This window comes from Bacillus sp. SSR7, from assembly GCF_055902415.1.
The window spans coordinates 1-57,671 of record NZ_JBVVXV010000005.1 but is presented as its reverse complement, the minus strand read 5'-3'; the positions used below and the strand labels follow the sequence as shown (position 1 = coordinate 57,671).

At 36.0% G+C, this 57,671-nt stretch carries 58 protein-coding genes and 1 pseudogene (1 of these 59 running past the window's edge); 14 read left to right on the top strand and 45 right to left on the bottom strand.

The features are described 5' to 3' along the window. The 11 genes from AC0NJG_RS11680 to hutP all read right to left on the bottom strand — a co-directional run. Positions 1 to 252 carry the start of a ring-cleaving dioxygenase gene (locus AC0NJG_RS11680; RefSeq protein WP_087954597.1) on the bottom strand. The gene continues 687 nt to the left of window position 1, outside the view, so only the first 252 of its 939 coding nucleotides appear in the window; it begins with the start codon at positions 250 to 252; its stop codon lies beyond the left edge, outside the window. Positions 253 to 636: 384 nt separating this feature from the next. Beyond that, on the bottom strand, positions 637 to 2,115 hold the full coding sequence (putP, locus tag AC0NJG_RS11675) for a sodium/proline symporter PutP (RefSeq protein ID WP_474063081.1): 1,479 nt from the start codon (positions 2,113 to 2,115) through the stop codon (positions 637 to 639). A 299-nt stretch (positions 2,116 to 2,414) separates the two neighbouring features. Then, positions 2,415 to 2,903 (bottom strand): CcdC protein domain-containing protein, encoded by a 489-nt coding sequence (locus AC0NJG_RS11670; RefSeq protein WP_087954596.1) that lies wholly within the window; start codon positions 2,901 to 2,903, stop codon positions 2,415 to 2,417. Between the two features lie 112 nt (positions 2,904 to 3,015). After that, positions 3,016 to 4,590 (bottom strand): FMN-binding glutamate synthase family protein, encoded by a 1,575-nt coding sequence (locus tag AC0NJG_RS11665; RefSeq protein ID WP_087954595.1) that lies wholly within the window; start codon positions 4,588 to 4,590, stop codon positions 3,016 to 3,018. Between the two features lie 67 nt (positions 4,591 to 4,657). Continuing rightward, positions 4,658 to 5,785, bottom strand: coding sequence for an alkene reductase (locus tag AC0NJG_RS11660; protein WP_087954594.1), 1,128 nt, complete (start codon positions 5,783 to 5,785; stop codon positions 4,658 to 4,660). A 591-nt stretch (positions 5,786 to 6,376) separates the two neighbouring features. Beyond that, complete coding sequence (locus tag AC0NJG_RS11655) at positions 6,377 to 6,838, bottom strand: CarD family transcriptional regulator (protein ID WP_172796753.1); 462 nt, start codon at positions 6,836 to 6,838, stop codon at positions 6,377 to 6,379. Positions 6,839 to 7,099: 261 nt separating this feature from the next. Then, positions 7,100 to 8,071 carry a formimidoylglutamase gene (gene hutG, locus AC0NJG_RS11650; protein ID WP_474063080.1) on the bottom strand — a complete coding sequence of 324 codons (972 nt, stop codon included), beginning with the start codon at positions 8,069 to 8,071 and terminating at the stop codon, positions 7,100 to 7,102. Beyond that, positions 8,050 to 9,321: an imidazolonepropionase gene (hutI, locus tag AC0NJG_RS11645; RefSeq protein WP_474063079.1), complete on the bottom strand. Its 1,272-nt coding sequence runs from the start codon at positions 9,319 to 9,321 to the stop codon at positions 8,050 to 8,052. The genes hutG and hutI overlap by 22 nt, the downstream gene beginning before the upstream one ends. A 12-nt stretch (positions 9,322 to 9,333) precedes the next feature. Continuing rightward, entirely contained in the window at positions 9,334 to 10,992 is a 1,659-nt protein-coding gene (gene hutU / locus AC0NJG_RS11640) for a urocanate hydratase (RefSeq protein ID WP_474063078.1), read from the bottom strand. A gap of 23 nt (positions 10,993 to 11,015) precedes the next feature. After that, positions 11,016 to 12,533, bottom strand: a complete 1,518-nt coding sequence (gene hutH, locus AC0NJG_RS11635; protein ID WP_474063077.1) for a histidine ammonia-lyase — start codon at positions 12,531 to 12,533, stop codon at positions 11,016 to 11,018. Between the two features lie 104 nt (positions 12,534 to 12,637). Beyond that, positions 12,638 to 13,078 (bottom strand): hut operon transcriptional regulator HutP, encoded by a 441-nt coding sequence (gene hutP, locus AC0NJG_RS11630; RefSeq protein WP_000926516.1) that lies wholly within the window; start codon positions 13,076 to 13,078, stop codon positions 12,638 to 12,640. 194 nt (positions 13,079 to 13,272) lie between these two features. Here hutP and AC0NJG_RS11625 point away from each other — a divergent pair, with 194 nt between their 5' ends. Then, complete coding sequence (locus AC0NJG_RS11625) at positions 13,273 to 14,220, top strand: class I SAM-dependent methyltransferase (RefSeq protein WP_140168778.1); 948 nt, start codon at positions 13,273 to 13,275, stop codon at positions 14,218 to 14,220. Between the two features lie 13 nt (positions 14,221 to 14,233). On the opposite strand, the gene AC0NJG_RS11620 is transcribed toward AC0NJG_RS11625, so the two are convergent. After that, complete coding sequence (locus AC0NJG_RS11620) at positions 14,234 to 14,806, bottom strand: DJ-1/PfpI family protein (protein WP_087997358.1); 573 nt, start codon at positions 14,804 to 14,806, stop codon at positions 14,234 to 14,236. Continuing rightward, the gene (locus AC0NJG_RS11615) at positions 14,803 to 15,390 is read right to left on the bottom strand and encodes an AAA family ATPase (protein WP_140168777.1); all 588 of its coding nucleotides are present in this window, start codon (positions 15,388 to 15,390) and stop codon (positions 14,803 to 14,805) included. The genes AC0NJG_RS11620 and AC0NJG_RS11615 overlap by 4 nt, the downstream gene beginning before the upstream one ends. Before the next feature lie 245 nt (positions 15,391 to 15,635). Here AC0NJG_RS11615 and AC0NJG_RS11610 point away from each other — a divergent pair, with 245 nt between their 5' ends. After that, on the top strand, positions 15,636 to 15,932 hold the full coding sequence (locus AC0NJG_RS11610; RefSeq protein WP_000262403.1) for a hypothetical protein: 297 nt from the start codon (positions 15,636 to 15,638) through the stop codon (positions 15,930 to 15,932). 103 nt (positions 15,933 to 16,035) lie between these two features. Then, a complete protein-coding gene (locus AC0NJG_RS11605; protein WP_000889382.1) occupies positions 16,036 to 16,467 on the top strand; it encodes a DUF2621 domain-containing protein in 432 nt (143 codons plus the stop codon). 130 nt (positions 16,468 to 16,597) lie between these two features. Here the strand turns inward: AC0NJG_RS11605 and AC0NJG_RS11600 are convergent, their stop codons facing one another. Beyond that, entirely contained in the window at positions 16,598 to 17,104 is a 507-nt protein-coding gene (locus AC0NJG_RS11600; RefSeq protein ID WP_001028639.1) for a CcdC family protein, read from the bottom strand. A gap of 90 nt (positions 17,105 to 17,194) precedes the next feature. Next, a complete protein-coding gene (gene ccdA, locus AC0NJG_RS11595) occupies positions 17,195 to 17,902 on the bottom strand; it encodes a cytochrome c-type biogenesis protein CcdA (protein ID WP_087954585.1) in 708 nt (235 codons plus the stop codon). Between the two features lie 486 nt (positions 17,903 to 18,388). Between ccdA and AC0NJG_RS11590 the strand changes: the two genes are divergently transcribed. Together AC0NJG_RS11590 and AC0NJG_RS11585 are read left to right on the top strand one after the other, a co-directional pair. Beyond that, positions 18,389 to 19,297 (top strand): EamA family transporter, encoded by a 909-nt coding sequence (locus AC0NJG_RS11590; protein ID WP_061657365.1) that lies wholly within the window; start codon positions 18,389 to 18,391, stop codon positions 19,295 to 19,297. Between the two features lie 87 nt (positions 19,298 to 19,384). After that, positions 19,385 to 20,524: a M20 peptidase aminoacylase family protein gene (locus tag AC0NJG_RS11585; protein WP_474063076.1), complete on the top strand. Its 1,140-nt coding sequence runs from the start codon at positions 19,385 to 19,387 to the stop codon at positions 20,522 to 20,524. Positions 20,525 to 20,561: 37 nt separating this feature from the next. Here AC0NJG_RS11585 and AC0NJG_RS11580 read toward each other — a convergent pair whose 3' ends face one another. From AC0NJG_RS11580 to alsR, 5 genes and pseudogenes are all read right to left on the bottom strand, one after another. After that, on the bottom strand, positions 20,562 to 21,506 hold the full coding sequence (locus AC0NJG_RS11580; RefSeq protein ID WP_046198981.1) for an ABC transporter permease: 945 nt from the start codon (positions 21,504 to 21,506) through the stop codon (positions 20,562 to 20,564). Beyond that, a complete protein-coding gene (locus AC0NJG_RS11575; RefSeq protein ID WP_000180642.1) occupies positions 21,499 to 22,410 on the bottom strand; it encodes an ABC transporter ATP-binding protein in 912 nt (303 codons plus the stop codon). Before AC0NJG_RS11575 ends, AC0NJG_RS11580 begins: the two co-directional genes overlap by 8 nt. Before the next feature lie 124 nt (positions 22,411 to 22,534). Further along, a pseudogene (locus tag AC0NJG_RS11570) lies at positions 22,535 to 23,542 on the bottom strand (RNA-guided endonuclease InsQ/TnpB family protein); the annotation flags it as partial. A gap of 121 nt (positions 23,543 to 23,663) precedes the next feature. Next, a complete protein-coding gene (locus AC0NJG_RS11565) occupies positions 23,664 to 24,239 on the bottom strand; it encodes an ABC transporter permease (protein WP_474063075.1) in 576 nt (191 codons plus the stop codon). A 231-nt stretch (positions 24,240 to 24,470) separates the two neighbouring features. Further along, positions 24,471 to 25,376, bottom strand: coding sequence for an acetoin biosynthesis transcriptional regulator AlsR (gene alsR / locus AC0NJG_RS11560; protein ID WP_000423226.1), 906 nt, complete (start codon positions 25,374 to 25,376; stop codon positions 24,471 to 24,473). Between the two features lie 152 nt (positions 25,377 to 25,528). Between alsR and AC0NJG_RS11555 the strand changes: the two genes are divergently transcribed. Both AC0NJG_RS11555 and AC0NJG_RS11550 read left to right on the top strand, forming a co-directional pair. After that, complete coding sequence (locus tag AC0NJG_RS11555) at positions 25,529 to 25,894, top strand: CidA/LrgA family holin-like protein (protein WP_000872364.1); 366 nt, start codon at positions 25,529 to 25,531, stop codon at positions 25,892 to 25,894. After that, positions 25,891 to 26,568 (top strand): LrgB family protein, encoded by a 678-nt coding sequence (locus tag AC0NJG_RS11550; protein WP_474063074.1) that lies wholly within the window; start codon positions 25,891 to 25,893, stop codon positions 26,566 to 26,568. Before AC0NJG_RS11555 ends, AC0NJG_RS11550 begins: the two co-directional genes overlap by 4 nt. A gap of 12 nt (positions 26,569 to 26,580) precedes the next feature. Here the strand turns inward: AC0NJG_RS11550 and AC0NJG_RS11545 are convergent, their stop codons facing one another. Next, on the bottom strand, positions 26,581 to 26,994 hold the full coding sequence (locus AC0NJG_RS11545) for an NUDIX hydrolase (RefSeq protein ID WP_429698584.1): 414 nt from the start codon (positions 26,992 to 26,994) through the stop codon (positions 26,581 to 26,583). A 141-nt stretch (positions 26,995 to 27,135) separates the two neighbouring features. Between AC0NJG_RS11545 and AC0NJG_RS11540 the strand changes: the two genes are divergently transcribed. Next, positions 27,136 to 27,336, top strand: coding sequence for a DUF3903 domain-containing protein (locus AC0NJG_RS11540; protein WP_087994732.1), 201 nt, complete (start codon positions 27,136 to 27,138; stop codon positions 27,334 to 27,336). A gap of 417 nt (positions 27,337 to 27,753) precedes the next feature. Here AC0NJG_RS11540 and AC0NJG_RS11535 read toward each other — a convergent pair whose 3' ends face one another. The 14 genes from AC0NJG_RS11535 to AC0NJG_RS11470 all read right to left on the bottom strand — a co-directional run bounded on the left by AC0NJG_RS11535 (position 27,754) and on the right by AC0NJG_RS11470 (position 43,146). Beyond that, positions 27,754 to 27,900 (bottom strand): BC1881 family protein, encoded by a 147-nt coding sequence (locus tag AC0NJG_RS11535; protein ID WP_000644411.1) that lies wholly within the window; start codon positions 27,898 to 27,900, stop codon positions 27,754 to 27,756. A 163-nt stretch (positions 27,901 to 28,063) separates the two neighbouring features. After that, positions 28,064 to 29,791: an S-layer homology domain-containing protein gene (locus tag AC0NJG_RS11530; protein WP_474063129.1), complete on the bottom strand. Its 1,728-nt coding sequence runs from the start codon at positions 29,789 to 29,791 to the stop codon at positions 28,064 to 28,066. Between the two features lie 215 nt (positions 29,792 to 30,006). Beyond that, positions 30,007 to 30,573 (bottom strand): hypothetical protein, encoded by a 567-nt coding sequence (locus AC0NJG_RS11525; RefSeq protein ID WP_474063073.1) that lies wholly within the window; start codon positions 30,571 to 30,573, stop codon positions 30,007 to 30,009. A gap of 6 nt (positions 30,574 to 30,579) precedes the next feature. After that, a complete protein-coding gene (locus AC0NJG_RS11520) occupies positions 30,580 to 31,599 on the bottom strand; it encodes a nuclease-related domain-containing protein (RefSeq protein WP_474063072.1) in 1,020 nt (339 codons plus the stop codon). Positions 31,600 to 31,739: 140 nt separating this feature from the next. Next, positions 31,740 to 32,786, bottom strand: a complete 1,047-nt coding sequence (locus AC0NJG_RS11515) for a GH25 family lysozyme (RefSeq protein WP_087994733.1) — start codon at positions 32,784 to 32,786, stop codon at positions 31,740 to 31,742. 131 nt (positions 32,787 to 32,917) lie between these two features. Next, positions 32,918 to 34,681: an ABC transporter ATP-binding protein gene (locus AC0NJG_RS11510; protein WP_087954576.1), complete on the bottom strand. Its 1,764-nt coding sequence runs from the start codon at positions 34,679 to 34,681 to the stop codon at positions 32,918 to 32,920. Next, on the bottom strand, positions 34,681 to 36,432 hold the full coding sequence (locus AC0NJG_RS11505; protein WP_087994735.1) for an ABC transporter transmembrane domain-containing protein: 1,752 nt from the start codon (positions 36,430 to 36,432) through the stop codon (positions 34,681 to 34,683). The genes AC0NJG_RS11510 and AC0NJG_RS11505 overlap by 1 nt, the downstream gene beginning before the upstream one ends. Positions 36,433 to 36,555: 123 nt before the next feature. Further along, positions 36,556 to 36,777, bottom strand: coding sequence for a YneF family protein (locus AC0NJG_RS11500; RefSeq protein WP_001123317.1), 222 nt, complete (start codon positions 36,775 to 36,777; stop codon positions 36,556 to 36,558). Positions 36,778 to 36,855: 78 nt separating this feature from the next. Then, entirely contained in the window at positions 36,856 to 37,296 is a 441-nt protein-coding gene (gene sirA, locus AC0NJG_RS11495; protein WP_000860645.1) for a sporulation inhibitor of replication protein SirA, read from the bottom strand. A 156-nt stretch (positions 37,297 to 37,452) separates the two neighbouring features. Beyond that, the gene (gene tkt / locus AC0NJG_RS11490; protein WP_087994736.1) at positions 37,453 to 39,453 is read right to left on the bottom strand and encodes a transketolase; all 2,001 of its coding nucleotides are present in this window, start codon (positions 39,451 to 39,453) and stop codon (positions 37,453 to 37,455) included. Between the two features lie 303 nt (positions 39,454 to 39,756). Beyond that, the gene (phnE, locus tag AC0NJG_RS11485; protein ID WP_088328081.1) at positions 39,757 to 40,560 is read right to left on the bottom strand and encodes a phosphonate ABC transporter, permease protein PhnE; all 804 of its coding nucleotides are present in this window, start codon (positions 40,558 to 40,560) and stop codon (positions 39,757 to 39,759) included. Further along, positions 40,560 to 41,354 carry a phosphonate ABC transporter, permease protein PhnE gene (gene phnE / locus AC0NJG_RS11480; protein WP_087954572.1) on the bottom strand — a complete coding sequence of 265 codons (795 nt, stop codon included), beginning with the start codon at positions 41,352 to 41,354 and terminating at the stop codon, positions 40,560 to 40,562. Before phnE (AC0NJG_RS11480) ends, phnE (AC0NJG_RS11485) begins: the two co-directional genes overlap by 1 nt. Then, positions 41,351 to 42,124, bottom strand: a complete 774-nt coding sequence (gene phnC / locus AC0NJG_RS11475; protein WP_087954571.1) for a phosphonate ABC transporter ATP-binding protein — start codon at positions 42,122 to 42,124, stop codon at positions 41,351 to 41,353. The genes phnE (AC0NJG_RS11480) and phnC overlap by 4 nt, the downstream gene beginning before the upstream one ends. A gap of 83 nt (positions 42,125 to 42,207) precedes the next feature. Continuing rightward, on the bottom strand, positions 42,208 to 43,146 hold the full coding sequence (locus AC0NJG_RS11470) for a phosphate/phosphite/phosphonate ABC transporter substrate-binding protein (protein ID WP_087954570.1): 939 nt from the start codon (positions 43,144 to 43,146) through the stop codon (positions 42,208 to 42,210). A gap of 184 nt (positions 43,147 to 43,330) precedes the next feature. Here AC0NJG_RS11470 and AC0NJG_RS11465 point away from each other — a divergent pair, with 184 nt between their 5' ends. Beyond that, positions 43,331 to 44,929: a bifunctional metallophosphatase/5'-nucleotidase gene (locus tag AC0NJG_RS11465; RefSeq protein WP_474063071.1), complete on the top strand. Its 1,599-nt coding sequence runs from the start codon at positions 43,331 to 43,333 to the stop codon at positions 44,927 to 44,929. Between the two features lie 23 nt (positions 44,930 to 44,952). Here the strand turns inward: AC0NJG_RS11465 and AC0NJG_RS11460 are convergent, their stop codons facing one another. Further along, on the bottom strand, positions 44,953 to 45,192 hold the full coding sequence (locus tag AC0NJG_RS11460) for a DUF896 domain-containing protein (protein ID WP_000948565.1): 240 nt from the start codon (positions 45,190 to 45,192) through the stop codon (positions 44,953 to 44,955). Between the two features lie 45 nt (positions 45,193 to 45,237). Then, the gene (locus AC0NJG_RS11455) at positions 45,238 to 45,894 is read right to left on the bottom strand and encodes a YneB family resolvase-like protein (RefSeq protein WP_087954568.1); all 657 of its coding nucleotides are present in this window, start codon (positions 45,892 to 45,894) and stop codon (positions 45,238 to 45,240) included. Positions 45,895 to 46,035: 141 nt separating this feature from the next. Between AC0NJG_RS11455 and lexA the strand changes: the two genes are divergently transcribed. Then, positions 46,036 to 46,656, top strand: a complete 621-nt coding sequence (gene lexA, locus AC0NJG_RS11450) for a transcriptional repressor LexA (RefSeq protein ID WP_000413738.1) — start codon at positions 46,036 to 46,038, stop codon at positions 46,654 to 46,656. A gap of 86 nt (positions 46,657 to 46,742) precedes the next feature. Here the strand turns inward: lexA and AC0NJG_RS11445 are convergent, their stop codons facing one another. From AC0NJG_RS11445 to hflX, 7 genes are all read right to left on the bottom strand, one after another. Then, positions 46,743 to 47,549, bottom strand: coding sequence for a DUF4097 family beta strand repeat-containing protein (locus AC0NJG_RS11445; RefSeq protein WP_087954567.1), 807 nt, complete (start codon positions 47,547 to 47,549; stop codon positions 46,743 to 46,745). Beyond that, on the bottom strand, positions 47,550 to 48,092 hold the full coding sequence (locus tag AC0NJG_RS11440) for a DUF1700 domain-containing protein (RefSeq protein ID WP_087954566.1): 543 nt from the start codon (positions 48,090 to 48,092) through the stop codon (positions 47,550 to 47,552). Then, entirely contained in the window at positions 48,085 to 48,408 is a 324-nt protein-coding gene (locus AC0NJG_RS11435) for a PadR family transcriptional regulator (protein WP_001102622.1), read from the bottom strand. Before AC0NJG_RS11435 ends, AC0NJG_RS11440 begins: the two co-directional genes overlap by 8 nt. A 378-nt stretch (positions 48,409 to 48,786) precedes the next feature. Further along, positions 48,787 to 50,121 (bottom strand): type I glutamate--ammonia ligase, encoded by a 1,335-nt coding sequence (gene glnA / locus AC0NJG_RS11430; protein ID WP_000135331.1) that lies wholly within the window; start codon positions 50,119 to 50,121, stop codon positions 48,787 to 48,789. 48 nt (positions 50,122 to 50,169) lie between these two features. Beyond that, complete coding sequence (glnR, locus tag AC0NJG_RS11425; protein WP_000656783.1) at positions 50,170 to 50,559, bottom strand: transcriptional repressor GlnR; 390 nt, start codon at positions 50,557 to 50,559, stop codon at positions 50,170 to 50,172. 175 nt (positions 50,560 to 50,734) lie between these two features. Continuing rightward, the gene (locus AC0NJG_RS11420) at positions 50,735 to 52,006 is read right to left on the bottom strand and encodes a methionine gamma-lyase family protein (protein WP_087954561.1); all 1,272 of its coding nucleotides are present in this window, start codon (positions 52,004 to 52,006) and stop codon (positions 50,735 to 50,737) included. Further along, entirely contained in the window at positions 51,999 to 53,273 is a 1,275-nt protein-coding gene (hflX, locus tag AC0NJG_RS11415; protein WP_140168509.1) for a GTPase HflX, read from the bottom strand. The genes AC0NJG_RS11420 and hflX overlap by 8 nt, the downstream gene beginning before the upstream one ends. Positions 53,274 to 53,365: 92 nt before the next feature. Here hflX and AC0NJG_RS11410 point away from each other — a divergent pair, with 92 nt between their 5' ends. After that, positions 53,366 to 53,989, top strand: a complete 624-nt coding sequence (locus AC0NJG_RS11410) for a trimeric intracellular cation channel family protein (protein ID WP_000312262.1) — start codon at positions 53,366 to 53,368, stop codon at positions 53,987 to 53,989. Positions 53,990 to 54,088: 99 nt separating this feature from the next. Then, positions 54,089 to 54,223, top strand: a complete 135-nt coding sequence (locus tag AC0NJG_RS11405) for a hypothetical protein (protein ID WP_000181496.1) — start codon at positions 54,089 to 54,091, stop codon at positions 54,221 to 54,223. Positions 54,224 to 54,255: 32 nt separating this feature from the next. On the opposite strand, the gene spoVK is transcribed toward AC0NJG_RS11405, so the two are convergent. Continuing rightward, a complete protein-coding gene (gene spoVK, locus AC0NJG_RS11400; protein ID WP_000438184.1) occupies positions 54,256 to 55,212 on the bottom strand; it encodes a stage V sporulation protein K in 957 nt (318 codons plus the stop codon). Between the two features lie 113 nt (positions 55,213 to 55,325). On the opposite strand from spoVK, the gene AC0NJG_RS11395 reads away from it, so the two are divergent. Continuing rightward, the gene (locus AC0NJG_RS11395; RefSeq protein ID WP_087954559.1) at positions 55,326 to 56,291 is read left to right on the top strand and encodes a tyrosine-type recombinase/integrase; all 966 of its coding nucleotides are present in this window, start codon (positions 55,326 to 55,328) and stop codon (positions 56,289 to 56,291) included. A gap of 113 nt (positions 56,292 to 56,404) precedes the next feature. Then, positions 56,405 to 57,671, top strand: a 1,267-nt coding sequence (locus AC0NJG_RS11390; RefSeq protein ID WP_474063070.1) for a collagen-like repeat preface domain-containing protein, incomplete at its 3' end; no start/stop codon positions are given.

The following is a 57,671-nucleotide window of genomic DNA, read 5'->3' as shown; positions in this document are numbered from 1 at the left end:
ATAAGAAGTGATCCCTACTTGACCGTCACCAATAACTCCTTGACGAGCACCTGCCCATGGGAAAAACGTAATAATTGTTCCAGGCTTTCCTCCTTCATTACCAAAATAAAGATGGTACGTACCCGGATCATCAAAATTTACTGTTTGTTTCACTAAACGTAAACCTAATACACCAGCATAAAAATCTACATTTTCTTGTGGATGTCCTACAATTGCTGTGATGTGATGTATCCCCATTGTTTTCTTTTCCATTTCGTCCACTCCTTTTTAATTCATTATAAAAATTGCTTTACATTAAAATTCATTATTCATTTTGTCCATACTAGAAAGTAAAATCCGTCACGATAATTTTATCTCGAATTCGAGATATTAATTATAAAATTACACATTAACGTTTAGCTTATCGAAATTATCTCGATTTCGAGATAATTTCCAAAAAACATTTCCTCACTTTAATACCATAATCAGTGAGGGTTTTACTGCCCATTAAAGTGGGATAAAACTTAATTTAGAATATCATTTACCTTGAACTTAACACTTATTATAAGTTACTTACTTTTCATTGTCAACAAGTTACTTATTTCATTTAAAATGAAAAGGGAGTAAACGCTATTCACCGTTTACTCCCTTTTCAAATCATTTCGTTTCTTCTTCCAGCACTGCTTCCATCTCATTAAATTCACGATGAATTGCTTTAACTGGTTCTTTCGTTAATAAACTTACAACAATTACAGCAAATAAGCTACAGAAGAATCCAGGTACCATTTCATACATAGTCGCTTTTAAACTTGGAATTTGTACCCAAGTAATTACAACTAATGCACCAACAATCATCCCAGCAAGAACGCCCCATTTGTTCGTTCTTTTCCAATATAAACTTAATAAAATGGCAGGTCCGAATGCTGAACCAAATCCTGCCCAAGCATAACCGACAAGTGTTAAAATTGTATCCCTTGGATGATATGCTAAAACAACTGCAATCATAGCTACTACTAAAACTGACAGTCTACCGATAAATACAAGTTCTTTATCACTTGCGTTACGACGGAAAAATGTTTTATAGAAATCTTCCGTTACTGCACTTGAAATAACAAGTAATTGCGAGGAAATACTACTCATAATAGAAGCTAATATAGCTGACAATAAAAACCCAGTAATGTACGGATGGAATAAAATGTTTGAGAATGTTACAAAGACCATTTCTGGGTCTTGTAATGTCCCATTATTTTTAGCATAGTAGGCGATACCAACCAAGCCAGTGAGCATTGCACCTATAATTGAAATCGCCATCCAACCGATACCGATTCTACGAGAAGTTTTCAAATCTTTAATAGAGGTAATTGCCATAAAGCGGACAATAATATGTGGTTGACCAAAATACCCAAGACCCCACGCCAAAAAGGAAATAATACCCAACACTGTGGTCCCTTTAAACATATCCAAATGCGATGCATCAACTTGCTTAATCGTATGGAATGTTTCTGTTACACCACCGACATCTGTAAAAGCAACAATTGGCACTAATACGAGAGCAATAAACATAATACAACCTTGCACAAAGTCAGTCCAACTTACTGCTAAAAAGCCACCGAATAATGTATAAGCAACAACGACACCGACAGTTACAAATAAACCAATTTTATAATCAAGGTTAAAAGAATTTTCAAACAAACGTCCACCTGAAACTAAACCAGCCGACGCATAAAATGTGAAAAATACTAAAATGACGATAGCGGAGACAAAACGAGGTATTTTCGTACGATCCTTAAACCGATTTTCTAAAAAGTCCGGAATCGTAATTGAATCATTTGCCACTTCTGTATACGTTCGCAAACGTGGGGCAAGAATTAAATAGTTTGCATAAGCGCCTATTAATAAGCCTATCGCAATCCATACACTTGATAATCCCGTTGCATACATCGTACCAGGTAATCCCATTAGCATCCAACCACTCATGTCAGAAGCACCAGCCGATAAAGCTGTAACTGCTGGACCAAGTCCCCTACCGCCTAACATATAATCTGATAAATCGGATGTCTTCTTATAAGACCAATAACCGATATACAACATACCTGCCATATAAATAGCAAGCGAAACCATAATCTCAATCTTCACCAAATCTCTCCCTTAGTTACATAAGCCATTCAAAATTTCGAAAAATGACTTTTTCTATTTTCTTGTTTTCGCTTATGGTTTCCTACCTTAACAAACATTTTTTGTTCTTTCAAGTGAACAGGTGCTTTTTACTACATGTGAAAACCTTTGTAAACGCCTTTATCCCAGTGGATTACCCGGTTTTCAAAAGAAATTAAAATATAAGTATTCAGAAAACAAAAAAACGCTTTTTCACTCCTTATTCCCATTTATTCAGCCTATAAATTTCCAAAAGAAAAAGCCATACAAATGCATGACTTTTAGCTTATTGGCATCGTAATTCTCTCTTTCTCTACGTAAACTTTACGAAATTTTATATAGCAGCCAATACGCCAAGGTACTATATAACAAACCGCAAGGGTGTAGAAAAGAATGCCGATTGACTTTGGATCTAAACCTTGTAAATGTCTTCTAAAATAAGCACGTAAAAGAACGATAACTAAAAATGTAGCAATAAAAGCAATACTTTTTTTCGCATAAATTTGACCATCTTCTCTCACTTCATATCCAGTTAAAATAATAAGTGGAATTGATAATAACAATCCAATCCCAGCAGCCACCCAAATTTGCCAATCAGCAAGTTGTATCGGTGCCGCATATAAAGAAAAAGCTGGTAATAAAAAGAATAATGGAAATAATAGTCGTCTTCCTTTATTTTTAATTGGTCGATTCATGGAACGCATACGTCCAAATATAACGAGTCCTATGACGAGTAAAAAAATTGTAATACTGTACGAACCTTGATCCAAATGAATCTCTCCCTAAAAATAGTCATTTTTAAAAACCTTTCCCATTATACTCTTAATATTTTCTAAAGAATATGATTATTCCTTCAAAAAATTTTACATATAAAATATATTTTTAGGTTTGATTTATTATAGGAAACAATTCTGAAAGAGGTACCACCCGCCCCACCTCATCTTTAAACACAATATGCTCTCTCGTTAAATAACGCGGACTCTTTACTCCCGCTGCTGCTGCAAGTGAGAACAAACTATATCTCATACTAACAACATAATTCATTACGCGCCATTTCTTCTCATACGGGTCTAGCGCTTTTTGATAGTGCGGATTTGTCGTGGCAACTCCAGATGGACATTGTCCGGAATTACACTGAAGCGCCATTATACAGCCACTTGCCATCATAAAACCACGTGCTGAATTTACAGCATCTGCACCAATTGCTAAAGCAATCGCCACTTTATCTGGTGTAATTAATTTCCCCGAGGCAAACACTTTGAATTTATCCCGAACATCATAATAATTCGCTGTATCAATACATGTTAGTAACGCTGGAATAAGCGGCATCCCCATACTATCTGCCATCGATTTATATGTTGCTCCTGATCCACCTTCTGAACCGTCAATTGTAATAAAATCTGGATAGATATTTAATTCTTTCATCGTTTTAAATAAATCTTCCAACGGCTGCTGCTGTCCGATTACAATTTTCATACCGATTGGTTTACCGCCAGTTTCTTGCAAACGCTGAATAAAATAAAGTGTATCTGCTGCATTGTTCAAAAATGAAAATCGATTCGGAGAATTAATCGTCTCTCCTACTCGTACATTCCGAACAGAAGCAATTTTCTCATTTACTTTTTGCCCCTCTAAATGACCACCACGTATTTTCGCACCTTGCCCAAATTTCAATTCAAATGCTTTAATATTACTTTCTTTCACTTTCTCCATAAATTTCTCCATTGAAAAATTCCCGTCCTCATCACGGTATCCAAATAGCCCTGGACCAATTTGCGCAACGATATTCGCCCCTGTATGTAAATGTTCTGGAATAACGCCACCTTCACCAGTATTAATCCACGATCCGCCTGCCATTTTCGCTCCAAAGCCGCTCGCTAAAATATAATTTTCGCCAATCGCACCGTAAGAAGTTGCAGATGCCCCAAACATGCCATACAGTTTCCACGGATATTTACGATTTTCGCCGACGATAATTGCATCATCTTCTTCGTACAGCCAAAGATTCGTTGTATCCGCTGTCAATTTTTCTCTCCGTGAAAATAATCCTTCTTTATGAATCACATACTTTTTCCCTTCACGCTCTTGCGTTACGTTCACACTTAATTCTTCTGTTAATACCGGAAACAACGTATTAGCAATATAATAACCAGATGCTTCAAAATCTCGTTTCGATCCAAAACCAAGTATTTCAGAGCGATACTTCGCTAAAAACATAACGCTTTGAAAATCGTAACGTGAAAAAGGTTTTCCATCTGTATCGTGATCAAACCAATATTGCCGGAATTCCGGCCCTATCTTTTCCAGTAAGTAACGCATTCTTCCTAAGTATGGATGTATTTTTAAAATAGAATGATGCGTCCGTTTTTTTATAAAAAATGTGATAATAAAAAAGACGATTAAAAGCAACATTAATAATAGTAATATACTAATAATAACGAGTAGCGTTTCACTCATCTCGCTTCCCCCTATGAAATTCCATAATAAAAGGAGAACACTCTATGTGTTCTCCTTTTATCTTTATTCAAATTAATGTAGCAAGATGCTCTTTCGCGTCATATTCAACTAAACTTTCAGCATGTTTAATTCGATGAACAAAATCTGGATTAGCAATTAACGGTCTTCCGAATGCAGCTACGTCAATTGTTCCTTCTTGTAGTGCTTCTTCTGCCTCTTTCGGATTCAAATTACCAACCCCAACAATCGTACCATCCCAATATTTTCTTACTAATTGATGAAAATTCTTTCCGTCAGCAATCACTTGCGTATAATTCATCGTTGAAGGGTGAATCATCGTTAATCCAACTTCTTTAAACATATTTACGAATGTTTCAATTGCCAGCTCAGGGTTTTCCCACATATAAGTAGGATTATCCCCTTTAAAAGCAGAGAAACGAAGAAGTGTTTTATCAGCTCCAACTGCTTCTATTACAGCCTCAGTTACTTCTTTCATAAACGTTAACCTTTGCTTTAAGTCACCGCCATATTTATCAGTACGCTTATTAGCAAACTCATAAGTAAATTGATCAATTAAATATCCGTGTGCACCATGAATTTCTACCCCATCAAACCCAGCTTCGATCGCGTTTTTCGCAGCCTGCGCGTATTGACTGATAACTTCTTGTATTTCTTCTAACGTCATTGCTTCTGGTGTATCAAATGGTTTACGAAAACGTGGAACATTCCCTTCTGCAGCGATTGCAGAAGGCGCTTGCGGCATTTGCCCACCAATTATTTCGTGATGACTCATACGTCCAACATGCCATATTTGAGCAATAATCGTCCCGCCTTCTTTATGTACTGCCTCTGTAACAGGTTTCCAAGAATTGATTTGTTCTTGTGTATAAATCCCTGGTACTCCTGGATTCCCTTTCGCTCTCGGACTAATGACAATTCCTTCTGTAATAATTAACCCAACTCCGTCAGCAGCACGTTTTCCATAGTATTCCGCTACATCAGCACCAACTACTCCAGTTTCATTATCTGCAAAGCATCTTGTCATCGGCGCCATCGCTATACGATTACGAAGAGACCAAGCTCCAACTTGAATTGGATCAAACAACTTTGTTTCTTCCGTATTTTCAAAATATCCCCAATTGTTTACATTTGTTCCTTCATAAATACTTGCCGCTTTCTTGTTCGAACTTGTCATGTTTCTTCCCCCTAAAAAAATTCTTACTACAATCGCATCATACTTACTTTTAGATAGTAACGTCAATTTATACGCTTCAACTACAAAACATTCGAATATTTAAAAATAAAATATTATGAATCAACAAAAAAAGGTTTCCTTAACTAGGAAACCTTTTTTTGTTGACCATATATGGCTGTCAATTTGTTTATCTCTCTTATATAAAAAATTATAATCTCTTCACATATAAAAAATCTCTTATCAATAGAAACGGGAATGGTTCAATATTCTTCTAAAAATAATAACTTATAAACCTAAAACAATGAAAGCCCTACCTCTCTTTCATCCTTACGGCTCCTTGTCCGTGCCAGTGTGAATCAGGATTGCAAAAATCAAGTAACTATTTTATCGAACTATTTAATTAAACTTCTAACATTCGTAAAAGAATTAAAAAATAAAAATGGATTTGATTGTAGTAATAACAAAAGAGGTTAATGCTCTAAAAGTGGTTTGAAAGAGTTGAATGTCTTTGAAATGATTGATTCTCTATAATTACGTTCCCAAAAAATTCAAGATCTTTTTTGGGATGCAATACATTATTTGTAATGAATCTTAACAAAAGCTTTTTATTTGATTTTCTGTGATACCTTCAATTAATCCCAGTTCACTAATCAAAAATTCATGTGCGTTATCTAACATTTTCTTTTCGCTTGCATTAAGTGCCTTTTCTTTCTGTATACGCATTAAATCACGCACAACCTCAGCACCTTCTTGCATTTTACCTGTTTTTATTTTATCAGTGTTCACTTTGTACCTTTGTTTCCACGTAAGTAATCTATCTGATTCTCCATGCTGAAAAATATCTATTATGTGTATTAATGCCGTGATATCTGTAACTGGTCGTATATTTGAATTCAATATTTTCCCTTCAGGAATCATTATTTCCATATTACTAGCCGACATTTTTATAACATAATACTGTTGTTTTTCCCCTGCAATTTCCTTCTCTTCTATGGCTTTAATTATACCTGCTCCTTGCATTGGATAAACAATGTTATCGCCAATTTGAAACAAATAATCCACCTCCATATATGGTAACCTTCTCAAGCTTAACACACTTTTAGTTTTTTAGCAAAATTTTTATTTTATCATAAAATTATTTTACACGTCAACACTTCAGAAGCAAGAATTTAAATTCACACAATACACTGTAAAAAACCGCAATTTTATTAACAGTTCCACACACATTCATTCTCTTTTAACATAAAAACACATCACTACATTTGAGTAGTAATGTGTTTTTGATATGGCATAAATAAAAATCTACTTTTCCGTCTATATACTAACCTGCTTACTAACTGTCTCTCTCGCCAAAAGAAAACTCATAATCACTTGTGCAGCTACTCGACTCGTCATATCTCTGAAATCAAGGGTTGGATCAATTTCTACAATATCCACCCCTTGAACAAGCGGCTCTTTGCCAAGAATTTCAATTGCATCAAGTAAAGTCGTACTGTCCATTCCGCCAGGACCAATCGCTGGACACCCTGGCGCAAATGCTTGATCTAGTACATCCATATCAAGAGAAATGTAAATAGAAGTCACGCCTTGCTTTCTTAATACTTCAATACTTTCCGTCATAATATCTTTTATTTCTCGCTCTCGTACATCTTTCATTGTATACACTGTCACGCCATGTTCTTTTGCATATTCATGGTACGCTCGTGCATTTGAAAAATTACGAATACCGATTTGAACGAGTTGTTTTCCTGTAATAACACCATTTTCTAGTAAACTACGGAACGGTGTACCATTTGACGGACCACCATCTTCTAAATTACGCAAATCATGATGGGCATCAAATTGAATAATACCGATTTTCCCTTTACTGTTTGCAAATCCTGTTATACTCGGAAAACTAATCGAGTGATCCCCGCCAAGAACGATTGGTATCATGTTCGGATTTACTTTCGTTACATGACTTACTGTTTTTGCAATTCGGTTATGACTTTCTTTTATATCCGTCACATGCATCGTAATATCACCGCAATCATATAAGACACTTTCTTTCATATCGTGTTCTTCTGTAATTGCGTACGTGCTATATGCATCTAACATCGCACGAATTGTTTTTGGAGCAAAACTTGCTCCTGAATGACTAATAGACGGTTTAGAAAGGGGTGCTCCAATTAAGGCCGCACCGAATATTTCCATGCCTTCCTCCCAATCTTTAATCATTTCACTCCATTTTGTCACTTCACGATCGATAAACTTGGCATTTCTCTTTAAATAGTGGCCGTGCTCCACGATTGTTCACCTCTTGTATATGCGATATTACCATTCTTCCATACTGTATTTACATGACTTACGCCGTAATGGTACGGTACGTAAGCATAGTTATAAGCATCCCATAACACTAAATCTGCCTTGCGACCTATTCTAATTTTCCCAGCTACATCACCACGATTAATTGCGTAAGAAGAGTTAACTGTTACGGCGTTCCAAACTTCTTCTGGTGTCATTTTCAGCTTGAGCATTGCGATGCTCATAATAAGCTGAATATTTTCCGTTGGACAGCTGCCTGGGTTAAAGTCTGTAGCTAACGCAACTGCAACACCTTCATCAATCATTTTTCGGCCGCGTGCAAAGCTTTCTTTATTTAAATAGAAAGTTGTTCCTGGTAATAAAGTGGCTACTGTATTAGAGTTTGCAAGCATTTCAATTCCTTTATCAGAAGCACCAACTAAATGGTCTGCTGATGCTGCACCGATTTCTGCCGCTGCTTCCGCACCACCAAGAGGGTCGATTTCATCTGCATGAATTTTCACATCAAAGCCAAGCTCTTTCGCTTTTAATAAAAATTCTTTTGATTCTTCTACTGAGAACACACCTGTTTCACAGAAAATATCAACGAACTCCGCTAATTGTTTCTCTTTCATTTCTGGTAATAGGTCTAACATCCATTGTAAAAATTCTTTCGATCTACCTTTATATTCTTTCGGAACTGCATGAGCCCCTAAAAATGTGGAAACTAAATCGACTGGATGCTCTTTTTGTAATTGTGCAGTTGCCTCTAATTGTTTCCATTCCGTCTCATCATCTAATCCGTAACCGCTCTTCGCTTCTACAGTAGTAACTCCGAAAGATAGCATACGGTCTAAATGGAATTTCGCTTTTTGAACAAGTTCTTCTTTCGACGCCTGTTTCGTTGCATTGACAGTTGAAAGAATACCTCCGCCTTGTTCTAAAATTTCTAAGTACGGAACTCCTTGTAATTTTAGTGCGATTTCATTTTCACGAGACCCACCAAATACAAGATGAGTATGCGGGTCGACAAGACCAGGAGAAACCATTTTCCCGTCGCAATCAATAACTTCTTTCGCCTGAAGTCCTTTCGCTTCTTCCACTGTTCCAACGAAAGTGATTACACCATTTCCAATTCCAACCACACCGTTTTCGATAACGGGAAGCGTGTTCATCGCTTCCCGTCTTAACAAGCCATCTTCTTGATCCATTGTTAGTAATTGACCGATATTTATTAGTAAAGTGTCCAGCATGTTTTCTCCTCCTTATTTCATCATTGGAATGTTAACGCCTTTTTCTTTCGCAGTTTCCACTGCTAAGTCATACCCTGCATCAACGTGACGAACAACACCCATACCAGGGTCAGAAGTTAATACGCGCTCAATACGTTTTGCCGCTGCTTCTGTTCCATCTGCAACGATAACCATTCCAGCGTGAAGTGAATAACCCATACCAACGCCACCACCGTGGTGAACAGATACCCAGCTTGCACCGTTTACACTGTTAATTAATGCATTTAAAATTGGCCAGTCTGCTACTGCATCACTACCGTCTTTCATCGCTTCTGTTTCACGGTTTGGAGATGCTACTGATCCGCAATCTAAATGGTCACGACCGATAACGATTGGTGCTGATAATTCACCATTTGCAACCATTTCATTAATTATGCGGCCAAATTTCGCACGCTCACCGTAACCAAGCCAGCAAATACGTGATGGAAGACCTTGGAATTCAACTTGCTGACGAGCCATACGAATCCAATTACATAAATGCTCATTATCCGCGAATTCACGTAAAATTACTTCGTCTGTTTTATAAATATCTTCTGGATCACCAGAAAGTGCTACCCAGCGGAATGGTCCTTTTCCTTCGCAGAATAATGGACGGATAAATGCTGGAACGAATCCTGGGAAATCGAATGCATTTTTCAAACCTTCATCGAAAGCAACTTGGCGAATGTTATTTCCATAATCAAATGTAATTGCGCCTTTTGCTTGCATAGCAAGCATTGCTTCCACATGTTTTGTCATGCTTTCTTTTGATAATTGTACATAACGTTCTGGATTTTCTTCACGAAGTTTTGCTGCTTCTTCTAACGTGTAACCTACTGGAATATAGCCATTTAATGGATCATGAGCAGATGTTTGATCCGTAACTAAATCTGGCGTAATATTACGCTTCACTAACTCTGGTAAAATTTCTGCCGCATTTCCTAATAAACCAATTGAAATTGGTTCTTTCTTCTCTTTATACTCGTCCGCAACCGTTAATGCTTCTTCTAATGATTCTGTATACATATCACAGTATCTCTTTTCAATACGACGATCGATGCTGCGCTTATCAACATCAATAGCAATAACAACACCGCCGTTCATCGTTACAGCAAGAGGTTGTGCACCACCCATACCACCTAAACCCGCAGTAAGTGTTAATGTCCCTTTTAATGAACCACCGAAATGTTGACGTGCCGCTTCACCAAACGTTTCATATGTTCCTTGTAAAATACCTTGTGTTCCGATGTAAATCCAGCTACCTGCTGTCATTTGTCCATACATCATAAGACCTTTCTTCTCTAGTTCACGGAAGTGATTCCAGTTTGCCCATTTTGGTACTAAGTTTGAGTTCGCTAACAGAACGCGCGGTGCATCTTCATGTGATTTAAAAATAGCAACTGGTTTTCCTGATTGAACAAGTAACGTTTCATCGCTTTCTAACGTTTTTAATGAATCTACAATCGCCTGATAGCTTTCCCAGTTACGAGCTGCACGGCCAATCCCGCCATATACAACTAATTCTTCTGGTTTTTCAGCAACTTCAGGATCTAAATTGTTCATTAACATACGAAGTGCAGCTTCTTGCACCCACCCTTTCGTTTGTAACTCAGTACCTCTTGGCGCGCGAATTGTTTGTTGTACTTTTTCCATTTCAATCTCTCCCTTTTCTCATTTTATAGTGCTGCGTTTACATCTAATCTTTCTTTTATTGAATAATTCGTTTTTAACCAATACGCAATATTTTCAATATCCGTTGAGAATATGCGGTCATTAGTAATAGAAGGTACTTGTTGACGACCTTGATGATAGAAGCTCTTCGTCACTGTACTCATATTTTCAATACCGCGATATTCTGCTGCTTGCATTGCACAAATCATCTCAATTGAAAGAACACGTCTTGCATTTTGAATAATTTGATGCGCATGGCGTGAAGCAATTGTTCCCATACTTACATGATCTTCTTGGTTAGCAGAAGACGGAATTGAATCTACACTCGCCGGATGTGCTAACGTTTTATTTTCAGAAACTAGTGACGCTGCAGCATATTGCATAATCATTGCACCTGACTGTAATCCTGGTTCTGGACTTAAAAATGGTGGTAAATCATTTAATTGCGGATTTACTAAACGTTCAATACGGCGCTCCGAAATATTTGCAAGTTCCGCCATTCCTACTTTTAAGAAGTCCATCGCAAACGCAATCGGTTGACCATGGAAGTTACCACCTGAAATTACTTTTTCTCCGCCATCAAAAATTAACGGATTATCTGTTGCTGCATTCATTTCAATTTCTAATTTTTCTTTCACATAATTTAAAACTTGCCAAGAAGCACCGTGTACTTGCGGGATACAACGAAGTGAATAGGCATCCTGTACACGTAGTTCTCCTTGTTTTGTTGTTAACTTACTATCATGAAGAATGTCACGAATTCTGCTTGCTACATCCACTTGCTCTTTATAACCACGTGCTTTATGAACATTTTCATCAAATGCATCAATAATGCCTTGTAACCCTTCAATTGTCATCGAAGCAATTAGTTCAGCTTGATACGCCGTTGCTTCTGCTTCTATATAAGAAAGAACTCCTTGCGCTGTCATCGCCTGCGTACCATTAATTAACGCCAGACCTTCTTTCGCTTCAAGTTCAATTGGCTCAAGCCCTTCTTCTGTAAGAGCAACCATTGCATGAACGCGTTTCCCCTTATAGAACACTTCACCTTCGCCTAATAATACGAGCGCAAGATGAGATAAAGGCGCTAAATCACCACTCGCACCAAGTGAACCTTGTTGCGGAACGACTGGGTGAATTTTACGATTTACAAACTCAAGAAGCATATTTACAACGAGCGGTCTAACACCAGATACTCCTTTAAGCATCGTGTTCGCTCGTAAAATTAACATACCGCGTGATACTTCTTCAGGGAATGGCTCGCCTATCCCACATGCATGTGACTGAATTAAATTGTGCTGAAGTGACTTTACATCATCTTTTTGAATTAGCACGTCACTGAACTTTCCAAATCCAGTTGTAATACCGTAAACGACTTTTCCGTCCTCTACAATTTTCTCAACTACTTCTCGGCACTCTGCCACCTTTTGCATACTAGTTGAACAAGCTGTTACACCTTCCCCTTCATGTAACAACCTCTTCATTTCTTCAATTGTCAATGTATGTCCTGTTAATGTAATCATTCTTTTTCCTCCTTAAAAAGGCAAAAGGGGGCCTTATCTTTTTAAGACAGACTTCTGTCCTAAAAAAAGTAAGGCCCCCTTCTAACTAATAGACTATGGGCAAATCATATGTGATTAATTCCTAAACCAATCGCCTCATGCTCAGATCCTTTTACAGGTGCACCAATCGTTCCATATAATGCAACAGCAACCCATTCGCCTTCTTTTTTTCCGTCGTATGGTGTACCGCGCACAATCGCAAAGCGAAGTCCTACTGTACGAAGAACGTCTGCTAACTGAATTTGACCTCTCGTCACTCCGTACAAAGCTTCCATAATTGCGTGATAAAGTGCATGTGTTTCTCTGTAAACGTCTGTTTCAATAACTTGGTTGCTCTTAGCCGCTGTTTCCATTGCTGCGACAACCTTTTGCGAATTCATCGAACCCACTTTCCCCGTACAATACTTCCAACCTTTTGGGATAGATAATACAGGGCTTTCATTCTCATCCGCAAGTGCCAACAGCATGGCCATACGACCAATTCGATGTGTTCCTTGAAGAAGCATGTGACTCTCTCATTTCTTTTAATTATTTGAATATTTCTTAATTTAAGAATATATGAAAACGGTTAAATCGTCAATAGTTTAAACTCACATTCAAATAATTTTTTCATCCCCTCCATTTGTGTACACAAATAATTTACACAATTTTTTCAGGCATGCTATAGTCTCACTAACAGATGCAAAGGAGCGAATTTTCAATGACAAAGCGAAAAGATATTCATTTTCGAATTGAAGAAAAATTACTTGAAAGGTTTGAAGCTGCACTCCATTACGAAGACTTAAAGAAAACCGACGTATTAACACATGCGATTCAGCAATTTTGCACGAAGGTGGAGTGTGAAAAAATGAATGATGTAAAACGCCAATACAACGTAAGTAACCATTTACAAACACGTATTGATACGCATAAACATTATGAAGAAAAACAAGTGAATTTAGATAAAGTCGTCATGGAACATTTACAACTTCAAGGAGACGAAAAAATATTAGAGGTTGGGTGCGCTAATGGAAATTTCCTTTCCCTTTTACAAACTAACGGTCATAAAGGACAACTAACCGGTTTTGATCAATCGAAAACGATGCTTTCTGAAGCTGTAATAAAGAATAGCATAATTGAATGGAGACAAGGTGACGCTGGTAAACTTCCTTTCGAAGCTAATGGCTACGACTGGATTATCGCAAGACATATGTTATATCACATGAAAAATGTCGAAAAAACACTTCAAGGATTCCATAAAGTAATTCGTCCCGGTGGCTCACTTTTAGCTACAACAAATTCTAACGTTACACTACCTCGTATAGTTGAAATGTGTAACCGCATGTTAGACGCATTTGATTTACCGAAAACAACATCATCAGTCACTCCATTTTGTTTAGAAAACGGTAAAGAGATATTACAATCTGTTTTTCCAACTGTTGAAGAAACAGTTATTCATAATGCTCTTATTTTTCGTCAGGCTACTCCGATTGTAAACTATATTTCTAGCATGTTTCCGTCGCTAAATATACCTGATAATACATACCTTCACGCCGAAATGAAAGAATGGCTAAACGCAGAAATAGAAAATGAATTGTCACTTCATAACGGTATATGGCGCGATCCGAAAACGTTAGCCATTTATCGATGTCAAAAAGAAAAAAGCTAGCATTCGCTAGCTTTCACACGTTTTCTGGCAAAAGCTTCTCCATCATCACATTGCCCTTACCACCATAAAAATTTGTATTATGTTCATTCGCTACTCCAAAATAAGAGGCAATCGCTATTCCGAATGGTACAAATGCATGCCCCTGTGCTGTAATAATATTTGAGTGTTGCACAACTTCTTCATACACAAAATTTTCTACTGGAAAACAATCTAATTTTTGATAATCCATAGTCACCGTATACGAGATTTCTTTGAATAAGCCTGCTTTTGCTAGCGCATACGGTCCAGCACAAATAGCAGCTATTAATTTTTCTTGTTCGTGAAATTGACGGATAACTGAAAAGAGTCCGTCTGCATCCTTCACATGTATCGCATCTCCGCCTGGAATAATAATCCCCTCATATTCTTCTACACGTACTTCACTTAATTCTATATGCGGTTGCACTTGCAAACCTGTTTCACTTATAATCAATTCTTTCTTTAAACTCGCTGTAATGATTTCATATTTGTTTTTCAACAATGCCGTTGCTACAGTAATTTCAAACTCAGCAAATGTTGGATATACAAATAAAAGTATTTTTTTCATATCCCTCTCTCCTTTAACCAATCCATAAAATATACCTCTAACTCTTCCGCTGTTAATCTATTCGTGTCCACATAAGTTACAGGAAATTGTTTATACCAATCTTTTTCAGTTTCTACTAATTTAAATTGCTCCTCAAATGTACTTCGTTTTCTAGCTCTATCATTATTTTTTCTATCATATACATTTTTTTCCGTCACATCTAAATAAAAAATCGCATCCGAACGGCATTCTCTTAATTTATATAATTCATCTTTTAATTCGGTTTCTATATCCCACTCTTCTCCTATAATCGTTGGATAAAAGAGTGTAAAAAACTCAATGTCTTCTGGCCCGCGATCAAAAATCACAACTGCATCTTTTACATTTTGAAATTCCTTTATTTTTGCTTCCATAAACATTTTTTGATTTAGAATAAACCCTTCTTTTGAATTCATATCCAAATTTAATACTTTTCGCTTTTTTACAATTGGATAAGGATTTTCATATATAACTGAAAGCCCTTGTCGCTCTAGCCTTTTAGCCAATGTCGTTTTTCCGCTTGCCATCGGTCCTTGGAGTGAAATTACATATGCCATTCCTCTCATTCCCTTGCACTTTAGTAAAACTATAATATACTGAATTTTTAAAACAATCAACAAAATATATATCATCTTGTTTCTTATTCTTATGTAACTTATAATAAAAAATAGAGATTATGACGGACGCATCAATAATGTAAGCTTGGAAATCCAAGCTTACATTATTTTTTGCTTTCCCTTTTCTAATAAAAAGAGTATACTAGATTAGAACGTATGTTCTTAATGATTACATACAGTAAGGAGATAGAACAATGGTATACGACACAAAAGCAATTTCTTGGAACGAGTCTTTAAAACAACTTCAACGCCGCTATACAAACAAACAAGTTGACCGAAAAGAATTTGAGGATATTGAACTGATGGAATTCTTCCGCGATAACGACTACATTTCTTTACCTACACATATAAGCGGCCTATCAACAGCACGTTTTACTTCTTACTCTATTTTCACAACTGAAGATAAAGATCGTAAAGTTGGCACATTAATCATTGAATATGTAGAAGATGATAATAATAATTTATGTGTGGAACAACTATACTTTGTTTAAATGATAACGCTTGGTCAAAATGACCAAGCGTTCTTGCTTTCTATGAATCCCACTGTTTATAATATGAATAAAAGAAAACCGCAATCATTAAGGGGGGATACACTTGCTCGAAGGATGGTTCAGTTGGTTTATTGTGCTATGGACTGTTATTTTATTAGGACTTATGTCAATCGGTGGATATTTTATGTTCAGAAAATTTTTAAAACGATTACCAAAAGAAGATGGTATGTCCATTTTAGATTGGGAAGAGCACTATATTAATAAAACGAGACATTTATGGGATGACGAACAAAAACAATTGTTAGAAGAGCTCGTAAGTCCTGTTCCAGAACTATTTCGCGATGTTGCTAAATCTAAAATTGCTGGCAAAATCGGAGAGCTTGCATTACAAGAAAAAGCCTCTCAAATTACACAAGATTTAATTATTAAAGGGTATATTATCGCTACACCGAAACGTGATCATAAATTTTTAGTAAAAAAACTACAAGAAAAAGAGATTGATTATTCAAATTATAAAACTTTATTAGCAAAATAATCTTCATTTTTCAAACACTTTAACCGCAAGACTAAACAATTTATACGTTGCGATTGGAACAAAAAATTATTAATAATATCAATAAAAAAACAGCGTCTTTGACGCTGTTTTTTCTGTACAGATATATACTTCACGTTAATTTCATATCTTTTTCATTATAAAAACCATCTTCTTTTTCCATTTCCTTCTGTAATTTCGTAAAGGAACGGTACATCGCAATTCTCCATGACACAATCATCGCAAATGCCAGTAAGAAGAACATACCACTAAGTTGTCCTAAATCAAGAGATTGGCTTAAGTATGTTTTAAATACAATCCGCACGACAAGTAATCCAATTAATATAAAAACAAATGCTTTGGAACGCTTCAAATAAATCTCTTGTCCTCTAATTTCAAATTTAGATGTTTTAATAAGAAAGATAGAGAAAAACAAACCGACTCCAATTGCTTCTAACATTTCTGCTGGAGTTAATCGAAATTCAGGAAAAACATACATCAATGCTCCCGTACTCATAAAAAATGGTGGAAGTATAATTTTTTTCAATGTTGCAGGTTTCTTAGCTGCTTTCAAGCGGATAAACATCGCACCAACGGCCATACAAACAGCAACGATACTGGATAAAACAACTATGTTCATATTTTCTCATCCTTTTTTGTGGCTATATGCAAAATATACTTTCATTATATGCTTTTCCGTTAGTATTTCCAACATTTTCACAGAATAATACTAAAAACCAGTAAAACCACCAAATAAACTTGAGAAATATACAATAATCTTTGTCATCCAGTTAAAGTATAAGAAGACACCCATGATAATCATAACGTATCCCCCAATTTTCATGAACTTCATACTATTTCTTTTAATCCAAGACATTTTCGTAATAAAGAATGATAGTACGAAAAACGGGATAGCGAATCCAAGTATGTATGCAATCATATAAATCATTGCAGACTCTGGGTTCGTTGCTGCTAATCCAATTACCGATACTAAAATAGGTCCAGTACAAGGAGTCCATCCTGCGGCAAACGCCAATCCAATTAATACGGATCCAAAATAACCACTCGGACGATTCTTAAATGTAAATTTACGGTCTTGCATTAAAAACTTCGGCTTAAATACACCGATAATAATTAAACCGAACACGATGATAAATATACCACCTAACTGTCTAATTAAATCTTTATAATTCGTAAAAATGCCCCCGATAAAGCTTGTACCAAATCCAATTGCAATAAATATAATTGAAAATCCAAGTAAGAAAAACGCTGTATGTATCATACTTCTTTTGCGAAGCATTGCATTTTCTTCTTTCAACTCAGAAACCGACATACCTGTTATGTACGATAAAAATGCCGGATAAAGCGGTAAGCAACATGGGGAAATAAATGATAAAAACCCAGCGCCAAACGCTAAAAAAATACTAATATCTTGCATTATTCCACTCCTCTCCTTACATATTGTAGCAAAAACATATAAAAATACTATGAACAATTCGTGAAATCACTTTTCCAACGTGATAATAAGAAAAACTATCCTTTCACACTTTTTCTAAAAAAACGTTTTCATTCCCTTCTATTGTATAGAAAAATCTCAATTAAACTACAAAACCTCTCTAATGTTATTAACATAACAAAGGTAATATAGTTTCTCAAATGATTAGCATGTTATTCGTACGTCTATATACGTATTGATTAAAAAATATTTTTTTCAAATGCTGTCTTTATACAGTACAAACCTGATTTTACAATACTTCTATTATTACTAATTTCAAGATTATGCATAAATATCATACTTTTATTATTATTCTATAAAATGTCACACTTTTCTTTTATTTGACCCTTCATTTTTAATTTTGTATACTTCCCTCTAGTTATATATGTCCGTTACGGAACAATTTCATATAGATGGGAGGAATTTTTCATGCTTCGTTATTCTCTTTTAGTTTTATTAGGAGCGTGTAGTTATGGGATTTTAGCTATTTTCGTTAAACTTGCATATGCAGAAGGATTTTCACTTGGAGAGGTAATTGGCAGCCAATATTTGTTCGGTTGGATTATTTTGCTTGCTATTACACTTCTATTTTCTAGACATCGTGTTCCATTAAAACAAGCATTAATTTTATTCGTTGCAGGCACATCTGCAAGTTTCACTGGAATTTTTTATTATGCTTCATTAAAAACTGTACCAGCATCTATCGCCATTATACTTTTATTCCAGTTCGTTTGGGTCGGAATTATTATTGAAGCAGTCGCAACAAAAACTTTACCTTCAAGAGAAAAAGTTATTTCTGTTATTTTCTTACTTGCAGGTACATTTTTATCAAGTGGTTTACTAGAAAAATCAGCAGGTGATTTCGATACGACTGGAATCATATTAGGTTTATTATCTGCTGTTACATTTGCAACATACATTTTCGTGAGCGGAAAAGTTGCTGTTGAAGTACCTTCATTACCACGCGGTGTTCTTTTAATGGCTGGTGCTTTAACTTTAGTAATGATCGTATTCCCTCCAACATTTATTTTTAACGGTGCAATTTCTGAAGGACTTTGGAAATACGGTTTAGGTTTAGGAACATTCAGTATCGTCATTCCTTCTATCGCCTTTACAATTGGTATTCCAAAGATTGGTTCTGGCTTAGCAACTATTCTTGGCGCTGCGGAACTACCTGTTACAACAATTATGTCTGTATTCATTTTAAAAGAAGCTGTACTATCTTCACAATGGTTCGGTGTATCACTTATTTTAATCGGGATTGCAATCCCGCAAATTGCTTATGCAATGCGTGGACGTTATCGTAAACATCATACACACAAAAAATTGGCAGCATAAACGAGAGAGGATTTTCATTTGAGAATCCTCTCTTTTAATATTGTATACTTAATGTAAATACTTTATTTAAGAAAGAAGGCATTATAAGTGGCAGCAACTCTAGAGCAATTAACTGAGACGCTAATTTCTATTCGTCGAAATTTACATGAGCATCCAGAACTATCATACGAAGAATTTGAAACGACGAAAGCTATAAAGAATTGGTTGGAAGAGAAAAACATTACGATTATAAATTCTAATTTAAAAACAGGCGTTATTGCTGAAATTTCGGGGAATCGTAACGGACCACTTATAGCAATCCGTGCTGATATTGATGCCCTACCTATTCAAGAAGAAACAAATTTGCCGTACGCTTCAAAAATTCACGGTAAAATGCACGCTTGTGGACATGATTTTCATACAGCTGCTATTATAGGTGCCGCTTATTTATTAAAGGAAAAAGAGTCTTCTCTTAGCGGAACTGTACGCTTTATATTCCAGCCGGCTGAAGAAAGTAGTAATGGTGCTTGCAAAGTCATCGAAGCCGGGCATCTACATGGTGTGCAAGCTATTTTCGGTATGCATAATAAACCTGATTTACCAGTAGGTACAATCGGTATTAAAGATGGTCCACTGATGGCCGGAGTTGATCGATTTGAAATTCACGGAGTTGGTACACATGCAGCTGTACCAGATGCTGGGGTAGACCCTATTGTCGCGTCCTCTCAAATTGTTATGGCACTCCAAACAATTGTAAGCCGAAATATAAGTTCTTCACATAATGCCGTCGTTAGTGTCACAAACATCCATTCAGGAAATACGTGGAATGTTATTCCTGAAAAAGCAACGTTGGAAGGAACTGTACGTACATTCCAAACGGAAACACGTGAAAAGATTCCCGCACTCATGAAACGTATTATTCAAGGAGTTTCTGATGCATTAGGTGTAAAAACAGAATTTCGTTTTTATGCAGGTCCTCCTGCTGTTCATAACGATACCTCTCTAACAAACTTATCGACTCAAGTTGCAGAAACAATGAATTTAAATATCATCTCCCCTACCCCTTCAATGGCCGGAGAAGATTTTTCTTTTTATCAACAAGAAATACCTGGTTCATTCGTCTTTATGGGAACGAGTGGTACACATGAATGGCATCATCCAAGCTTTACAGTAGATGAGCGAGCGTTACCTATAAGTGCAGAATACTTCGCTTTGTTAGCTGAAAAAGCACTTAAACACTTTTCCTAAAAAAGGAGCCGTTAAGAAATGCTTAACGGCTCCTTTTTTAAGTTAAATCACGTTTTAAAAATACTGTATAGGAAATGATTAAAAATACAAATAAATACAGTAATAACATACATGATGCAAACGGGAACGTTACTCCATCAATAAAGCTTCCATTCTTTGCAATACTGTATAAATCTGTGTTTGCTGGCAATAAATATTTCGCCCAATCATATCTAGTTGCTGCTAGTAATGCGATGTTTCCTGATAAAGCGAGAAATAGTGAAATACCAATCGCGCCTCCGCTAGATCTTGTTAGCACAGAAATCATAAATGCAAACGCTGCGTACACAATCGTCGGCAACCACGATAAAATATAATACTTACTAGCTTCTACAAAAATATTTTGTTTTATAATATTTCCATCTTGGAAAATAAACTCGCTCCATGCAGGCTGCTGGAATTTATAAATAACAAGCCCACATAAAATGGAAAAAATCATATTAAATATAAACAATAACGCTGCAAATATGACAATTGCTAAAAATTTAGCTGTCAAAATTTTAAAGCGACTCGCTGGTCGTATTGTTAAAAATTTATATGTTCCCCAGCTATATTCATTCGCAAAAATTGTACTTGCATACACGAGGATAAACGGAAGTAATATTGGAAATACGATAAAGCCTGTATCTCTCATGAAAGAAAGTGGAGAACTACTTGCCGGTGCTGTATCTGTATCTAAATGCTTCATCTTAAGCTGATATTCCTTTACAAGCTCATCCCCAGATCGTTCCGCTAAAATTGCTTCTTTTTCCATGCCTAGCTTTTTCTCAATTTCTACAGTTCGTTCTGTATAATCAGCTTTCCATCCTTTTGTTTCCGGCTCCAAATACTTTACAGTAACCCATCCTAATCCGATTATTAATACTGCAATAACTGCAAATGGAATAATCGTTCGCTTTCGCTTAAATATTTTATACAATTCGTTATACACTAAATTAAACAATATCTTTTCCCCCTGTTAATTCTAAAAATTGCTCTTCTAACGTTTTTCTTTCTTCATATACACGATACACTTGAATGTTTTTCTCAAGCAATGTACGAATAACATTTGGGATTTCTTCATCTTTTACATGAATAAGTAAATCATTACCTTTTATTAAAACATCTTGGTCTAACATTTCTGCCGCTTTATTCGCATCATCTACGCGTATACGGATTGTTTCCATCTCTTCACTTTGATTATGCTGAATATTTTGCGTCGCGACATATTCTCCGTGCTGAATAATGATAACTCTATCACACATTAATTCAACTTCTGAAAGTAAGTGACTAGATACAAGAACAGCTTTTCCTTGTTCATGTGCAATTTTCTTTATGTACATTCTCATTTCATGTATTCCACTAGGATCTAATCCATTCGTTGGTTCGTCTAATATTAATACATCTGGATCATGAATAAGCGCTTGAGCAATTCCTAAACGTTGTCTCATGCCGAGTGAATATGCTTTTACTTTGCGGTCAATTACTTGTCCCATTCCTAACAATTTCACTACTTCATCGATACGTTCTTCTGTCACGTTCCCATTCATGCGTCCGAAATATGTTAAATTTTCATAGCCACTCAAGAAAGGATAAAATTCCGGTGTCTCAATTACTGCTCCAATTTTCGAAGCAGTACTTTCAAATTGTTGTTTTACAGATTGACCATCAATCCAAACTTCGCCCTCTGTCATACGAATCATGCCGACCATCATTCTCATTAAAGTCGTTTTTCCAGCGCCATTTGGTCCGAGCAAACCAACTACTTCACCCTTTTTAACTTCAAAACTAATATTTTCTACAAGTGTCTTTGAACCGATTCGCTTCGTTAACCGCTCGACCTTTACAATTGATTGTTCATTTGTCATTCTATACAACCTTTCCTTCCCATTCTTTGTCAGGTCTTTACACTGTAACATGATTATTTTTCTGTGTAAAATGAACACTCCCCCACTTAGCAAAGCTTGAAGTGGGGGTTTCTAACGTTTCGACCTAACGGACGATTAACGTCAGGGGAGTTAACACATTAGCGAGCTGTTTCACGCCTAACCCCTCTATCCCATTTGTCCATGCATTTGGGATTACTTTTCGTAAAATGTTAGCCGCAGCATTTACATCTGCATGAATTAAAGTTTTATTTGCTGAACGATATATGCCGCGCTTTATTCGTTTTCCTGAAAAAGTTGTATTTTGGTCATTTTCTCCATACGTTGGAATGAAGTCGTTATCCAGAAAACTTGCTTTCGATGTATATGATTCTTCAGTTACAACAACTTGAATGCCTACAGCATTTGCTTTGTATGTAATCATTTGAATCAGTAAACTATGTGGGATATGACAAAACGATTGGTTATTTCTTTTTCCCATATTCGTTTCTTGTTTCCAACTTTTGTTTTGACCAATAACGATTTTACAAACTTCTTCTTCTTGAGCTAGTTTTACGATATGGTGACTAACTTTATGGAAGACGTCTTTTATTTTCAAGTAACGTTTTTGATGAAGTTTTTCTATCCTTTTAGAAGAAAAAGGTCCTTCATTCGTTTGTTTTCCATTTCTAAGAATGCTTGTAAAATGACTCTTCATTTTGTTGTAATATTGATTTATGCTTTTGACATGTTTGCCCTTAACAAGGACAGGTTTCATACCTGTGTTTGTTACGATGGTTGCAAGGTTATCAATACCTAAATCAATACCCATATAACGAGCATTCTCTTCAATAATTTGTTGTTCAGAAGGAACATCAATTACCAATTCCACTACATATTCATTGCATTTTGGAATCACACGAACTTGTTTCAGTTTACCTTCAGTGAAACCTAGTTTCCCAATATTTAATTGCAATTTCGTCTTTGGAAACTTTAAAAATCTACCGTTTTTAATGATGCAATCTTGGTTTGTATACAGAATCTCTTTTTCAGAAGAACGAATATACTTTGGAATCCTAGGCATTCCAGCATATTTGTTTGGATTCTTTTTATAGTCTTTTAAACTAGCAAAAAAGAACGTACGTTTCTGTTTTTCTTGAAAATAAAATATTTCTTTTGATTCACCTCACCACCTTCATTTACGTTTAGGGGTGGGAGTCCTCTCGAAAGGCATTTCAAGAAAAAGGCATGATTTCTCATGCCTTTTTCTTGAAATGAAACGAATTTTTATCTTGTAAACTTTGAACAAATCGAAAACATTGCACCATCGATAATAGAAGGATAACGATCATAATTATACTAACTACTACTATTGCATATATTGTAATCGGTGCACTATCTATCCCTTGTATTCCTGCTATTTTCATACAGATAATCGTAAACAATTTTAAAAATAACATCCCATTAACTAACCCAAAAACAAACGCTACTCCATAAATAAATAATTGCTCCTGACATAATAAACATAGTACATCATTTCTCTTCCCATTCCCTGCTACATAAGACTTCATTTCTTCTTTCCTCACTTGCAGAAGAGAATACGTCATTTTATATGTAATAAACATACATATGAAAATGACTACGATAAACAACATGTAAAAACACATTTGAAATAAAAGTGTAGTCCCTAATTTCCCAACAACTACTTCATTAAATTGTAGCGATATCATAAAAAACAAAATCATAGTACTCATAGCAATCCACATAAATTGCTTCATCCTTTTGGTAGCAAATGTTCTTATATTTTTTCTCGCTAACCGACATAAAGACATAAAATTCTTCCCCTACCTTATTACATACGCATTCTATACTACTAGTGTATAAAAATATGACATTTTAAACATCGCACTACAATCGGAATTTCCTCTAAGTCTTTAGTCCTAGAAAACAAAAATGAACATGTTTATCTCTTTAGTATAGAACTAAAAAAAGAACACTAAAGCGGAAAGGCAATTATATTGCCTTTCCGCTTTAGTGTTTAATGAGGTGTACTTTTTAACAACTTAATTAATCTCATCCTCAACTTCTATTCTTTTCTTCTCTCTTGCAATTTTTAAAAACTCTAAAAGCTCTGGATTGCTATTCATTTTTTTGTAAGCTACTGACATTTCTGCAACAAAATTAGAATCATATAGCTCCTTATATACAACTTCTGTTTTATATAATTTATTTGCTGATACAGGTATGACTGTAATTCCAATCCCAGCTGCTACAAGTCCCATAACTGTTTGATACTCCGTTGCTTCTTGCACAATACGCGGGCTAAATCCAACTTCTCTACAAAGAGATAATATTGTATCATACAAAGCTGGCCATACTGGTCTCGTAATAAATACAAACGGTTCATCCCGTAAATCTTCTATATGTATTTCATCTTTTTCTGCAAGTGGATGAGCCTTCGGTAAACATAAAGTACACGATAGTTTTTGAATTGGCTCTAATTCTAATAATTGTGTTGGGATTGGTGGACGCAAAAATCCAATATCAATACGATTATCATGAAGTGCATGCACTTGATCTGGAGTAGATAATTCATGTAATGCAACAGACACCCTCGGAAATTTCTTTCTATACTCCCTTACGATAGATGGTAAAATATCATATATCGCCGCACCTACAAAACCAATTGAAAGTGAGCCCACTTCTCCCCTTTGGGCACTTTGTGCAATCTCTACCGCTTTTTCAATTTGTTCGAACGCTTTTTTTACTTCTTTCAAAAACATTTCTCCAGCTTCTGTTAATTCAACCTTTCTCTTCGTTCTTGAAAATAACATAACTCCCATTTCTTTTTCTAATTGCTGAATTTGTTGACTAAGCGGTGGTTGTGTCATTTGTAAACGAGCAGCCGCTCGTCCAAAGTGTAACTCCTCTGCCACTACAACAAAATATTGCAAATGCCGTAATTCCATTTTGGACACCCTTTTCCATTTCAATTAATACGTCTAATATATTAATAACATATAATTTATATATTAGACAAATTTTTCGAATGAACGTATAGTAGAAATTGTTAATTCTTTTTTACAATTTTTATGTAAAAAAAGAAAGAGGTGGTTACTGTATGAAATGGTGGAAATTAAGCGGACAAATTTTACTATTATTTTGTTTCGCTTGGACAGGTGAATGGATTGCAAAACAGGCACACCTCCCAGTTCCAGGAAGTATTATCGGTATTTTTTTATTATTAATCTCATTAAAATTTAACCTAGTGAAAAAAGAGTGGATACAGGACGGTGCAGACTTTTTATTAAAAGAACTTATTTTATTTTTTATTCCTTCTGCAGTCGCTGTCATACGCTACAAAGATACACTATCACAATATGGAATCGATCTCATTTTAATTATTATGATTAGTACACTTTGTGTCACTCTCGTTACAGGACTCTTAACAGAATTGCTACTAAAGCGGAAAGGATCCGTGCAATGATCGGCTTTCTTTGTTTACTATTAACACTATTCACATATTGGATATCGAAGAAAATGTATCAACGCTGGAATTGGAGCTTACTTTCTCCTCTTCTCGTCTGCCCTATTATTTTAATCGCTTTATTACTCGGACTAGACACATCTTATGAAACGTATGAAACTGGAGGCCACTGGTTAACAGAATTATTAAAACCTGCAACAGTTGCTTTTGCATGGCCAATCTATAAATACTTTGATTTACTTAAGAAACATGGAATGGCTATTTTACTTAATGTCATTGTCGGTTCGTTTCTATCAGTTATTACTTCAGCACTACTAGCAAATTATTTTCAAATTGATTCATCGTTAGAACATAGTTTAGCACCTCATATTGTAACGACGCCAATCGCAATGGCCATTTCAGAAATGATTGGTGGTATGTCACAATTAACAGCAGTATTTGTTTTTTTAACTGCGTTAACAGGAGCATTGCTCGGACCTTCTCTTATTCGTATATGCCGTATTAAAACAGCAATTGCAAAAGGTATTATGTTAGGAACGAGCGCAAATGGAACTGGCACATCAAAAGCTTTCGAAATCGGTCCTGTAGAAGGAACGATTGCAAGTTTATCTATGCTTTTAACTGCAGGAGCTAGTTTAGTTATCGTTCCGCTTTTCTTATCGTGGATACATTGAAAAAGCAAGTGTTTACACACTCGCTTTTTTATTTATGTATTTGTTTAAAATCTCATAATCCTCCGGGAAAGATAACGTTAATTCCTTCATTTCATCTATCCTCTTCCAAGCAATTTCATGTATTAACTCATCAGGATCTTGGATTTTCATACTACCACCTATTTTTTTTACGACATAATAATGAACGTATACAGGAACCCCATATGTAATACCTTCTTTTTCGTATATTTTACTTACAACTTCCACATTGTAACCTGTTTCTTCCCAAACTTCTCGGATACAACATTCCTCTAGTGTTTCTCTTTTTTCAAGTCCTCCACTTGGGACGGACCACCTTTTTTCTTCACCCTTTTGTCCTTGCAATACCATTAAAACTTCATTTCTTTCATTTACACATACTGCTGCACAACCTATCCATCTTTCCATATACACCCCTCCCCTACTACTATTCGGTTCCTTTTTCCTTTTCTCCTTGAAAAAAGAGGAAAAAAGGAAAACGATGACGAAAATTTACATCAACTTCATAGGCAGTTCCTTCTTAGAAATTAAAAACGGAAGGATGAAAGCATGATTTCTAAATATGTTGTGGAGTGTGTCTTTTGCGAAAAAAATCGAAAACCTCGTCAGGCTATCGTCACAGTTCCAGCTACTACTCAGCTACTAGCTATTGAAAAAGTGCGTGCAGAATGTAAACGTCGTTTCGGAAAAGCTTTATTATTACAAACTGAAATTAAAGAAGAAATAGTTTTTGAACCAAAAGAAAGCTGACCATAAATTGGTCAGCTTTCATATCCGATCATATTTTCACATGAAGATTAGGGGCATCCTCTTTAAGGATCGGGATTTTCCCATTATGTACGTTCCATAATGGTCATCGAACAATATATTTCTACACAATTAAATATTGAATAGAATAGGGCAAAACTTGTTCGCATTTTTAGAAAAGGGATAGGGATATAATTCAAGTAGTACTTCGAATACTCGAACTTTACACTCATTATATTAAAGCAAATCCTTTTATATGGGAAATATGAATTACTTACATAATTCATTCGTAAAACATATTAGTTTGCTATATTATTTTCATTCCATTAATAACATACATCCAACTAGAACTGGTGTCATAATCATTGAAAACTTTAAAAGCATCCTAGACGGATGCTTTTCTACATTAATACTATGTACTTAATCTTGATTAATTAAAATAACCGCGGGGCCAGCGACTACTACTCCAGCTACTTCGATTTTTTCAAATTCCTTTACTGTAATAGATATAACGCCTTCTCTTTCCATCAATTCTTTACTCAGGACATCAGTCGGTATAGCTTTCACCGTCTTACCTCCTTTTCATTTATACAATATGCAAAAAATAACTTAACGCATCTATATATATGCATCACCTCCGCTTTCATTCCTTATTCCACTCAATAGACTTCCCTCCCTGCCATAACATATTGAAAAATAAAAAAGCACTCGCAAACGCGAATGCCCTTCATTATTTACTCTCTATTACTTTTAACATTCTATTAATAAATGCTGCCGATTCTCCACGCGTTGCAGAACCTTTCGGCATAAATTCATTATTTTCATTTCCTTTTACAATGCCTAATCCATAAACACGTTGTACAGCTTGTTTATCATATGCTAAATCTTGATCTGAGAATGGTAACGAAACTAATTTACCTGTAATCTTTTTATATTGCAGTGCACGGTCAATCATGATAACAGCTTCATCTCGTTTAATCGTATCGTTTGGAGCAAATATACCATTTCCTCTACCACTTATTATCCCGGCACTTGCTGCACGATTAATACCATCTATTAGTGATGGATGCGCTGTATTTAAGTCACTAAAATTCGATGACCCTTCAGGTAACTGCAATGATCTTGATATTAAATTTGCAAATTCACCACGTGTTACGAGACGCTCTGGCCAATAAGAACCTTTTCCATCTCCAACCATAATGCCCCGCTTATCTAATTCACGAATGTCTGCTTCGTACCAACCACCCGTTATATCATCTTTATGGTTCGCATCATAATACATTTTTGTTCCTTGTAAGAATGGTTCCCACCCATTATTTTTAATCATAATAGCCGGACAAATCTTCCCGCTCCAAAATTGATGCTTCTTCACATTTTCTAAAGGGATATTTAATTCCCCCATTAAATAAGCTGCTAGTTTACGAGCATTTTCAACAGCTTTATTATAATCACCATCTTCGTTTACAGCAATTTCAATCGCAATTGATTCTCGATTCCCAGTTCCTTCTGCTCCATCCCCAGCATGCCAAGCATTTTCGTTTAATGGAAGGTGTTGATAAATCTCTTTATCGTCTACCGTAAAGTGCCACGACGCTGAACGATCTTCCGTTCCCGTTGCTTGGTTATATAAATATATCGCATGGTTTCTAGCATTTGCCCCAACACTATAATTATCTGTCTCATGAATCGTAATATACTTCGGGTTCATCGCGTAACCTGGACGAATATTTTCATTTCCTTTTGGTACAATCATTTCTTTTAAAGGGACACCATAAATATCCGTTGTTTTCTCTTCTATTGGTGTAGCATACATAGCTGCTGCACGTTTTGTACGTGTTGGTGCTGCGTCTTGTATAAGCGAAGCTTTTGTTCCTTCAAATTTTGCTGAAGGTGAATGAATCCATTTTATCTCATTATTTATTTTTACTTGGAACCATTCTCCCGCCTGTCCAATTGCTTGAATAGTTTGCGGCTCCAGTACATTTTCTTCTTTGTATGAAGTAAATGGTTCAGAATAAGTAGAGCTTTCTTCATTAATAACTAACTTTTCACTTAATAATGGGTGAATTTCTTTAACCTCTACATTTCCATCACTATTTTGTATCCATCCCGTTCCCAATGAAGTTCGAACATAGTAAGCGTTTCCTTTTCTCTTCTCAGCCTTTACGACTTGATTCGAAATACGAACCCCTGTCTCTTTTTGAAAATTACTAGAATCATATAAAGGTACTTCTCTCACTATATGTACAAGAAACTCACCTTGCACTTCATTTCTTACTCCTTTATCTTCCCCTCGACCATCTTCATCTTTCATATGGTTTTCAATACTTTTTAAAGCTTGTTTATCAGATGAAACTGTAGCAGTTTTTTCAAGCTCATTAGCATAGGAATAATTTGGAATCGTTACCATACTAAATACAATTGATGCAGCTAAAACATTATAAAATCCTTTTTTCATCATAATACTTAACACGCATATCATTAAATTCGTGTTAAAATTCCCCTCCTCAACCAAAATATAGATTATCTACTAAACTATTAAGCAACATAACCATTTACAATATAACAGAATCATTTCAATTCGTATAGATAGGAATGACTACTATTTGCCTACATTTACTATATTGGAATATGAAAAAGAAGCTATAATATATAGCTTCTCTCTACGTTTCTTCAATCTTTATGCACCTTATATTCCACAATTTTACCATCTCTATCAAATTGTAAAACAAGATGTTCACTATCTATGGGAATAAAGCCACGTTCAGTTCCAAGATAGTACGAAGTGATAACCCCGTTTTCTCCATTTCTCGTTTCAGTAGGCGTTCCTAATAATTGTGTAATTTCTTCATTTGATTTTCCTGTTAATTTATATTTTTGCAATAGATCATCTACCATATATACCCGTTTATCTTCAGCATGTAACCACCGATCTTGGTTAAACTTGGAAGTGTACGTATTCATACTTAATTGTGCAGTACATACTACTAATGGAATAAGTGCTACTATTAACACTCCCGACATTTGCTTCTTTTCTTCATTACGATTTTTAGCAACATATAAGATCGACTTTTGAATCATAACTAATAAAACAAATGGCATGACTATTATAAAAATGCTCGTTACACTTAATGACGTATGAGCCATACCAATAATAAACATAAAAGCAAGATACATGAGTATATACAAACAAATATAAACATACAAAATACCCCTTAATATAGCACTCAGAAAGCCCACCTCTTTTTAATTCATTATATAATTCATTCGATTAATGGTTTCTCGAAGTTTTTCTAACTCTTGACCTGTATATATTACTTTCCCCGTTAAGAATTCATTTCTGAAGAACGATACAATTTGCTCTCTATTTTTTAATCTCGGCGTTTTTTCTTTAGAAAGATCTAGCACTTCTTTCCCATTCTCATTATAAAAATATACAATCGGTTTTATGTTTTCCTTTACAATATCAACTTGCATTTCTTTCAAACAATTGTATAGAATATGAGACAGTTTCTTCGCTCTATATACTGGGTTCCCTTCATTTTTCACTTGTATCGTTAATGAATCTTCACCTGTAATATATTCAAACGTCTCTTCTTTCTCTATCTCTTGTTGATACTTGCCAATTTCATCAATCATAAATGAATATGTACTAGCATTTTCTTTCGTTAAGCCATGAATTAATTTCCCTGTCCATTCTTTCGTCTCAAGTACATACATACCCGTTTTACTTAAAACAAGATGATGAATTCGAAAATCATTTCCACCTTGTTGATTTTTAATAAAAACATTCGGCATAATATGAAATTCATGATCTTGTATTATGCCTTGCTCTACGAAACCACGCTTCATATATTGTAATGTTTCGTGTGTACTCATTTCAGCTCCATTTTTCGTATACTCTCGCAAATCTGCAATTAACTTTTGAAACATATGTATTTCATTACTATGTTTTTCTTGCATTTCACTGCGTTCTTTACTATGTTGCACAGCTAATTGATTTTTCATCATACGCATATTTTCAAGTTCTCTAGCTGCACTTATTTGTAAATCATTGTATTTTTTCTGTTCCATATTTTTTAATGTATTTTGCTGCTCTTTATGTTCTGTAACCGCAGCTGCAATTTCATTTTCGTACGTTTCAATTGCTTGTTTCTTTTCAAATTCTACTTGCTGACTCTCTGATTCTAGCTGTTTATTTTTATAAAACAGCACAAATGCTACAGCTAATAATATTAAAATCGCACCTATTAGCACATAATTCATATTTTTACTCCTTTATTTCATTTTCGATTATTTTTTATAAATATATCTATTATAGTATACTATGGTTTCGATATAGACTTTGTAAAATTTGTATATTTTTAATAAAAGGTACCTCTGAAGAGATACCTTTTATTTCCACTCTATTGTACACCATACTGAATATAACTTGAATCGTAGTATATCCATTGATTTGTCCCTAAGCAAAGCCATCCATCTTGCTTACTCCATACTCGATACGATTCACCATGATATAACTGTCTTATAACATTTCCATTTAATGATGGAGCATCACGTAGATTTACATTATCACCAGTAATAGTCGCCACATAATGTTTATACTGAATATAACTCGAATCATTATATACCCACTGATTTGTCCCTAAACAAAGCCAACCACCCTGTTCTCCCCAAACTTCATATGCTTCGCCACGATTCAATTGGCGAATTACACTAGACTGTAAAGATGGTCCACTTCTCAAATTCACATTATCTCCATTAATTATAGCAACTCCGTACACTGGAGTTGCACTATTAAGCGGGGAAACATTACCTCCACCACTTGCTCCATTCCCTTGTAAAGCTTCTAATGAAACTGCAGCTGATACATCACAATTTCCTACGCCTGAAATTTGTCCAGAATCTGTGTATTGCCATGCTGTCCACTCTGTCCATCCACCAGCATTAGCAGGCGGTGTACTCGAGTATCTAGCAATCCAAAGCGGAATATCACTTAATCCGCTAATTCCGAACTCATTAATATACCAAACTCCTGTATATAACATTACATCTTTTCCAGTAGCCTGTTTCACATAATTTATGAAGCTTCTTGCCCAATTCGATATAGCGTTACCAGTTAAATTACTGTTGCTCGGATCTGTTGGTGATTCTAAATCCAGAACTGGCATTAAGTCTGTGTGGTTACTTTGTAATATACTCACAAAATATTTCGCCTCTGAAATTGCATCATTTTGTTCTGGGCGTGCAAAATGGTATGCACCAATTAATACATTCGCATTTCGTGCTGCTTGTACATTCTTAGTAAAAGTAGGATCAATGTAATTTACACCTTCTGTCGCTTTTGCATACGCCGCTGAAATACCGGATCCCTTCACTGCATTCCAATCAATATTCCCTTCCCAATGGGACACATCAATAAACGTAATATTTGAACTAGATCTATCTTGCATATAAAAGCTCCTATCAATTTTTTCATTTCGTATACATACAATATGTACAACTTTATTAAAGGGTGACGACGTTTATACTATAGACATAAAGAGCAAACATATTTTATAAACAAAGTAAAAAAGCCTTGTAATTACAAGGCCTTTTGTAAACTTCCTTTATTTTGTAGTAAATACATATTATAATACAACCCTTGTTCACTCAGTAATTCTTGATGTGTCCCTCTTTCTACTATCTCTCCATCATGCATAACAAAAATTTGATCTGCATCTTGTATGGTAGATAATCTGTGTGCAATTGCTATCGTCGTCCGTCCTTTTCGCATTTGCTGTAACGCTGTTTGGATTGCATCTTCAGTTTCTGTATCAATATTTGCTGTTGCTTCATCCAATACTAACACTTTCGGATTCGTTGCTATCGTTCTAGCAAAAGCAATTAATTGTCGTTGACCACTAGAAAATGCAGCTCCTCTTTCTACTACTTCCGTTTCATACTGCTCTGGTAACTTTTCAATAAACGTATTCGCTTGCACAAATTGTGCTGCTTCTTTTACTTCTTCATCCGTAATTTCTTCATTATACATGCGAATATTTTGTTTTACATTTCCCGCAAATAAAAATGCATCTTGCAATACAAGTCCTATTTTCTTTCTAATTTCTTGTTCTTCAAATTTATCTAACTCTACACCATCTATTACAATATTTCCGGACTTAATATTATAGAATCTCAGTAATAAATTCATAATGGTACTCTTTCCGCTACCAGTGTGCCCAACGAAAGCAACCGTTTGCCCTTGTTTCACGTGAAAAGATACATTTTTTAAAACATTACGTTTTCCATCATACGAAAAAGTAACATTTTTAAATTCAATATCTCCATTAATAACTTGAGGATTTCCATCCCCTTTTTGAACTGGCGCTAAATCTTTCTCATCCATTAAATGAAATACACGTGATGATGAAACCAGTGCCTGTTGGAAAAATGATAATTTCATCATCATCTCATTTACAGGCTGGAAGAAACGATGTATATAGTTAACAAACGCATATAAAACGCCTACTTCAACAGGACTCTTCAAAGCATCAATTCCAAATAAACCAAGTACTAACGCAATAGCTACAATATGAACTAAATCCGTTGCTGGACGTAAAAGCAATGCATCTAACTTTAATGTACGTCGCCCTGCACTATAATGTTTATTATTCACTTCTTCAAACTCTTTTCTCATGCGCTTTTCTTGTCTGAACACTTGAACAATATTCATCCCTTGAATGGACTCGTTTAACTTTGCATTTAACACACTTAATTGATTACGGACTTCTAAATAAAAAGCTGCACTTTTCCGGCGATATAGCACCATAATCGCAAACATAATCGGAATTAATACGAGAGAAAATAGCGCTAATTTTACATTTAATAAAAACATCGCTACTAAAATCCCTACTAAAAATACGATATTTTTAACAAATGTTGATAATACACTGACATAAAAATCTTTAATTGCTTCTGTATCATTCGTTATGCGCGATACGAGCGTACCAATCGGCGTACGATCAAAGAAACTTAATGACAACTTTTGAACATGCTCATATACTTCAACACGCATATCTTGAACAATTTTAAAAGCGATATTTTGAAAATATAACAAGTCTAAATAAGTAAATAATACTTTTAATAAGTGAGCAACAATATACAATACAAATAGAGTAACAAGTGCTGATTGATCAAAGTTACGTGGTACTAAGTGTTCATCAAGAAATTGTTTAATTAAAAACGGACCCATCATTTCTGTTATAGTTGCACCAACTAGAAATAAAAATGCTAATGCTAATAGTCCTTTATATGGCCTCATATAAGACAATAATCTTCTTAAATCGCTCTGTTTTTTCGCAGCCATCATACGCCTCCTTTCTCGACTAATGCTTCTAACTGCTGGCTCTCATACATTTCTTTATACCAACCATGTTCCTTCATTAGTTGTTCATGTGTACCTCGTTGCACAATTCTGCCCTCATCCACAACAAGAATGAGATTGGCATGCTGAATTGCACTTAAACGATGGGCAGTAATAATTGTCGTTTTCCCTGCTCTTTCCCTCTTTAAAGCATTTAAAATTGTTTCTTCTGTTTTTGCATCTACTGCTGATAAACAATCATCCAAAATTAAAATTTCAGCATTTGTTAATAAAGCACGAGCAATAGAGATTCGCTGCTTTTGACCACCAGATAATGAAACGCCTCTTTCTCCTACTACTGTTTCATATCCTTCTGAAAATTGGAGGATGTCATTATGAATACAAGCAATCTCTGCAGCTTGGGTAATTTCATTGTACGTAGCATCCGCCTTTCCAAAGGCAATATTCTCACCAATACTTGCTGAAAACAAAAAATGATCTTGCGGCACGTATGAAATGGCAGAACGGACACCATGAAGTGTTATATCTCGAATATCTCGCTCCCCAATTTTTAATTCACCATTAAAGTGATCATACTCACGGATTAAACATTTTAATAAAGTCGTTTTCCCTGCGCCTGTACGTCCTACAACTCCTAGCGTTTCGCCCTTCTTCAAATCAAAGTGAATATCGTTTAAATGTAACAATTCATTTTTCTTATACGAAAATGAATCAACGGCAAACGAAACATTACCGCTCGCTATTGTATGTACAGCATTTTCGCTATTTACTACATCTGATTTTTGTGAAAGAATTTTTTCTACACGGTCATATGAAGCACGCCCACGCTCCATAATATTGAATAACCATCCAAACGCTAACATTGGCCAAACGAGGGTACCTAAATATGTCGTAAATGTAACGAGATCACCTACTGTTAATTCACCTCTTACAACTAATACCGATCCGTAACATACTGCAATTAAAAAAGAAAAACCTACGATAAGAGCGATTGTTGGATCAAATAACGAATCAATACGTGCAACTAACATATTTTTATGTACGACATCTTCTGATTTTTTTCGGAACGCTTGTAAATCTTCTTTTTCTTGTCCAAGCGATCGAATTACCTTCATTCCACTCATACTCTCTTGCACTTTATCATTGATTTCCGAAAACGATTGCTGTGCTTTATGAAACCTTTTATGTAATAAAGTGCCGTAATAATTTGTCGATATTGCTACAATCGGCATTGGAATTAAGCTTAACAATGTTAACTTCCAACTAATTGTAAAACCCATCGCTACGAGTACACATCCCCCAACAGCCAATGAATCAACAAGTGTTAAAACACCCGCCCCAGCAGTTTGCTGAATTGCTTGAATATCATTGGTCGCGTGCGCCATTAAATCACCTGTGCGATTTGACTGATAGAAAGATGGACTCATCTTTGTAAAATGTTCATACAAATTTTTCCGTAATTGGCGAGCTAACTTTAATGAAGACCCAAAAATCATAATACGCCACACGTAACGTAATATGTACATCGTAATACCTACGAGTACTAAGAGTACAACCCATTTTAGTAACTTATCAGTCGTTAATGTTCCATCGTTAATTTCATCTACAACAATTCCAATCACTTTTGGTGCTACAAGTTCTAAAAGTGCAACGCCAAATAATAAAATAATTCCGGTTATGTACGCTCGTTTTTCTTGTTTAAAAAACCACGCTAAACTCATAAACACTTTCATATTTTTCCCCCTCCCTTAAAATGAGCGATGTTTTCAGTTTACCAAAAATACAGAATTTTTAAAAGTTTTAAACTCTGTCTATATCAAAAAGAAAAGACACTCTTAGCGAGTGTCTTTTAGCGCTTATTTCATTTGTTGCTTGTTCATCGCGCTCATCATTTGATTGATTTTCTTTTGGGAAGGTTTTTGTCCCATTTGCATCATCATCATTTTTAACATTTGTTCGTTAATTGGTGGATTTTTTTGTAAGTAATTCATCATGTATTTGCGGGCAATGAAAAATCCTAACGCCACGCCTGCTACTAGTGCTACTACGCCCACTAGAATACCTAACCAAATTGGCATATATTTTCCTCCTTCATGTTGTCTACCTTACAGTGTACTAAAACCTTTTCAATAAGACAAGATACAATTCGACATTTTTTACACATATGTTCGTACTTGTTTTAGAGGATTCAGCCATCCGTACTTTGTATTTTCATAATCCATAGCTAAAAATGTTAATTCACACTTCCGAAGCACCTCAAAGAAAGTCGTTTCCATAGAAACATTTCCAGAGGTATTCATGCGAATATAGTGTGGTTTCACCATTATTTCGCCATATTCTGCCCCTGTATAAAGTGTATGTGTATGATGTGTTCGATCATATTTACCAAGAACGCGCAAAGCTTGTTCTAATTTATGATGAATTTTCATTACTTGCAATGGCATCGTTATATACATCATTTGCTTATATAACACTTTTTTCTCCGAAAGGGACCCAGATTCTGAAAATCGAGCAAATAAATCAAAAAACAAATATTCACGACCAAAATAAGCTTTCGCAATATCCTCTTGAATTAAATACAATTCATACGTTTTCATTTTTCCACTCCCAATCTGGACAACCTTTTCTCTTCATTATATATAAGAAAATTTGCAATGATTGTCTGACTGCGGAGAGAGAAAAAACTTTTTCTGTCGAAAAAACTCATTTACATAGAAAAACCTCTCCATGCTGGAGAGATTTTTCTGAAATCATTAAAGCATTTCTTTTACTTTACGAACAACGTTCTCTACAGTAAATCCATACTCTTCCATAATCTTCTCACCAGGAGCAGAAGCACCGAATGTATCGATACCTAACACATCTCCTTCAAGACCTACGTAACGGTGCCATCCGAATGTAGCACCCATTTCGATTGCGAAACGTTTTGTTACTGCTTTTGGTAATACAGATTCTTTGTACTCTGCAGTTTGAGCTTCGAAGCGATCCATAGATGGCATGCTGACAACAGCTGCGTCAACGCCGTCTACTGCTAATGCTTTTTGAGCTTCAACAGCTAGGCTTACTTCAGATCCAGTTGCAAGTAAGATTACATCAGCCGTTTCTTTCTTGCTTGCAGAAACTACATATGCACCTTTTGCTACTTTTTCATACGTATCATCTTTTGCACCTTCTAATGTTGGAAGGTCTTGACGAGTCAAGACTAAAGCAGTTGGTTTGTTTGTAGATTCTAGAGCTAGTCTCCAAGCTGCAACAGACTCGTTACCGTCAGCTGGACGAATAACAGATACATTTGGCATCGCACGTAGCGCTGCTAATTGCTCGATTGGTTCATGTGTTGGACCATCTTCACCAACAGCGATACTGTCGTGTGTGAATACATACGTTACCGGCAATTGCATTAATGCTGCAAGACGAATTGCTGGACGTAAGTAGTCAGAGAATACGAAGAACGTACCACCGTAAGTTTTTAAACCACCATGTAGTGCAATACCGTTCATTGCTGCACCCATTGCGAACTCACGTACACCGTACCAAATGTTCTTACCGCTGTAATCATCTCTTGTAAAGTCTTTTTCGTTATTCATGTATGTTTTGTTAGAACCAGCAAGGTCAGCAGATCCACCGAAGAATGATGGTACAGATTCTGCAATTGCATTAATTACAGCACCAGAAGAATTACGAGTTGCTGCTTTTGATCCTAATTCATAAGTTGGTAAGTTTTTCTCCCAACCTTCTGGAAGTTGACCGTTCATTGCTGCTTGGAATTCGTTTGCTAATTCTGGGTATGCTTGTGCATATTCACCTAGCATAGTGTTCCACTCTGCTTGCGCAGTTTCACCAACATCTTGTACTGTTTTACGGAAGTTGTCGTATACTTCTTCTGCTACGTGGAAGTCTTGCTCAGCAGTCCAAGCATATGCTTCTTTCGTTAATTTTGTTTCTTCTACACCAAGTGGAGAACCATGTGAAGCTGATTTTCCTGATTTGTTTGGAGAACCGAAACCAATTGTCGTTCTTACTTCAATTAGCGTTGGGCGTTTTTCGTCAGCTTTCGCTTCTTCAATTGCTTTTGCGATTGCTTCAATATCGTTTCCATCCTCAACACGGATCACTTGCCATCCGTATGCTTTGTAACGATCTTCTACACTTTCAGAGAATGAACGATTTAAATCGCCATCTAATGAAATATCGTTTGAATCATAAAGCACAACAAGACGACCTAATTGTAAATGAGCAGCTAATGAAGATGCTTCAGCAGAAACGCCCTCCATTAAATCTCCATCACCACAAATAGCGTATGTATAATGATCTACTACATTATACGCATCACGGTTATATTTAGCAGCTAAATGTCTTTCAGCCATTGCCATACCTACAGCTGTTGCAATACCTTGTCCAAGTGGACCAGTCGTTGCATCTACACCAGCTGTATGACCGTACTCAGGATGTCCTGGAGTTTTGCTTCCCCATTGACGGAAGTTCTTTAAGTCATCCATTGTTACATCATAACCAGATAGGTGAAGTAGGCTGTATAATAACATTGAACCATGACCTGCAGATAATACGAAACGATCACGGTTAAACCACGTTGGGTTATTTGGATTGTGTTTCATAAATTGAGTCCATAATGTATAAGCCATTGGTGCTGCACCCATTGGCATTCCTGGGTGACCAGAGTTTGCTTTTTCAATCGCATCGATGGATAATGTGCGAATCGTGTTGATAGAAAGTTGTTCGATTGAATGTGACATGCTATTCTTCCCTTCGCTTATATTAGTAAACGTTTTATACATTTATATGATAGCTTCCCACGCAAGATTATACAACATGTATCGACAAATATGTTGATGTTTTTTTGATTTTTTATAAAAAAATCAATGTTTCCGGGAATGTATGGGCATTCAATATGACATACTTTTTCATTATTTTTATTTTGAAAAGAAAGGGAATTATCTGTATATTTATACAGATATACAAAATTCTTCTATACTAACTTTTTCAATCCGCTTTTAAAAGTACAAAAAAGCATCTAAATTCGATGCTTTTCAAATCAGTTAAACAATCCGTTTCCGAATCGAACTTGAAATAAAATCAATGATAATAACCATTAAAATGATGCCTAATAAAATAATTCCTACACGAGACCAATTGCGTGAACTCAGTGCAAAAATTAAAGGTGTGCCAATTCCACCTGCTCCAATAACACCTAAAATGGCAGCGGATCGCACATTAATTTCGAACCTGTATAACGTATAGGATAGAAAATCTGGTAATACTTGTGGCAATACTGCATACCAAAGTATTTGAAAACGATTCGCACCTGTTGCTATTAACGCTTCCGTCGGTCCTTTATCTATATTTTCAATTCCTTCTGAATATAATTTCCCTAACATTCCAATAGAGTGTAACCCTAAAGCTAGAACGCCGGCAAAAGAACCTGGTCCAACAGCTTTTATAAATAAAAGAGCCATAACTAATTCAGGAAATGTACGGACAAAACTAAGTACAAATTTCCCAGTTCCCGAAGTTAATTTTCCACTACTCATATTCGTCGCCGCCCAAAAAGCGAATGGAATAGATAAAAAGGCAGAAATAAATGTACCTAATATCGCAATTGCCAACGTATCAATTAAACCATGTAATAAATCTTCACCATCTGGCAAAGATACATACGACCAATCTGGATTCAATACGCCTGTCATAATTGCTTTTGTAATTTCTCCCGCCGTATCCTTGATTCCTTCTAGCGGTACTCCTGAAAAAGCCCATACATAAACAAATGTAAGTGCTATGAAAATAATCCAGCGATACATACTCGGTTTCTTCGGTTTTGGTACGATTAACGTCGTTTTACTCATTATAATTTCTCCCGCAACAATGTACTTACATAATCAATTAACAATACAACAACAAGGGTATAGATAATAATAGATGCAGTTTGTTGATATTGTAAAAACCCAAGTGTACGGTCATAATATAATCCAATACCACCTGCCCCTACTAAACCTAAAACAGCTGCTGCACGTACGTTCACCTCAAATGTATAAAGAACATAGGAGACAAAATGTGCTTTCACTTGCGGAATTACCCCATAAACAATCCATTGCACCTTATTTGCTCCTACTGCTGTCATCGCTTCTAATGGGCCTGGATCAATCGATTCAATTGACTCATACAACAATTTCGCCACGAGCCCAATTGAGAAAAAAGTAAGAGCTAAAATACCTGGAAGTGGTCCTATTCCAAAAATAGCTACAAAAATCGCCGCTAATAATAAATCTGGTATCGTTCGGATAAAATTTAAAATCAATCGAGCTGGACTGTACAAAAATGCACTAGTAAACACATTACTTGCCGCAAATAGTGCCAGTGGAATAGCTAATATCGCTCCTAAAGTCGTCCCAATAATCGCCATACGTATTGTATCTAACATTGCTGTTGTAATAACTTGAAAATAACTCCAATCTGGTGGCACCATCTCTTTTAACAAATCCATCATATTAGGAAAACCAGCTACTAGTTTTGAAAATGATGCGTCGACCTGTATACTACTTCCCCACAACAGTAAAATGACTAGAATTAACGTTAACATATGTTTTAACTTACTCGGCGGCTTCGGTATCGATTTCGAATATATCGTCACATCATTCATTTAACTGCCACCTCTAACAATTCACTTTTCTGCGCTACGTCACCATAAATTTCAGCAAATTTTTCATCCGTTGCCTCTTCTACTAGGCCATCAAAAACAATTTCGCCTGCATGTAATCCAATAATACGTGTCGCATATTGCCTAGCTAAATCAATAGAATGTAAGTTTACAATTGTTGTAATTCCAAAATCTTTATTAATTTTTTTCAAATCATCTAATACTTGCTTTGTTGTTAGCGGATCTAACGACGCAACAGGTTCATCTGCCAATATGATTTTTGCTTCTTGCGCCAACGCTCTAGCAATTGATACACGTTGTTGTTGTCCTCCTGATAATTCATCAGCGCGCGCATATGCTTTTTCTAAAATATTTACCCTTTTTAACGATTGAAAGGCAAGCTCCAAATCTTCTTTCGGAAATAAGCCTAACGTTGTACGTAGTGTCGAATGATACCCGACACGGCCAGCTAATACGTTCTTTAATACCGTTGATCGCTTTACAAGATTAAAACTTTGAAAAATCATACCAATATCCCGGCGCATGCGGCGTAATCCTTTTCCTTTTGCAGCAGTAATAGACTCACCTTCAATCATGATTTCACCTTCTGTAATCTCATGAAGACGATTTATCGATCTTAGAAGTGTAGACTTTCCAGCTCCGGACAACCCTACCATTACAACAAACTCACCTTTTTGAATTTTCAAATTTATATGATTCAATCCTTTTGTACCATTTGGATACACTTTGGAAACATTTCGAAACTCTATCACACATCTTACCTACCTTCTATGAATTCAAAACGGCAAACTAACTGAAAACATACCTTTCCAGCTAGCTGCCATTTCCATATGTATTATTGCGTTTTTACTTTCTTCCCATAGTCACGAACGATATCAAATTTACTATCATCAGATTTAACATATCCTTCATGTGAATATACTTCTTTAATGATTTTGTGACCTTCCTCATTCTTTCCAATTTCAATGAAAGCATCCTGTAATTTCTTGCTCCACTCTCCATCTAAATCAGAACGTACCGAAATCGTATCGTTTGGAATCTTCTCCGTAAATTTCACTATTTTCGTTTGATCAAATATATTCGGATAATCTTTTTTTACAATATTACGAGCATCTTGGAATACAACAGCTGCGTCTACATCACCATTTAAAAGAGCAATAAGCGACTGATCGTGACCTTTTAATGTAACAGGTTTCACATCTTTTAGCGGATCAACGTCCTCTTTTAATAGTACAGCCGCAGGCCACACATACCCCGCTGATGACGTTACATCTTGATAACCAATTTTTTTACCTTTTAAATCTTTTACACTATTAATATTTGAATCTTTCTTAACAACAAATTCAGACTTATAAAAGTCTACTAAATCCTTTGTAGGAGCTCCCGTTTCATCATCTACTCCAAAACGTTGTGCTTGTAAAATTACGTTTGCAGCCTTTTTCTCATGTGCTAGCACATACGCTGTTGGAGGTAAAAAACCTACATCTACTTGCTTAGATGCCATCGCTTCTACAATTGTATTGTAATTCGTCGAAATACTAACTTTTACTGGAATATTTAACTTATCACTTAATAGCTTCTCAAGTGGTTTTGCCTTCGCCTCTAACGTATCTGCATTTTGAGAAGGAACAAATTGAACATTTAAAGTCTTTGGTACATACCCTTTTTTCGTATCTTCATTTTTACTTGCGCTTGATTCCTTCGTTCCACAGCCACTTAATAAACCCGCTGCTAGTACAACTGTTGTACTCATTGCAAAAACTTTTTTCAACATGTTAATGCCTCCATTTTTCTTGTTATAAAATAACCTTCCGTAAACATGAAGAAATATATCACACATTTTCACGAATAATTGCTTATTTACAGAATCTTTACACATTCTATACACTCACATTAAAATTCTCTTCATATATTTGATATGCTTAATTGGTAGATAATAATAGAAAAGGTGAATGATATTGAATCAAAATCAAATTATAACTTTAAACATCTTATTAACAAGTGATATACATGGTACTGTTTATCCAATTCACTATCAAGATAACTCCAAAGCTGAAATTGGTTTAGCTAAAATTTCTACTCTTATAAAAAAAGAACGTTCCGAAAATAGAAACGTCCTATTAATTGATAATGGTGACTTCATACAAGGAACACCCTTTACTTATCATTACGCTACATATGAAAAAGATAAGAAAAACCCAATGTCATTAATAGCAAACTATTTACGTTATGACGCTGCAGTGATTGGAAATCATGAATTTAATTACGGAATTGATGTCTTAAATCATGCTATTTCTACTGCCAACTTCCCGTATTTATCAGCAAATATTTTAGATAAAAACAGCAAAGAATCTTATTTCGGAAAACCATATATAATAAAACACATTGAATCAAATATAAAAATTGCTATTTTAGGGATGACAACGCATTACATTCCAAATTGGGAACAACCCCATCACATTAAAGACTTACAATTTGAAGATGCGTTAGAAACAACAAAAAATTGGGTTGCTTACATTCACGAACACGAGAAACCAGATTTACTAGTCGTAGCGTATCACGGGGGATTTGAACGCGATTTACAAACTGGAGAACCGACTGAAGTTTTAACAGGTGAAAACCAAGGGTATGCAATGTGTCATGAAATTGAGGGCATAGATATTTTATTAACAGGCCATCAGCACCGAAAAATTGCTCAAACAGTGGGTAATGGTGTAACAATTTTACAGACTGGATGTAATGGACATTCAGTTGGAAAAGTAACTATAACATTTGAAAAAATGAAACAAGAGTGGGTAAAAAAAGAGAGTTATTCAGAACTATTGACTGTGCAAGAAATCGAGGCAGATCCAGATGTTCTTTACTTGGTAGCCGATTATGAAGAGAAAACACAAAAATGGCTTGATCAACCTATTGGAACCATCCACGGTGACATGCAAATTTCAGATGCTATGCAAACTCGTTTGAAAGACCATCCTTTTATTGAATTCATAAATAAAATACAGATGGATATTGCTAATGTTTCCATTTCTTGTACAAGCCTATTCCATAATACATCTCCAGGTTTCCCGGAACATGTAACAATGCGTGACATCGTTTCTAATTATATTTATCCAAATACATTAAAAGTAATTAGAATAACTGGCTCAGATATAAAAGATGCTCTCGAACTCTCTGCTTCTTATTTCACATTAAAAGAAAATGGATCTATCATCGTAAACCCTACCTTTATAGAACCAAAGCCGCAACACTATAATTACGATATGTGGGAAGGAATTTCGTACGTATTAAACATTTCAAAACCAATTGGCGAAAGAGTAGAATCTTTACAACATAAAGGCACTCCTCTTAATATGAACGAAGAATATGACGTCGTTATGAATAATTATCGCGCAAGCGGCGGAGGGAACTTCTTTATGTTTCAAAATAAGCCCGTAATAAAAGACATACCAACAGATATGTCTGAACTTATCGCTAACTATATATTGAAACATAAAAAGATAGAAGCAACAGTTAATAACAACTGGAAAGTTATTACTAACGATTATAATAAATAAAAAAGATGGGCTTCGCCCATCTTTTAGTTTAATTTTGCATTATCTTGCTTTTTTAAAGCTTTTAATTTCGCCGGTGTAACATCAGTACCTTGTTCGTTAACGACTTTAATTCCTTTTAGTTCGTTTAACATATTTTGACGAAATCCTTTTAAATATTGTTCACGTAGCGATTGACGCTCACGTTGTTCTTCTTCAGTTAAACCTTCAGCTTTTGCTTTTTTCGCTAAGAAGTTAATGCGTTCAACGAGTTCGTGACTAAGCATCTCGAATCCCCCTTCTAATCAAAACTGATTATTATCATACAATAGTTACTCTTCTTTATCAAGCAATTGCTTTGTATACTCTACATATCTACGATGTACCGTCGCTTTTGAAACATTATGACCAAAGCCACGTAGTGTTGCTGCAATTTCTTCAAAAGTAAGTTCACTCTTACGCAAACGTACAATTTCCTCAATTGGCACTTCTTTCTTCTCTCGTCCTACACTTAAATGACGATTCTTTAAATTATTTTCTGGACGATAGCCTTTTTCTACTGCTCGTTGCATACCACGTTTAATTTTTAAATTATGAATCTTTCTTTGATACTCTTCAACAATACCAATAATATCTAATACCATTGAATCAGAATCCGACAATTGCAATTCACCATTATGTGTATGCGTATATACTTTTATTCCTTCTTTATGTAAACAGTGCATTAACGCAATCTTTGCATTCCCCCTACCAAGGCGCGTTTCATCTTGTATAAGTAGCACATCAATTTGTTCGTCTCGAATTGTATCTAACACTTCTAATATGCCGTCACGTTCAATTGTATAGCCACTAGCCTGTTCCTCAATCACCTTAGTAACATTCATTTGATAGCGCTCCGCTAAATGCAATAATTCATCTTTTTGACGTACTAATGATGTTTCTTGTGCTTCTTTTGTTGTACTCACACGCGCATAAATAATTGCATTCATTATGAACCCCTCTTTCTCACTATAATTTCCCTTTAGTGTAACATAAATTCGCCTTTTGTTCGAACTTATGTTTGTAGAATGTTTTTTCACATGTTATACTTATTAATAAGAAAAATGAAAGAAAACGAGGTGTTAGAAAACATGGAAAAGTTAACGAAACGCCAGCAAGACATTCTCGACTTTATTAAGCTAAAAGTACAAGAAAAAGGATATCCACCTTCCGTACGTGAAATTGGTCAAGCAGTCGGCCTCGCTTCTAGTTCTACAGTGCACGGACATTTATCAAGATTAGAAGAAAAAGGATACATTCGACGCGATCCAACAAAACCACGTGCAATTGAAATTTTAGGTGAAGACCGAATGGATACAGAAACACAATCTGTTATTCAAGTTCCAATTGTCGGGAAAGTTACTGCTGGATTACCAATTACAGCAGTCGAAAGCGTTGAGGAACACTTCCCTCTTCCAGCTAGCATTGTCGCAGGAGCAGATCAAGTGTTTATGTTACGTATTTCTGGAGATAGTATGATTGAAGCTGGTATTTTCGATGGAGATTTAGTTGTTGTTCGCCAACAACAGTCTGCATATAATGGTGAAATTGTAGTCGCTTTAACAGAAGATAATGAAGCAACTGTTAAACGTTTCTATAAAGAAAAAGACCATTTCCGTCTACAACCGGAAAACTCTTCATTAGAACCTATCATTTTAAAACAAGTGTCAGTTATCGGTAAAGTAATTGGCGTATATCGTGATTTACATTAAGAATATAAAAGAAGATAATTACCCTATTCATATACGGTAATTATCTTCTTTTTTGTATTTTGATAGATTTTCATACATTCTATTTCTTATGAACGCGTTTCAATCGTCACATCGCCCGCAGCTGTTTTACCACTAATCTTTTTACTCCCCTTGCCAATTGTTACGTCTTTATTTTCTTTATTAAAAATTGTTACATCCCCGGCAGCACTTTGCCCAGTAATTACCGCATCTTTTGGTTTTTCCGATAAAGTAATATTTATATCTCCCGCAGTTGAACTTGCTTCTAGATTATACGTAGAATCATGATCTAGAATATTTATTTCCCCACTGGTCGTTTTTGCAGTCACTTTCCCTATTACTTTTTTAAAGTTTACTTCACCAGCTTTTGTAGATCCCTCCACATTCTTAGCCGTTACATGCTTCAAATCCACTTCTCCAGTAAGTGTTCTAGCACTTACACGGTCACTTTTCACATCACTTATTTCAATTTGTCCAGCAGATGAATTTACTTTTACATCTTGGTAAGAGCGTTCAGGCACAAGGAGAGTCACTGTAGACGTTTGAAACCTAAAATCGTAAAAGGAAAAATCAAATGAAGCACCTTTTTCTCTTTCTCCAATGATTTTTAATGTATCACCATCTTCAGTAATACGAATCTCTTGTTTACGCGCATCTCCTGATTGCTTTACATAAAAAGAAGCGTCAGAAGATTTTTGGACAACAATATCCCCGACATCTAACTTAACTTCTATATTTTTTAGTGTTTCATTTTTAATTTTATCTTCTTTGTTTCCTTCTTCTGCAGCTTGCACTGCTTTTTCATATGTTTGTGAAATCCCAATTACTCCAATAATGATACAAGCAATTGCTGCTAACAATATTTTTTTCATCATCTACTCCCCTTTTATCATTTTGAAGTTCCATATTACATAACGTACACAAAGCCTTTTAAACCACTTCGTACTATAATAAGCAATCATACATAACAACAAACCTACTCCAACAAAAGTTATACTAACGAATAAATCCAACCATATAAAAGTACCCACAAAAACTTTTCCAATAACAAAAAATGGTGTCACTACACTAGCAATCCCACCGACCCAAAAAGAAAATATAAAAGCAATAATTGCAACTAAAGGGCCTAACACAATAATAAAATTAAACAAACTAAGTCCAATCGCTGCCATGACAGCTCTTGTCACATTTGAAGTCGACGGGTCTTTTTTCATTTCATCGAAACGATATAAAGCGAGTAATTCTTTTGCAATTACTTTCGGAGAGCCAAGCCCCTTTATTATTTCCGATTCAGTTTTCCCCTCTTCTATCCCAAACTGAAAATGCTCTTCATAATCAAATAAAATATCTTTTCTTTCTTCGTCCGGTAACTTTCTAAGGTGACTTGATAATTCCTTAAGAAACTGTTCTTTACTCATCCCATTCCACCCCTTCAATAATTTCTTGTACACCTTTCGCAAAATCACGCCACTCTGTTACTAACACATTCAGTTGCGTTTCCCCTTGCTCAGTTAGTTGATAATATTTGCGAGGTGGCCCCTCCGTAGATTCTTTTAAATACGTTTGAAAATATCCTTCTTTCGTTAAACGGCGTAATAAAGGATATACTGACCCTTCCGATATTAAAAATTTATTTGAGATTTGTTGAACAAGTTCATAACCGTAACAATCCTTACGTTTCACAAGTGCCAATACACACAGTTCTAACACACCTTTTTTAAACTGAACGTTCAAGGACAATCCCCCTTTCTCATTTCAGTACTGTTCAATACACGGTACCAGACATATCCATAATATACCACTTAGTATTATTTATTGCAAGGTACTATAGTTTTAAACAATCGAACTTTAGTATTAAACATATCCAATACCGAACACAACATATCGTACAATTTTTTATACCTATAGATATTACGCATGTTACTTTTACTTATCCACCCTTTTGGAACACAAAGCAATTCGAATTTCACCACGTTACATTAAAGATATGGAATAGAAATTCAAATACCGTCATATTTTTTTCAGGCATCTATTCAATTCATTTCAACTAACACCTATATTGCCGACAAATAAAAAAGCCCTGATACCGTAGTATCAGGGCTTCCTCACCTCTTAGTATAGAGACATATATTGATCGCGTTCCCATTGGTGAACTTGTGTGCGGAAGATATCCCACTCAATTTCCTTCGCTTCGATGAAGTGCTCAAGTAAATGGTCACCTAGTGCACCACATACCACTTCATTTGATTGTAACGTAACTAAAGCTTGCGCTAATGTTGCCGGTAAATCAACGATACCTGCTTCTTCGCGCTCTTCTTTTGTCATTACGTAGATGTTACGATCTACTGCAGCTGGTGGAGTTAATTTGTTTTTAATTCCATCAAGACCTGCTGCTAATAATGTTGCCATTACTAAATACGGGTTTGCAGCTGGGTCAACACTACGTACTTCTACACGTGTGCTAATACCACGAGATGCAGGGATACGTACTAATGGACTACGGTTTTGTGCAGACCATGCTACGTAACAAGGAGCTTCGTATCCAGGTACTAAACGCTTGTAAGAGTTTACAGTTGGGTTTGCTACCGCTGTAAATGCTGGTGCGTGTTTTAAAATACCTGCGATGAAGTGACGAGCGTCATCACTTAATTGTAAGTCACCGTTTTGATCATAGAATACGTTCTCACCATTTTTGAATAGTGATAAGTTACAGTGCATACCTGAACCGTTCACACCGTATAATGGTTTTGGCATAAATGTTGCGTGTAAACCGTGTTTACGAGCAATTGTTTTTACAACAAGTTTGAATGTTTGAATGTCATCACATGAACGAATTGCATTTGCATATTTGAAGTCAATTTCGTGTTGCCCTGGAGCAACCTCATGGTGAGACGCTTCAATTTCAAAGCCCATTTCTTCAAGTTCAAGAACGATATCACGACGACAGTTTTCCCCTAGATCCATCGGCGCAAGGTCGAAGTATCCACCGTTATCGTTTAATTCTAATGTTGGATTTCCTTTTTCATCTACTTTGAATAGGAAGAATTCTGGCTCTGGTCCAAGATTGAAATCTGAGAATCCTAAAGCTTCCATTTCTTTTAATACACGTTTTAAATTGTTACGTGGATCCCCTTCAAATGGAGTGCCATCTGCATTGTAAATATCACAGATTAATCGAGCTACTTTACCTTTTTCAGCTGTCCAAGGGAAAATCACCCAAGTATCTAAGTCTGGATATAAGTACATATCAGATTCTTCAATACGTACGAAACCTTCAATAGAAGATCCATCAAACATCATTTTGTTATCAAGAGCTTTTGTTAATTGGCTCACTGGAATTTCTACGTTTTTAATTACCCCTAAAAGGTCCGTAAATTGTAAACGGATATACTTTACATTCTCTTCTTTCGCCAAACGGAAAATATCTTCTTTTGTGTACCTAGCCATTATAAATTCCTCCTTAGTCCCTCTAAACACCTTCAGAATCAGTTCTCTTTAGTGAAAAAACCTTGAAATATCACCTTGTCGCAATGAAGTTCGATTAAATCTACCTGTATGTTGTAGTTCATCTCGAAGTATTTTGCGAAGCTCAGTTTTTGAAATTTCTTTCGTTTCTTCTTTTACTTTCACTGCTTCTGTTTGATTTTCTTTCATTAGTAACACTTGTTTAATACCAGCCATATTCAAGCCTTGATCTAATAAATCTTTAATCTCTAACAACTTATCTACATCGTTAAATGAGAATAATCTACGATTCCCCTTTGTACGGGTTGGAGAAACAAGATTATGCTCTTCATAGTAGCGAATTTGACGTGCAGACAATTGTGTTAAATCCATAACAATACCAATAGGAAACAGCGGGGCAGAACGTCTATCTTCTTTCATTGTTTCAGTTCCTCCTTCGCCTTAACTGCTTCTCATTTTATACCATGTTATGTTTAGTGTCAATAGATGTTAGCTTTTCTTACATGATTTTTTTAAAAAATTTTTCATTCTTTTTTCTAATGAAATAAATCATTACTTTCACGCAAAAGAAGCTGTCGAAATCGACAGCTTCCCTTTAAGAAATTGTTAATAATTCTTTTTCAATTAATGCATCAATTGCAGAACAAATCGCAATCTTCACATGTGAATAAGTTAGCCCACCTTGTACGTAAGCAACATAAGGCGGACGAATTGGACCATCAGCCGACAATTCAATACTTGCACCTTGAATAAACGTTCCCGCAGCCATAATTACATCATCTTCATACCCCGGCATATAGTTGGCATATGGAGTGAAGTGAGAGTTAATCGGAGATGCATATTGAATTGCTTGGCAGAATGCAATCATGCGATCTTTGTCATCAAATTGAACAGATTGAATTAAATCCGTTCTTGGTGCATTCCACGCTGGTGATGTATTCATTCCTAACTTTTCTAAAAATGCAGCTGTAAAAATCGCACCTTTTAGCGCTTGTCCTGCTACATGCGGCGCTAAGAAGAAACCTTGATACATTTCTTGCAGACTGTATAAAGATGCCCCTGCTTCCGCACCGATTCCTGGAGATGTTAAACGATATGCACACGCTTCAACATACTGTTCTTTACCAACAATGTAACCACCAGTTTTAACAATTCCCCCACCCGGGTTTTTAATAAGCGAACCTGCCATTAAATCTGCACCAACATGACATGGCTCTTGCTCTTCAATAAACTCGCCATAACAGTTATCTACAAACACAACAACATCAGGTTTAATTTCTTTAACAAACGCTATCATTTCTTTAATTTGAGAAATAGTAAACGACGGACGAGTAGCATAACCTTTTGAGCGCTGAATACCGATCATTTTCGTATTACTATGAATGGCAGCCGCAACAGCTCCAAAATCAACAAGCCCCTCTTCAGTAAGCGGAACTGCATTATAACCAATATTATATTCTTTGAATGACCCTACACCTTTTCCGCGCACACCAACAATTTCCTCTAACGTATCATACGGCTTACCCGTGATGTACAATAACTCATCTCCTGGACGTAAAATACCAAATAGCGCTGTTGAAATTGCGTGAGTACCTGAAATAATTTGCGGACGAACAAGACCAGCTTCCGCTCCAAATACATCTGCATACACTTTTTCTAACGTATCACGGCCAATATCATCATAACCGTAACCTGTCGTCGGAATAAAATGTGAATCGCTAATTTTGTTTTTACGAAAACTTTCTAATACACGAAACTGATTGCTTTCAATTACTTCATCCGCACGTTTATGTACTTCTGTAATTTGGCTCTCTACTTCTTTTACGATTGGAGCAATTTTTTCTCCATTTTTCAAACGATCAAACATTTTTATTTTCTCCTTCTTCCACTAAAAATCTCTTTAATTGTACATTAAGCGATGAATGAGCAAAAATATACCCCGCGCAATCATATACAAATTTCTCTTCCAAAAACTCCATTTTCGTTAATAGTGTCTCTGTCTTTAATAGAGTTAATAACTTACCTTCACTCGGAGGTATTTCCACTTGATAACGATTCATTTCTTCCTTCATTTTCTTTTCTATCGCTTCTTTTATATGTAATAGATCCTTTTCTTCAAAAGCACTAGTCATTAAAAAATCACTTTTCGGAAACGGAATAAAGTTTTGATGTAATTCATCTTTTTTATTATATAGCGTAATGATAGGAATATGATTAATTTCGAGTTCTGACAATAATTGTTTTACTGTTTTCTCATGCCCTATATAATTAGGGTCTGCAGAATCCACAACATGTAAAATAACATCCGCTTCACCAGCTTCTTCTAATGTCGAACGGAATGCAGCAATTAATGACGTAGGTAAATCTTGTATAAAACCAACCGTATCAGTTAGTAATACTGTATAACCAGAAGGTAACGGCATCTTCCTTGTCGTCGGGTCTAGCGTTGCAAACAACAAGTTTTCTTCAAACGTATCAGCTTCCGTTAATCTATTAAACAACGTAGATTTTCCCGCATTCGTATATCCTATTAATGAAACCTGAAATACTTTATTATCTTTTCTTCTTTCACGATATCTTTTTCGATGTTCCACAACAACTGCAAGTTGCTTCTTTATTTCATCAACGCGCGATCGAATATGACGACGATCAGTCTCAAGTTTCGTCTCACCCGGTCCTCTCGTTCCAATACCACCACCAAGACGTGATAAAGACAATCCTTGTCCCATAAGACGCGGCATTGTATATTGCAATTGGGCTAATTCTACTTGAAGCTTCCCTTCTCTCGACTTCGCACGTTGCGCAAAAATATCTAATATGAGTTGCGTTCGATCAATTACCCTCGCATCTAATACTGCGGATAAATTCCGAATTTGACTCGGCGTTAATTCGTTATTAAAAACGATAACATCCGGTTCTAATTCTTCAGTTAACATCGTAAGCTCTTCTAATTTACCTTTACCTATATAAGTCGCCGGATGAAACTTCGGTCGTTTTTGCGTTGTAGACACTAACAATTCTGCTTGCGCAGTCTTCGCTAATGATGCAAGTTCTTTCATGGAATGCATAAATTTTTCATCATCATCTTGCGGCAATTGACAGCCCACTAATATGACTTTTTCTTTTTCTTCCATCAAATATGTTCACTCATCCTTTTCGAAATTTAAACCTTCTAATATAATAGCAGAGGAAGCACATTTCATCTAGTTAGCGGGGGAGAAAATTCATGGCATGGGAGATTTTTAGCATCATAGGCACAATTGCTTTCGCATTAAGCGGAGCCATTGTTGCAATGGAAGAGGATTATGATATTTTCGGGGTGTATATTTTAGGAATGGCAACCGCATTTGGGGGAGGTGCCCTTCGTAATTTATTAATCGGCTATCCGATTGTCGCGTTTTGGCAACAAGACATGTTATTCCAAATCGCACTTTTATCAATGACGATTATTTTTCTTTTTCCAAATAAATTAATTAAACACTGGAAAAAGTGGGAAAACATTACTGATGCTATCGGCTTATCAGCATTTGCCGTACAAGGGGCATTATACGCTCAAAAATTAAATTTACCAATTAGCGCTACAATCGTAGCAGCCGTTTTAACCGGCATTGGAGGCGGTATTATCCGCGATCTTTTAGCCCGTAGAAAACCTCTCGTTCTTCGAGCTGATGTATATGCTTTTTGGACGATTCTGGCAGGTTTCTTAATCGGCGCTCAAATTATTGTTAGCGATTGGGCTCTATACACCTTATTCATTTTAATTGTTTGCTTCCGCATGGTTTCTATTCATTACAAATGGCATTTACCGCATAGACGCATCGACACAAACGAACGTTCAATGCATAAATAGCAATCCAACCTCTTTACAAATCGTAAAGAGGTTTTTCTTTTCTAACGAGTTTTTCCTCACATAATGTTTATACTAATTCTCAAAGCGAGGTGAACACAAATGACAAACCATGTGAATAAAGGGGCTCAAAAAAGCTCAGTAGGTCAAATTGGACATGATCCTAATTCTGCACACGAAAAAAGCGCTAAAATGGAACGTTTCCATAAATCTTATCAAGAAAAAGCAAAAAAATAATAAAGCACTTATATAAAAAACAGACGCACAGTTTACGTACTGTGCGTCTCCTCTTCAAGCATCAAATCACTACTTGATATTCCAATCAAATCATATTTATCATACGCATCCTCTTGTAACAACCGCATAGCTTGTGTACGAATTGATTTTTCAACAATATTCCGGACGTATCGCCCATTACTAAAGGATGTAATTTGCGATGAGTACTTTACAGCATGTAAATGATCTCTAAATTTCCATTCAGCCTCTTTCGATAACTGATATTCACGTTCTTCATACATCCTCTTCCCTATTTCTAACAGCTGATTTACTGAGTAATCCGCAAACTCAATTATAAACGGAAAACGAGATTGTAGTCCTGGATTCAATGAAAGAAAGTGATTCATCTCTCTGGAATATCCAGCTAAAATCAATACAAAACCGTGTTGTTTATCTTCCATATGTTTTACGAGCGTATCAATTGCTTCTTTTCCAAAATCTTTTTCTCCCCCTCGGGCTAATGAATACGCCTCATCAATAAACAAAATTCCTCCCATTGCTTTTTTTATTAAATCTCTTGTTTTTTGAGCTGTATGACCGATGTACTCTCCTACAAGATCCGCACGTTCAGCTTCAACTAGGTGCCCTTTTGATAGAATATTCATCTCAAATAATAATTTCCCTATCATTCTAGCAACAGTTGTCTTCCCTGTACCTGGATTCCCTTTAAATAACATATGAAGTACTTGTTTCTCAGACTTCAATCCTATTTCTTGTCTTTTTTTATTCACATAAATCCAAGCATATATTTCTTTTATTATCTTTTTTATATCATCCATCCCAACGAGTTTTCCCATCTCTTCTTCAATTCTTTGCAACATCTCGTGTTTCGTAGTAGTTTCACTCGAAATTACTGTTTTATTTTCTGCAGCCGGTAAAGAAATTTTCTTTCGATGATTTAACACAATGTTAATTTGATTATTATTTTTCTTTCGCATCGATTGTTCCATACAATCACCTCATTTTATCCACTCACCAAATATTATTATTCTTGTCTCCCTTGCAAATGACTATTTTCAGAAAAGTTTGCTATAATAAAAGAAATAATGAAGGTGGTGGGACTATGGAGACAACGGAATTCCATGATACAATACAAGCCTTTTCTATTTTTTTATTGAATAAAGGCCGAAAACCTTCAACCATTAAACGTTATGTTTATGACATTGAAGATTTCGGACATTGGTTAGAAAAAAACAAAAAGCTCCCTTCCAGTAATATATGGGCTACACTTTGTACAAAAGACTACGAAGATTACTTTTCCGACTTAAAAAAGAATCGACATTACTCAGAAAAAACGATGCACCGCGTATTTATTGTATTAAATAGAATGCATCATTTTCTAAACATTCCTAACCCATTAAAGAACATGGAAATTTCTATTCAACCAGACCGCACACTCCGCAATGAAGATTTCATTTCATCTGATGAAGAAAAAAGATTAAAACATATAGTCACTTCATTGGAAGGACTTTCAGAAAAGCAACGTCCTGTACGCCCTTTATTGATGGATCGTAATACCGCTATTTTGAATTTATTAATTGACTATGGATTATCCTTACAAGAACTTACAGCATTAACTATGCATCATGTCCACTTTGAAACTAACACGTTATCTATACCTGCAACCGCAGGTGTAGAAAGAACAATTACATTAACCAGCAAAGACAAAAAACAACTATATACTTATTACAAAAGCATCCCTGAACCCGTTCGTCCAAAATACCATAGTAATGACCCATTATTTGTCGCATTCGATTTTAATCGCGGAACATACAGGTGGGTATACGAAAATGACGCACCAAAAGGATTAACAGAAATCGCAATCCAAAAAATGATTCGCCTTGAAGTATCTAGAGCAAATTTACGCAAAGGAATCTCAGGACAACACTTTCGTAACACCTATATTTTAAACTTAATAAAAAAAGATACTCCGGAATCAGAAATTATAAAGCTAGCTGGGTTCAAATCAAAGATTTCACTAAAACGATATTATCAATACGCAGAAAATAGAAAAAACGCCTTATCATAAGGCGTTTTTTCTATTTTTTCTTCAAACAAACGATTTTACTATGACCATTTAACTAATTTTTGCATCTACTATGATGAGTTTCGTTCATATCCTCATTAGAAAGGAGAGATTTAATGTCTCATTATAACGACAGTCAGAACAAATTCTCCAAACCATGCTTTCCAAGTAGCGCTGGACGAATCCCCAACACCCCATCAATCCCAGTTACTAAGGCACAACTTAGAACATTTCGCGCAATCATTATCGACTTAACAAAAATAATCCCAAAACTTTTCGCAAATCCATCTCCCCAAAACATTGAAGATCTAATTGATACATTGAACCTACTAAGTAAATTTATTTGTTCACTAGATGCTACTTCCTCCCTGAAAGCACAAGGGTTAGCAATTATTAAAAACTTAATAACTATATTAAAAAATCCAACCTTCGTAGCAAGCGCTGTATTTATCGAGCTTCAAAATCTAATTAATTATTTACTATCCATTACAAAACTATTCCGAATTGACCCTTGCACACTTCAAGAGCTCCTTAAATTAATTGCAGCATTGCAAACCGCCCTAGTTAATTCTGCTTCATTCATTCACGGACCTACTGGACCTACCGGGCCAACAGGCGCTACCGGACCTCGAGGTAACACTGGCGCGACTGGGGCCACTGGGCCTCGAGGTAACACAGGCGCTACCGGACCTCAAGGTAACACTGGCGCGACTGGCGCTACTGGCGCTACCGGACCTCGAGGTAACACAGGCGCTACCGGCGCGACTGGCGCGACTGGCGCTACCGGACCTCGAGGTAACACAGGCGCTACCGGCGCTACCGGACCTCAAGGTAACACAGGCGCTACTGGCGCTACCGGACCTCAAGGTAACACAGGCGCGACTGGCGCTACTGGCGCTACCGGACCTCAAGGTAACACAGGCGCTACCGGACCTCGAGGTAACACAGGCGCTACCGGACCTCAAGGTAACACAGGCGCTACCGGCGCTACCGGACCTCAAGGTAACACAGGCGCTACCGGCGCTACCGGACCTCGAGGTAACACAGGCGCTACTGGCGCCACTGGACCTCGAGGTAACACAGGCGCTACCGGACCTCAAGGTAACACAGGTGCGACTGGCGCGACTGGACCTCAAGGTAACACAGGCGCTACCGGCGCTACCGGACCTCGAGGTAACACTGGCGCTACTGGCGCTACCGGACCTCAAGGTAACACAGGCGCTACCGGCGCTACCGGACCTCAAGGTAACACAGGCGCGACTGGCGCTACCGGACCTCGAGGTAACACAGGCGCTACTGGCGCTACCGGACCTCAAGGTAATACAGGGGCTACTGGCGCTACCGGACCTCAAGGTAACACAGGCGCGACTGGCGCTACTGGCG

Coding starts and splice junctions, on each gene's coding strand:
- AC0NJG_RS11665 (WP_087954595.1), bottom strand. CDS start 4,590: ATGAGTGAAACGCTACTCGTTATTATTAGTATATTACTATTATTAATG.
- AC0NJG_RS11660 (WP_087954594.1), bottom strand. CDS start 5,785: ATGACAAGTTCGAACAAGAAAGCGGCAAGTATTTATGAAGGAACAAAT.
- hutI (WP_474063079.1), bottom strand. CDS start 9,321: ATGCTGGACACTTTACTAATAAATATCGGTCAATTACTAACAATGGAT.
- hutU (WP_474063078.1), bottom strand. CDS start 10,992: ATGGAAAAAGTACAACAAACAATTCGCGCGCCAAGAGGTACTGAGTTA.
- hutH (WP_474063077.1), bottom strand. CDS start 12,533: ATGATTACATTAACAGGACATACATTGACAATTGAAGAAATGAAGAGG.
- hutP (WP_000926516.1), bottom strand. CDS start 13,078: ATGCTTCTTCAAGGAACACATCGAATTGGTCGTATGGCCATGCTGTTG.
- AC0NJG_RS11625 (WP_140168778.1), top strand. CDS start 13,273: ATGACAAAGCGAAAAGATATTCATTTTCGAATTGAAGAAAAATTACTT.
- AC0NJG_RS11620 (WP_087997358.1), bottom strand. CDS start 14,806: ATGAAAAAAATACTTTTATTTGTATATCCAACATTTGCTGAGTTTGAA.
- AC0NJG_RS11615 (WP_140168777.1), bottom strand. CDS start 15,390: ATGAGAGGAATGGCATATGTAATTTCACTCCAAGGACCGATGGCAAGC.
- AC0NJG_RS11610 (WP_000262403.1), top strand. CDS start 15,636: ATGGTATACGACACAAAAGCAATTTCTTGGAACGAGTCTTTAAAACAA.
- AC0NJG_RS11600 (WP_001028639.1), bottom strand. CDS start 17,104: ATGAACATAGTTGTTTTATCCAGTATCGTTGCTGTTTGTATGGCCGTT.
- ccdA (WP_087954585.1), bottom strand. CDS start 17,902: ATGCAAGATATTAGTATTTTTTTAGCGTTTGGCGCTGGGTTTTTATCA.
- AC0NJG_RS11590 (WP_061657365.1), top strand. CDS start 18,389: ATGCTTCGTTATTCTCTTTTAGTTTTATTAGGAGCGTGTAGTTATGGG.
- AC0NJG_RS11575 (WP_000180642.1), bottom strand. CDS start 22,410: ATGACAAATGAACAATCAATTGTAAAGGTCGAGCGGTTAACGAAGCGA.
- AC0NJG_RS11565 (WP_474063075.1), bottom strand. CDS start 24,239: ATGTCTTTATGTCGGTTAGCGAGAAAAAATATAAGAACATTTGCTACC.
- alsR (WP_000423226.1), bottom strand. CDS start 25,376: ATGGAATTACGGCATTTGCAATATTTTGTTGTAGTGGCAGAGGAGTTA.
- AC0NJG_RS11555 (WP_000872364.1), top strand. CDS start 25,529: ATGAAATGGTGGAAATTAAGCGGACAAATTTTACTATTATTTTGTTTC.
- AC0NJG_RS11550 (WP_474063074.1), top strand. CDS start 25,891: ATGATCGGCTTTCTTTGTTTACTATTAACACTATTCACATATTGGATA.
- AC0NJG_RS11545 (WP_429698584.1), bottom strand. CDS start 26,994: ATGGAAAGATGGATAGGTTGTGCAGCAGTATGTGTAAATGAAAGAAAT.
- AC0NJG_RS11540 (WP_087994732.1), top strand. CDS start 27,136: ATGATTTCTAAATATGTTGTGGAGTGTGTCTTTTGCGAAAAAAATCGA.
- AC0NJG_RS11530 (WP_474063129.1), bottom strand. CDS start 29,791: ATGAAAAAAGGATTTTATAATGTTTTAGCTGCATCAATTGTATTTAGT.
- AC0NJG_RS11520 (WP_474063072.1), bottom strand. CDS start 31,599: ATGAATTATGTGCTAATAGGTGCGATTTTAATATTATTAGCTGTAGCA.
- AC0NJG_RS11515 (WP_087994733.1), bottom strand. CDS start 32,786: ATGCAAGATAGATCTAGTTCAAATATTACGTTTATTGATGTGTCCCAT.
- AC0NJG_RS11510 (WP_087954576.1), bottom strand. CDS start 34,681: ATGGCTGCGAAAAAACAGAGCGATTTAAGAAGATTATTGTCTTATATG.
- AC0NJG_RS11505 (WP_087994735.1), bottom strand. CDS start 36,432: ATGAAAGTGTTTATGAGTTTAGCGTGGTTTTTTAAACAAGAAAAACGA.
- AC0NJG_RS11500 (WP_001123317.1), bottom strand. CDS start 36,777: ATGCCAATTTGGTTAGGTATTCTAGTGGGCGTAGTAGCACTAGTAGCA.
- sirA (WP_000860645.1), bottom strand. CDS start 37,296: ATGAAAACGTATGAATTGTATTTAATTCAAGAGGATATTGCGAAAGCT.
- tkt (WP_087994736.1), bottom strand. CDS start 39,453: ATGTCACATTCAATCGAACAACTTTCTATCAACACGATTCGCACATTA.
- phnE (WP_088328081.1), bottom strand. CDS start 40,560: ATGAGTAAAACGACGTTAATCGTACCAAAACCGAAGAAACCGAGTATG.
- phnE (WP_087954572.1), bottom strand. CDS start 41,354: ATGAATGATGTGACGATATATTCGAAATCGATACCGAAGCCGCCGAGT.
- AC0NJG_RS11470 (WP_087954570.1), bottom strand. CDS start 43,146: ATGTTGAAAAAAGTTTTTGCAATGAGTACAACAGTTGTACTAGCAGCG.
- AC0NJG_RS11460 (WP_000948565.1), bottom strand. CDS start 45,192: ATGCTTAGTCACGAACTCGTTGAACGCATTAACTTCTTAGCGAAAAAA.
- AC0NJG_RS11455 (WP_087954568.1), bottom strand. CDS start 45,894: ATGAATGCAATTATTTATGCGCGTGTGAGTACAACAAAAGAAGCACAA.
- lexA (WP_000413738.1), top strand. CDS start 46,036: ATGGAAAAGTTAACGAAACGCCAGCAAGACATTCTCGACTTTATTAAG.
- AC0NJG_RS11445 (WP_087954567.1), bottom strand. CDS start 47,549: ATGATGAAAAAAATATTGTTAGCAGCAATTGCTTGTATCATTATTGGA.
- AC0NJG_RS11440 (WP_087954566.1), bottom strand. CDS start 48,092: ATGAGTAAAGAACAGTTTCTTAAGGAATTATCAAGTCACCTTAGAAAG.
- glnA (WP_000135331.1), bottom strand. CDS start 50,121: ATGGCTAGGTACACAAAAGAAGATATTTTCCGTTTGGCGAAAGAAGAG.
- glnR (WP_000656783.1), bottom strand. CDS start 50,559: ATGAAAGAAGATAGACGTTCTGCCCCGCTGTTTCCTATTGGTATTGTT.
- AC0NJG_RS11420 (WP_087954561.1), bottom strand. CDS start 52,006: ATGTTTGATCGTTTGAAAAATGGAGAAAAAATTGCTCCAATCGTAAAA.
- hflX (WP_140168509.1), bottom strand. CDS start 53,273: ATGGAAGAAAAAGAAAAAGTCATATTAGTGGGCTGTCAATTGCCGCAA.
- AC0NJG_RS11410 (WP_000312262.1), top strand. CDS start 53,366: ATGGCATGGGAGATTTTTAGCATCATAGGCACAATTGCTTTCGCATTA.
- AC0NJG_RS11405 (WP_000181496.1), top strand. CDS start 54,089: ATGACAAACCATGTGAATAAAGGGGCTCAAAAAAGCTCAGTAGGTCAA.
- spoVK (WP_000438184.1), bottom strand. CDS start 55,212: ATGGAACAATCGATGCGAAAGAAAAATAATAATCAAATTAACATTGTG.
- AC0NJG_RS11395 (WP_087954559.1), top strand. CDS start 55,326: ATGGAGACAACGGAATTCCATGATACAATACAAGCCTTTTCTATTTTT.